The sequence below is a fragment of the Pantoea sp. XY16 genome (assembly GCF_025153065.1).
In the GTDB taxonomy this organism is placed as follows: domain Bacteria; phylum Pseudomonadota; class Gammaproteobacteria; order Enterobacterales; family Enterobacteriaceae; genus Pantoea; species Pantoea alfalfae.
Genome location: NZ_JANZNP010000009.1, coordinates 57,672 through 115,342, shown reverse-complemented (window position 1 = coordinate 115,342; position 57,671 = coordinate 57,672). Strand labels below are relative to the sequence as shown.

45 protein-coding genes and 1 riboswitch (1 of these 46 only partly in view) are annotated in these 57,671 nt (G+C 56.2%); of the genes, 18 read left to right on the top strand and 27 right to left on the bottom strand.

Translation table 11 applies throughout. From position 1 onward, the window contains the following. Positions 1-33 precede the first annotated feature (33 nt). From ftsZ to ilvI, 18 genes are all read right to left on the bottom strand, one after another. A complete protein-coding gene (gene ftsZ, locus N1689_RS13855) occupies positions 34-1,188 on the bottom strand; it encodes a cell division protein FtsZ (protein WP_003854738.1) in 1,155 nt (384 codons plus the stop codon). Positions 1,189-1,259: 71 nt separating this feature from the next. Beyond that, positions 1,260-2,516 carry a cell division protein FtsA gene (ftsA, locus tag N1689_RS13850; protein ID WP_010253890.1) on the bottom strand — a complete coding sequence of 419 codons (1,257 nt, stop codon included), beginning with the start codon at positions 2,514-2,516 and terminating at the stop codon, positions 1,260-1,262. Further along, positions 2,513-3,352, bottom strand: coding sequence for a cell division protein FtsQ (gene ftsQ, locus N1689_RS13845; protein WP_161731618.1), 840 nt, complete (start codon positions 3,350-3,352; stop codon positions 2,513-2,515). Before ftsQ ends, ftsA begins: the two co-directional genes overlap by 4 nt. A 1-nt stretch (position 3,353) precedes the next feature. Continuing rightward, positions 3,354-4,274, bottom strand: a complete 921-nt coding sequence (locus N1689_RS13840) for a D-alanine--D-alanine ligase (RefSeq protein ID WP_161731620.1) — start codon at positions 4,272-4,274, stop codon at positions 3,354-3,356. Beyond that, entirely contained in the window at positions 4,264-5,742 is a 1,479-nt protein-coding gene (murC, locus tag N1689_RS13835) for a UDP-N-acetylmuramate--L-alanine ligase (protein ID WP_161731622.1), read from the bottom strand. Before murC ends, N1689_RS13840 begins: the two co-directional genes overlap by 11 nt. A gap of 70 nt (positions 5,743-5,812) precedes the next feature. Then, the gene (gene murG / locus N1689_RS13830; protein WP_161731624.1) at positions 5,813-6,871 is read right to left on the bottom strand and encodes an undecaprenyldiphospho-muramoylpentapeptide beta-N-acetylglucosaminyltransferase; all 1,059 of its coding nucleotides are present in this window, start codon (positions 6,869-6,871) and stop codon (positions 5,813-5,815) included. Next, positions 6,868-8,082 carry a cell division protein FtsW gene (gene ftsW / locus N1689_RS13825; RefSeq protein WP_222924564.1) on the bottom strand — a complete coding sequence of 405 codons (1,215 nt, stop codon included), beginning with the start codon at positions 8,080-8,082 and terminating at the stop codon, positions 6,868-6,870. The genes murG and ftsW overlap by 4 nt, the downstream gene beginning before the upstream one ends. Further along, on the bottom strand, positions 8,082-9,398 hold the full coding sequence (murD, locus tag N1689_RS13820) for a UDP-N-acetylmuramoyl-L-alanine--D-glutamate ligase (protein ID WP_260059176.1): 1,317 nt from the start codon (positions 9,396-9,398) through the stop codon (positions 8,082-8,084). Before murD ends, ftsW begins: the two co-directional genes overlap by 1 nt. A 2-nt stretch (positions 9,399-9,400) precedes the next feature. Beyond that, positions 9,401-10,483 (bottom strand): phospho-N-acetylmuramoyl-pentapeptide-transferase, encoded by a 1,083-nt coding sequence (mraY, locus tag N1689_RS13815; RefSeq protein ID WP_013356763.1) that lies wholly within the window; start codon positions 10,481-10,483, stop codon positions 9,401-9,403. After that, on the bottom strand, positions 10,477-11,835 hold the full coding sequence (murF, locus tag N1689_RS13810; protein ID WP_161731630.1) for a UDP-N-acetylmuramoyl-tripeptide--D-alanyl-D-alanine ligase: 1,359 nt from the start codon (positions 11,833-11,835) through the stop codon (positions 10,477-10,479). The genes mraY and murF overlap by 7 nt, the downstream gene beginning before the upstream one ends. Continuing rightward, the gene (gene murE, locus N1689_RS13805; RefSeq protein WP_260059174.1) at positions 11,832-13,319 is read right to left on the bottom strand and encodes a UDP-N-acetylmuramoyl-L-alanyl-D-glutamate--2,6-diaminopimelate ligase; all 1,488 of its coding nucleotides are present in this window, start codon (positions 13,317-13,319) and stop codon (positions 11,832-11,834) included. The genes murF and murE overlap by 4 nt, the downstream gene beginning before the upstream one ends. Beyond that, positions 13,306-15,075, bottom strand: coding sequence for a peptidoglycan glycosyltransferase FtsI (locus N1689_RS13800; protein WP_013356760.1), 1,770 nt, complete (start codon positions 15,073-15,075; stop codon positions 13,306-13,308). Before N1689_RS13800 ends, murE begins: the two co-directional genes overlap by 14 nt. A 16-nt stretch (positions 15,076-15,091) precedes the next feature. After that, a complete protein-coding gene (gene ftsL, locus N1689_RS13795; RefSeq protein WP_003854764.1) occupies positions 15,092-15,412 on the bottom strand; it encodes a cell division protein FtsL in 321 nt (106 codons plus the stop codon). After that, the gene (gene rsmH, locus N1689_RS13790) at positions 15,409-16,350 is read right to left on the bottom strand and encodes a 16S rRNA (cytosine(1402)-N(4))-methyltransferase RsmH (protein WP_222924567.1); all 942 of its coding nucleotides are present in this window, start codon (positions 16,348-16,350) and stop codon (positions 15,409-15,411) included. The genes ftsL and rsmH overlap by 4 nt, the downstream gene beginning before the upstream one ends. A 2-nt stretch (positions 16,351-16,352) precedes the next feature. Further along, a complete protein-coding gene (mraZ, locus tag N1689_RS13785; RefSeq protein ID WP_009092149.1) occupies positions 16,353-16,811 on the bottom strand; it encodes a division/cell wall cluster transcriptional repressor MraZ in 459 nt (152 codons plus the stop codon). 494 nt (positions 16,812-17,305) lie between these two features. Then, entirely contained in the window at positions 17,306-18,316 is a 1,011-nt protein-coding gene (gene cra, locus N1689_RS13780) for a catabolite repressor/activator (RefSeq protein WP_013356758.1), read from the bottom strand. Positions 18,317-18,512: 196 nt separating this feature from the next. Continuing rightward, complete coding sequence (gene ilvN, locus N1689_RS13775; protein ID WP_009092152.1) at positions 18,513-19,004, bottom strand: acetolactate synthase small subunit; 492 nt, start codon at positions 19,002-19,004, stop codon at positions 18,513-18,515. A gap of 2 nt (positions 19,005-19,006) precedes the next feature. After that, a complete protein-coding gene (ilvI, locus tag N1689_RS13770; RefSeq protein ID WP_253421075.1) occupies positions 19,007-20,731 on the bottom strand; it encodes an acetolactate synthase 3 large subunit in 1,725 nt (574 codons plus the stop codon). 730 nt (positions 20,732-21,461) lie between these two features. On the opposite strand from ilvI, the gene leuL reads away from it, so the two are divergent. The 5 genes from leuL to leuD all read left to right on the top strand — a co-directional run bounded on the left by leuL (position 21,462) and on the right by leuD (position 26,311). Next, positions 21,462-21,545 (top strand): leu operon leader peptide, encoded by an 84-nt coding sequence (leuL, locus tag N1689_RS22125; RefSeq protein ID WP_099257765.1) that lies wholly within the window; start codon positions 21,462-21,464, stop codon positions 21,543-21,545. An 89-nt stretch (positions 21,546-21,634) separates the two neighbouring features. Beyond that, a complete protein-coding gene (gene leuA / locus N1689_RS13765) occupies positions 21,635-23,197 on the top strand; it encodes a 2-isopropylmalate synthase (protein WP_161731638.1) in 1,563 nt (520 codons plus the stop codon). Between the two features lie 2 nt (positions 23,198-23,199). Further along, a complete protein-coding gene (gene leuB / locus N1689_RS13760) occupies positions 23,200-24,291 on the top strand; it encodes a 3-isopropylmalate dehydrogenase (RefSeq protein WP_098051507.1) in 1,092 nt (363 codons plus the stop codon). A 4-nt stretch (positions 24,292-24,295) separates the two neighbouring features. Further along, positions 24,296-25,702 carry a 3-isopropylmalate dehydratase large subunit gene (leuC, locus tag N1689_RS13755; protein ID WP_161731640.1) on the top strand — a complete coding sequence of 469 codons (1,407 nt, stop codon included), beginning with the start codon at positions 24,296-24,298 and terminating at the stop codon, positions 25,700-25,702. A 3-nt stretch (positions 25,703-25,705) separates the two neighbouring features. Further along, positions 25,706-26,311 (top strand): 3-isopropylmalate dehydratase small subunit, encoded by a 606-nt coding sequence (gene leuD / locus N1689_RS13750; protein WP_161731642.1) that lies wholly within the window; start codon positions 25,706-25,708, stop codon positions 26,309-26,311. Positions 26,312-26,580: 269 nt separating this feature from the next. Here leuD and N1689_RS13745 read toward each other — a convergent pair whose 3' ends face one another. Then, on the bottom strand, positions 26,581-27,759 hold the full coding sequence (locus N1689_RS13745) for an MFS transporter (RefSeq protein WP_260059166.1): 1,179 nt from the start codon (positions 27,757-27,759) through the stop codon (positions 26,581-26,583). A 253-nt stretch (positions 27,760-28,012) separates the two neighbouring features. Here N1689_RS13745 and sgrR point away from each other — a divergent pair, with 253 nt between their 5' ends. From sgrR to thiQ, 4 genes are all read left to right on the top strand, one after another. Continuing rightward, the gene (sgrR, locus tag N1689_RS13740) at positions 28,013-29,674 is read left to right on the top strand and encodes an HTH-type transcriptional regulator SgrR (protein ID WP_161731646.1); all 1,662 of its coding nucleotides are present in this window, start codon (positions 28,013-28,015) and stop codon (positions 29,672-29,674) included. A 35-nt stretch (positions 29,675-29,709) separates the two neighbouring features. Then, positions 29,710-29,812, top strand: a riboswitch (TPP riboswitch). Positions 29,813-29,858: 46 nt separating this feature from the next. Next, on the top strand, positions 29,859-30,845 hold the full coding sequence (gene thiB, locus N1689_RS13735) for a thiamine ABC transporter substrate binding subunit (RefSeq protein ID WP_161731648.1): 987 nt from the start codon (positions 29,859-29,861) through the stop codon (positions 30,843-30,845). Further along, positions 30,821-32,431, top strand: a complete 1,611-nt coding sequence (thiP, locus tag N1689_RS13730; RefSeq protein WP_260059165.1) for a thiamine/thiamine pyrophosphate ABC transporter permease ThiP — start codon at positions 30,821-30,823, stop codon at positions 32,429-32,431. The genes thiB and thiP overlap by 25 nt, the downstream gene beginning before the upstream one ends. After that, entirely contained in the window at positions 32,415-33,116 is a 702-nt protein-coding gene (gene thiQ / locus N1689_RS13725; protein WP_161731652.1) for a thiamine ABC transporter ATP-binding protein ThiQ, read from the top strand. The genes thiP and thiQ overlap by 17 nt, the downstream gene beginning before the upstream one ends. A 3-nt stretch (positions 33,117-33,119) precedes the next feature. Here the strand turns inward: thiQ and N1689_RS13720 are convergent, their stop codons facing one another. Continuing rightward, entirely contained in the window at positions 33,120-33,884 is a 765-nt protein-coding gene (locus N1689_RS13720; RefSeq protein WP_161731654.1) for a DedA family protein, read from the bottom strand. 169 nt (positions 33,885-34,053) lie between these two features. On the opposite strand from N1689_RS13720, the gene polB reads away from it, so the two are divergent. The 3 genes from polB to rluA all read left to right on the top strand — a co-directional run bounded on the left by polB (position 34,054) and on the right by rluA (position 40,165). Further along, positions 34,054-36,414 (top strand): DNA polymerase II, encoded by a 2,361-nt coding sequence (polB, locus tag N1689_RS13715; protein ID WP_161731741.1) that lies wholly within the window; start codon positions 34,054-34,056, stop codon positions 36,412-36,414. A gap of 152 nt (positions 36,415-36,566) precedes the next feature. After that, positions 36,567-39,473, top strand: a complete 2,907-nt coding sequence (rapA, locus tag N1689_RS13710) for an RNA polymerase-associated protein RapA (RefSeq protein WP_222924574.1) — start codon at positions 36,567-36,569, stop codon at positions 39,471-39,473. A gap of 38 nt (positions 39,474-39,511) precedes the next feature. Continuing rightward, entirely contained in the window at positions 39,512-40,165 is a 654-nt protein-coding gene (gene rluA / locus N1689_RS13705) for a bifunctional tRNA pseudouridine(32) synthase/23S rRNA pseudouridine(746) synthase RluA (protein WP_161731658.1), read from the top strand. 59 nt (positions 40,166-40,224) lie between these two features. On the opposite strand, the gene djlA is transcribed toward rluA, so the two are convergent. After that, positions 40,225-41,034 (bottom strand): co-chaperone DjlA, encoded by an 810-nt coding sequence (gene djlA / locus N1689_RS13700; RefSeq protein WP_013356743.1) that lies wholly within the window; start codon positions 41,032-41,034, stop codon positions 40,225-40,227. Positions 41,035-41,216: 182 nt separating this feature from the next. Between djlA and lptD the strand changes: the two genes are divergently transcribed. The 6 genes from lptD to apaH are packed head-to-tail and all read left to right on the top strand — an operon-like array spanning position 41,217 to position 48,030. Further along, a complete protein-coding gene (lptD, locus tag N1689_RS13695) occupies positions 41,217-43,592 on the top strand; it encodes an LPS assembly protein LptD (protein WP_161731660.1) in 2,376 nt (791 codons plus the stop codon). A gap of 54 nt (positions 43,593-43,646) precedes the next feature. Continuing rightward, positions 43,647-44,942: a peptidylprolyl isomerase SurA gene (gene surA / locus N1689_RS13690; RefSeq protein ID WP_161731662.1), complete on the top strand. Its 1,296-nt coding sequence runs from the start codon at positions 43,647-43,649 to the stop codon at positions 44,940-44,942. Further along, complete coding sequence (pdxA, locus tag N1689_RS13685) at positions 44,932-45,924, top strand: 4-hydroxythreonine-4-phosphate dehydrogenase PdxA (protein WP_161731664.1); 993 nt, start codon at positions 44,932-44,934, stop codon at positions 45,922-45,924. Before surA ends, pdxA begins: the two co-directional genes overlap by 11 nt. Beyond that, positions 45,917-46,738 (top strand): 16S rRNA (adenine(1518)-N(6)/adenine(1519)-N(6))-dimethyltransferase RsmA, encoded by an 822-nt coding sequence (gene rsmA, locus N1689_RS13680; RefSeq protein ID WP_161731666.1) that lies wholly within the window; start codon positions 45,917-45,919, stop codon positions 46,736-46,738. Before pdxA ends, rsmA begins: the two co-directional genes overlap by 8 nt. Before the next feature lie 3 nt (positions 46,739-46,741). Next, positions 46,742-47,119: a Co2+/Mg2+ efflux protein ApaG gene (gene apaG / locus N1689_RS13675; RefSeq protein ID WP_161731668.1), complete on the top strand. Its 378-nt coding sequence runs from the start codon at positions 46,742-46,744 to the stop codon at positions 47,117-47,119. A gap of 53 nt (positions 47,120-47,172) precedes the next feature. Continuing rightward, positions 47,173-48,030 carry a bis(5'-nucleosyl)-tetraphosphatase (symmetrical) ApaH gene (apaH, locus tag N1689_RS13670; protein WP_260059163.1) on the top strand — a complete coding sequence of 286 codons (858 nt, stop codon included), beginning with the start codon at positions 47,173-47,175 and terminating at the stop codon, positions 48,028-48,030. 34 nt (positions 48,031-48,064) lie between these two features. Here apaH and N1689_RS13665 read toward each other — a convergent pair whose 3' ends face one another. From N1689_RS13665 to dapB, 6 genes are all read right to left on the bottom strand, one after another. Beyond that, positions 48,065-49,948 carry a PhoX family phosphatase gene (locus N1689_RS13665; RefSeq protein WP_161731672.1) on the bottom strand — a complete coding sequence of 628 codons (1,884 nt, stop codon included), beginning with the start codon at positions 49,946-49,948 and terminating at the stop codon, positions 48,065-48,067. A 90-nt stretch (positions 49,949-50,038) separates the two neighbouring features. Continuing rightward, the gene (folA, locus tag N1689_RS13660) at positions 50,039-50,521 is read right to left on the bottom strand and encodes a type 3 dihydrofolate reductase (RefSeq protein ID WP_161731674.1); all 483 of its coding nucleotides are present in this window, start codon (positions 50,519-50,521) and stop codon (positions 50,039-50,041) included. A gap of 234 nt (positions 50,522-50,755) precedes the next feature. After that, complete coding sequence (locus N1689_RS13655) at positions 50,756-51,895, bottom strand: porin (protein WP_161731676.1); 1,140 nt, start codon at positions 51,893-51,895, stop codon at positions 50,756-50,758. Positions 51,896-52,147: 252 nt separating this feature from the next. Next, on the bottom strand, positions 52,148-55,375 hold the full coding sequence (carB, locus tag N1689_RS13650; RefSeq protein ID WP_161731678.1) for a carbamoyl-phosphate synthase large subunit: 3,228 nt from the start codon (positions 55,373-55,375) through the stop codon (positions 52,148-52,150). 14 nt (positions 55,376-55,389) lie between these two features. After that, complete coding sequence (gene carA, locus N1689_RS13645) at positions 55,390-56,538, bottom strand: glutamine-hydrolyzing carbamoyl-phosphate synthase small subunit (RefSeq protein ID WP_161731680.1); 1,149 nt, start codon at positions 56,536-56,538, stop codon at positions 55,390-55,392. Positions 56,539-57,007: 469 nt separating this feature from the next. After that, positions 57,008-57,671 carry the 3' portion of a 4-hydroxy-tetrahydrodipicolinate reductase gene (gene dapB / locus N1689_RS13640; RefSeq protein ID WP_161731682.1) on the bottom strand. The gene runs 152 nt beyond the window's last position, so the window shows 664 of its 816 coding nt (coding positions 153-816); the start codon falls outside the window, past its right edge; it ends in the stop codon at positions 57,008-57,010.

Genomic DNA, 57,671 nt, shown 5'->3' with positions numbered 1-57,671 from the left:
AAAGAGCGGAGAATCCCAATTATAGGGTTAATCCTAGTCGGCCTGCTTACGTAAAAAGGCCGGAATATCAAGATAGTCTGGCTCTTTATTCGACTGCGCAGCCTGGTCGTTAACGACTTTGGCAGCAGGCTTCTGCTCCTGCGGCAGCGGTGACATACCGTGCTGCTGATAGCGATGATCCATCACAGGCTGACTGGCTGGCTTGTTCGTCACCAGGGTGATTTCCGGACGCTTGTCCATACCGATACCGGTTGCCACCACGGTAACGCGCAGTTCATCGTTCATTTCCGGATCCAGCGACGTACCGATTACCACGGTCGCGTTGTCAGAAGCGAAGGCGCGGATAGTGTTACCCACGGTTTCGAACTCATCCAGACGCAGGTCGAAGCCCGCAGTAATGTTGACCAGCACGCCACGGGCACCTGACAGGTCGATATCTTCCAGCAGCGGGCTGGAGATCGCCATTTCAGCCGCTTCTTCCGCACGATCTTCACCGCACGCCACGCCTGAACCCATCATTGCATAGCCCATTTCGGACATCACTGTACGCACGTCAGCAAAGTCGACGTTCATCAGGCCCGGACGGGTGATCAGTTCGGCGATACCCTGTACTGCGCCTTTCAGCACGTCATTGGCCGCGCCAAACGCATCCAGCAGGGAAATGCCACGACCCAGCACTTTCAGCAGCTTGTCGTTTGGAATGGTGATCAGTGAATCGACATGCTTGGAGAGTTCAGCGATCCCCTGCTCGGCAAACGCCATGCGTTTCTTGCCTTCGAAGTTGAATGGCTTGGTGACAACCGCCACCGTCAGGATACCGAGATCCTTGGCCACTTCAGCGACCACAGGCGCTGCACCGGTACCGGTACCGCCGCCCATGCCTGCTGCGATGAAGACCATGTCTGCCCCTTCCAGCGCAGCCCGCAGTGCTTCGCGATCTTCTTCTGCAGAGTTACGGCCCACTTCCGGGTTCGCACCCGCACCCAGACCTTTGGTAATGTTATTACCGATCTGGATGGTCTGGCCGACAGCTGTTTTACGCAGCGCTTGCGCGTCGGTATTCACAGCAAAGAATTCCACACCTTCGATACGTTCGCGTACCATGTGCTCTACGGCGTTACCGCCGCCGCCACCGACGCCGATGACTTTAATCACCGCGTCGTTGGTTAATTCCATAGGTTCAAACATGATTTCTCTCCGTTATGTGCCTGTCGCCTGGAGATCACTAAAGAAAACAGCATGATCCCCTTTCACAAAAATTAAAACTCTTTTTTTAACCAACTGTTAATACGCTTGAACCAGTTACCTACTGAAACCCGTTTTTCGGTCTCTGCATCACCGTTCATGTGCGACTCTTTGCCGTAATGCAACAGTCCCACGGCGGTGGAGTAGTACGATTCCTGCGCATAGTCAGTCAGGCCGGTAATATTCAGCGGCTGTCCGATACGCACCTGCGTATGGAATACGCGTTGCGCACAGGCCGCCAGTCCTTCGATTTGCGCTGCACCACCGGTCAGGACAATGCCTGCGGCCAGATGATGTTTCACGCCCTGCTGACGCAGTTGTTCCTGTAACTGCAGAATCTCGTCATTGACCAGATTCAAAAGTTCGGTATAACGCGGCTCAATCACTTCCGCCAGCGTCTGACGTTGCAGGCTGCGCGGTGGACGTCCGCCTACGCTCGGCACTTCAACGTTCTCATCTTTGCCGACAATCGAGCCCAGCGCGCAACCATGGCGCACTTTAATCGCCTCAGCATCCGTTGGTGGTGTACCAAACGCATACGCGATATCGCTGGTGACAACGTTGCCTGCATACGGAATCACCTTAGTGTGCCGTAAAGCGCCGCCGGTATATACGGCTATGTCCATTGTACCGCCACCAATATCGACAACACAGACGCCCAGCTCACGTTCGTCTTCAGTCAGAACCGCAAAACTGGAGGCGAGGCCGGCAAAAATCAGCTGATCCACTTTCAGTCCGCAACGCTCAACGGCTTTAACGATGTTCTTCGCCATATCGTTGTGGCAGGTGATCAGGTGCACTTTTGCCTGCATGCGCACGCCGGACAGTCCGACCGGATTCTTAATCCCTTCCTGATAATCAATTGCGTATTCCTGAGGAATCACGTGCAGGATGCGGTGCTCGTCACGTACTCTTACCGATTTGGCGGTATGTACAACGTTCTCTACATCATCCTGAGTCACTTCCTCTTCCGAAATCGGAACCATCCCGATTTCGTTCTGACAACTGATATGTTTGCCCGATAAAGCAAGGTAGACGGAGGAGATCTGGCAATCTGCCATCAGCTCAGCCTGATCGATGGCGCGCTGAACGCATTTCACCACCGACTCAAGGTCGTTTACGCCACCTTTATCCATACCGCGGGAAGGGCAACTGCCCACCCCAATAATGTTGACCATACCATCGGGCAGAACTTCCCCAACCAGGGCGGCAACCTTTGCAGTGCCGATTTCGAGTCCAACTACCAGTTTTCTGTCCGTTGCCTTGATCATTGTTGTTTAGCCTGTGCCTGGTTCTGTTGCTGATTACTGTCCTGTGGCTCCATCACGACCGGTGTCCAGCCAACAGAAGCGCCAGAGTCGTATCGCAAATCCACGTAGCTGATACGTTTGCTCTCGTTCTGACCTTGCTGTTGCAGCACCGGGTAGAGCTCAATAAAGCGATTCAGTCGTTTCATAGTGTCGCTGCGCCCCAGTTCGATGCGTACATCATCACTGGTAACCAGCTGCCATGAACGACGGGCCGTCATCGACGCCACCTTCAGAGTAAACTTCCGGGCTTTCAGCACATCATCCATGCTGTGATAGCCCGCCAGGACCTCTTTCTCACTCCCTTCAGGCCCATACAACATCGGCATTGTCTCTTTGCCGGCATGACTGGCGGGTACGCTGAAGGAGACACCTTCAGCATCCACCATATGCAAATCGTTCCAGCGCGCCACTGGCGTATACTCCACCAGATGGATTTTCAGTTCGTCTGGCCACTGCTTACGTACGCTGACCTGCTTAATCCACGGCAGTCGCTCAATCTGCTGCTGCAGGATATCCACATCCTGAGACATAAACGTGCCAGGCGGACCCAGCGATAGAATCGCCTGACGGATATCGTCGTGAGTCGTGTAGTGCGTCTGTCCTGTTACCACCAGCTTTGAAAGCGGCAGCCGGGACGCATCGTTCATCCACTTCAACACTACCAGCCCGCCAGCAACCATAATCCCGATAACGATCAGCAGAAAAACAATGCCGAACAGTCGGGCTCCGTTACTGCGCCCGGTGCGAATACGCTCCTGCGGTTCACGGTTTCGAACTCTCATCGCCGCCTGTGACATATCAGTCGGCCAGCTCCAGAATATGGGCAACCAGCTGCGGGAAACTCATGCCCGCCTGTTTCGCTGCCATAGGAACCAGACTGTGACTGGTCATGCCCGGCGAGGTATTGGCTTCCAGTAGCTGGAAATTCCCTGCCCCATCCGTCATCACATCAACCCGTCCCCAGCCACGACAGCCCAGTGCACGCCAGGCCGCCAGCACCAGCTGCTGTAATTCAGCTTCACGTTCAGCGCTTAACCCGGCCGGACAGACGTACTGAGTATCGTCAGAAATGTATTTAGCTTCATAGTCATAGAACTCACTGGCGCTCTTTATTTCAATTGAGGGCAGAATATGATCGCCCACAATCGCGACGGTATACTCCGCGCCGCTGAGAAACGCCTCGACCAGTACGTCATTGTCGTACTTAAACGCCATTTCCAGTGCGGCAGACAGCGCGCTCAGCTCGTTAACCCGGCTGATACCCACGCTGGAGCCTTCACAGGCTGGCTTAACAAACAGTGGCAGACCCAGCGCTGTAATCGCCGCGTTGCTCTCGGCATCCAGCCCGGCATCGAACTGCTGACGCGTCAGCCAGACAAATTTTCCTGACGGTAATCCGCGACCCTGCCACAGCAGTTTGGTGCGCAGCTTATCCATGGTCACAGCCGATGCCATTACGCCGCTGCCGGTGTAAGGCAGTTGCAGAAACTCCAGTACCGCCTGCATTGTGCCATCTTCTCCGCCCCGGCCATGCAGCGCGATAAAAGCTTTGGTAAAGCCCTGCTCTTTCAGCGTCAGCACCGACACATCGCGGGTATCAATGCCATGCGCATCGATGCCCATTTCACGCAGTCCGGCGACGACGGCCTGACCCGAGTTCAGCGAAACCTCACGCTCTGCTGAGGTGCCGCCCATTAATACGGCAACTTTATCCGCCATGACGATCCTCCGCTTTGCGTTCCGGCTGAAGCTTAGTCTCCGCCAGCTTGCGGGCAACCTTGCCGACGTTACCGGCGCCCTGTACCAGAATCAGGTCATTGCCTGACAGCAGCGGTGCCAGCATCTCCGGCAGCGCGTCATGTTCCGGCACCAGAATCGGATCAACCTTGCCCCGGTTACGAATGGCACGGCACAGCGAACGGCTGTCGGCACCCGGAATCGCGGTTTCACCGGCGGAGTACACATCCAGCATCAGCAACACATCGACATGCGACAGCACGTTGGCGAAATCATCAAACAGATCGCGGGTGCGGCTGTAACGGTGCGGCTGAAACACCATCACCAGTTTTTTATCCGGCCAGCCTGCGCGCGCGGCTTTAATCGTCGCGTCCACTTCGGTGGGATGATGACCGTAATCATCTACCAGCATCGCGCTGCCCGGCTGTCCGTTGACCGGCTCTGTCGGGAATTCACCCAGCAGATCAAAGCGACGCCCCGTACCCTGGAAACTCTCCAGCGCAGCCAGTATGGCATTGTCTTCAATGCCCTCTTCAGTGGCGACGGCGACCGCTGCCGCCGCGTTCAGGGCGTTATGGCGACCCGGCGCGTTCAGCGTAATCTGCAGTGGCGCCTTGTCCTGACGGATCAGGGTGAAATGCCCCTGCGCGCCACTCTGCTCATAATTTTCAATGCGCAGGTCAGCATCGTCACTGAAACCGTACGTGGTGATATGACGTCCCACACGCGGTATCAGATCACGGATGACCGCATCGTCCACACACATCACCGCACGACCGTAAAACGGCAGGTTATGCAGGAAGTTAATAAACGTCTGCTTCAGGTTCTCAAAATCGCCCTGATAGGTGTCCATATGGTCAGCTTCGATGTTGGTCACAATCGCCACCATCGGCTGCAGATGCAGGAATGACGCATCGCTCTCATCTGCTTCGGCAATCAGATAGCGGCTGTGACCCAGACGCGCATGAGTACCCGCTGCTTTAACCAGACCGCCGTTAACGAAGGTTGGATCAAGACCCGCTTCCGCATAAATACTCGACACCATCGCCGTGGTGGTCGTTTTGCCATGCGTACCCGCAACGGCGATGCCGTGACGGAAACGCATCAGTTCAGCCAGCATCTCCGCGCGACGGATCACCGGGATACGCTGCTCACGTGCTGCCACCAGTTCCGGGTTATCCTGCGATACGGCGCTGGAGACGACTACGACGCTGGCATCGGTCACATTTTCGGGGCGATGGTTAAAATAAATGGTGGCACCCAGCGCAATCAGGTTCTGTGTCACCGGGTTAGGGGCCAGATCTGAACCGCTGATATGGTAGCCTTCATTTGCTAACACTTCGGCAATACCGCCCATGCCAGCACCACCGATGCCGACAAAGTGGATGTGCCGGACGCGACGCATCTCAGGCACGATAGAACGCAGTTTTGCCAATTGTTGTGTATTCATCGCTCTCAGTTACCTGCTATTTCAGTTTGTACCCACTCGGGGTACAGGTCAGACACGCTGACCGGAATGATTACTTTGCGGCGCGAGCCACTTCCTGAGCGACTCGTTCAGTCGCATCGGGAATCGCCACCTGACGGGCCTGCTCAGCCATCGTCAGCAGTGTTACGCGATCCCAGTGGCGTAGCAGATCCGCTACAGCCTCCGCAGTAAACTGCGGCTGCTCAAAAATTCTGGCGGCGCCCGCTTTCTCCAGCGGCAGCGCGTTCCAGTACTGCTGGCGATCTTTGTGCTGAAACGGCACGAAAATCGCCGGTAATCCGGCGGCAGCGACTTCGCTCACGGTTAATGCGCCGGAGCGACATACCACCACATCAGCCCAGGCGTAGGCGGCAGCCATGTCATCTATAAACTCAGTGACCTTATGCTGCGTCTGTCCGACCTGCTGATACGCTTTCTCTGTTTCGGGCTGTGCCCCTTTACCCGTCTGATGCCACAGGGTGATCTCATCACCCACCAGCGCCGCAACCTGCGGTAGCGTCTGGTTCAGAATCCGCGCACCCTGACTGCCGCCAATCACCAGTACCCGAATCGGGCCATGACGATCCGCCAGACGTTGCGCGGGCAAAGGCAGAGCCAGAACATCAGTACGAACCGGATTTCCCACCACATCGGCGGCGGGAAACGCGCCCGGAAACGCCTGCAAAACTTTGGTGGCGATTTTCGCCAGCCATTTGTTGGTCAGCCCGGCGATCCCATTCTGCTCATGCAGCACCACAGGAATACCACAGCTCCACGCCGCTAAGCCGCCAGGACCAGAAACATAGCCGCCCATGCCCAGCACCACATCCGGCTGCCAGGCTTTCATGATGCGACGCGCCTGACGCCATGCATTGAAGATGCGCAGCGGTGCCAGCAGCAGCGCTTTCATGCCTTTCCCGCGTAACCCGCTGATGCGGATGAAGTCGATGTCAATGCCATGTTTTGGCACCAGATCGGCTTCCATACGGTCGGCGGTGCCTAACCAGCGAACCTGCCAGCCCTGTTCCATCAGATGATGGGCGACAGCCAGACCGGGAAAGACATGTCCACCGGTTCCGCCTGCCATCACCATCAATCGCTTACCGCTCATCGACCACCTCGGGTAAACGCCTGCGCTTTCGCCAGGCGCGTTTCATAATCTATGCGTAATAAAAAGACGATGGCGGTCGACATAATGATCAGACTCGAACCACCGTAACTGATCAGCGGTAAGGTCAGGCCTTTGGTCGGTAACATACCGGCTGCAGCCCCGACGTTAACCAGCGCCTGGAAGCTGAACCAGACACCGATTGAACAGGCTAAAAACCCGGAAAAACGCTGATCCAGTTCCAGAGCACGACGGCCAATCGACATCGCACGAAAAGCGACGAAGAATACCATTAAAAGTGCCATTACCACACCGACATAGCCGAGTTCTTCCCCGATGATGGCGAAAATAAAGTCGGTATGCGCTTCCGGCAGATATTCCAGCTTTTGCACCGAGTTACCGAGCCCCTGCCCCCAGAATTCCCCGCGACCAAATGCCATCAGAGACTGCGTCAGCTGGTAGCCGCTACCAAACGGATCTTCCCACGGGTTCCAGAACGAGGTCACACGACGCATACGATAAGGTTCGGCAATAATCAGCAGAATTACCGCAAAAATACCGGAGCCGATAATCGCCATGAACTGCCACAGTTTGGCACCGGCCAGGAACAGCATCGCCAGCGTAGTGACAAACAGCACCACCACCGTACCCAGGTCCGGCTGCGCCAGCAGTAACACAGCCAGCACGACCATCACGCCCATCGGCTTACAGAAGCCCCAGAAGTTGTTTCGCACCTCTTCCACTTTGCGCACCAGGTAGCTGGCGAGATAGCAGAACAGGGAGAGCTTCGACAGCTCCGCAGGCTGGATACGCAGCGGCCCGAGCGCGATCCAGCGCGAGGCACCGTTAACCGAGCTGCCGACGACCAGAACAATCAGCAGCATCGCCACCGTGACCATCAGCATCACGTTGCTGTAGCGCTGCCAGAAATCCATCGGCACACGCAGCGTGACCAGCGCCATACCTAAAGCCAGCACGATGTAAAACGCATCACGTTTGGCGAAGTAGAAAAGATCGTCATTCAGACGCTGACCTACCGGCATTGACGCCGACGTCACCATCACAAAACCAATTACCGCCAGGCCCAGCGTCAGCCATAACAGTGTGCGGTCATAAAGCACCAGCGATGAGTCATCACTTTCGCGAGCGCCCATCACCCAGTCTTTCAGGCGTCCTGAGAAGTAACCCGCCAGTCCGGCGCCAGGAATACGCATCAGCTCAGCTCCTTCGCCAGTTGCGCGAACTGCTCACCGCGCTGCTCAAAGTTACGGAACTGGTCAAGGCTGGCGCAGGCCGGCGACAGCAGTACCATATCGCCTGCTTTAACCTGCGGCGCGATCTGCTCCATCGCCTGACGCATCGTCTCCGTGCGTACGGCGATCTCAGGACGCAGCGCTGCCAGCGCATCGCCGTCGCGGCCAAAACAGTAGATACGCACATTGTCGCCCTGCAGCCAGGGGATCAGCGGCGTAAAGTCGGCTGACTTACCATCACCGCCCATCAGCAGCCATAGCGTTCCCTCTACCTGCAGACCATTCAGCGCCGCTTCGGTGCTGCCGACGTTGGTCGCTTTGGAGTCATTAATCCAGCGCACACCATGGTGTTCATGGACCAGCTGGAAGCGATGCGCCAGACCGTTAAAGTGCGTTAAAGCCGCGAGGCTGGAGGCGCGTGGCAGACCCACCGCATCAGCCAGCACCAGCGCCGCCAGCGCGTTGGTGTAGTTGTGCTGTCCCACCATCTTCATTTCAGCGGTGTTCAGGACTTTCTCGCCTTTTACCCGCAGCCAGATACTGCCCTGCTGCTTGTTGAGGTGGTAGTCGCCGAAATCGACACCAAAACTGACGCAGCGCTTATCCGCACCACGTACTGGCATCGTCAGCGCATCATCGGCGTTAACGATGCAGATCTGCGCATTCTCATAGACCCGCAGCTTGGCAGCACGATACTGCTGCATACCCAGCGGATAGCGATCCATATGATCTTCGGTAACGTTAAGCACGGTTGCCGCAGCCGCTTTCAGGCTGTGCGTAGTCTCAAGCTGGAAGCTGGAAAGTTCCAGTACATAGAGTTGGGCCGGTGATTGCAGCAGACTCAGCGCGGGCAGACCAATATTGCCGCCGACGCCGGCCTGCCAGCCTGCGGCTTTCGCCATCTCACCCACCAGCGTGGTCACGGTGCTTTTGCCGTTGGAACCGGTAATTGCCACGATGGGTGCCTGCGCCTCGCGGCAGAACAGCTCAATGTCACCGACGATTTCAATTCCGGCTTCAACCGCTTCGCTGAGAATCGGATGCGCCAGCGCGACGCCTGGGCTGGCAACAATCAGATCGGCCGCCAGTAACCAGTCACTATTAATGCCGCCCAGATGGCGTTCAACCTGCCCGGGTAATTTATCCAGTCCCGGCGGCGAGACACGGGTATCCATCACGCGAGGCGTGACGCCCTGCGCTAAAAAGAAATCAACACAGGAGAGCCCGGTAAGGCCCAGTCCGATGATGACGACTTTTCTACCCCGATAGTCAGCCATGATTAACGCACCTTCAGCGTGGCCAGGCCAATCAGCACCAGCATTAGCGAAATAATCCAGAAGCGCACGATAACGCGCGGTTCCGGCCAGCCCTTAAGTTCATAGTGGTGATGGATCGGCGCCATGCGGAAAATACGCTGGCCGCGCAACTTGAACGATCCCACCTGCAGGATCACCGACAGCGTTTCAACCACAAATACGCCGCCCATGATCACCAGTAAAAATTCCTGACGCAGTAACACCGCGATAGTGCCCAGCGCGCCGCCTAAAGCCAGCGAGCCGACGTCGCCCATAAAGACCTGAGCCGGATAGGTGTTGAACCACAGGAAGCCCAGCCCTGCCCCGACGATAGCGGTACAGACAATCACCAGCTCACCGGCGTGACGCAGATAGGGAATATGAAGGTATTCAGCAAACTTCACATTACCGGTTGCCCAGGCAACCAGCGCGAAGCCCGCAGCGACAAAGACGGTTGGCATAATCGCCAGCCCATCCAGGCCATCGGTCAGATTGACCGCGTTACCCGTTCCGACGATCACAAAGTAGGCAAGCAGCACATAAAAAAGGCCAAGCTGCGGCATGATGTCTTTGAAAAACGGCACGACCAGTTGAGTCGCGGGGGTATCTTTGCCCGCCGCATAGAGTCCGAACGCCACACCCAGCGAAATCACCGACATCCAGAAATATTTCCAGCGGGCGATCAGGCCTTTGGTGTCTTTGCGCACCACTTTACGGTAGTCATCGACAAAGCCGATGATGCCAAAGCCGACCAGCACGAACAGCACGCACCAGACATAGGGGTTCGACGGATAGGCCCACATCAGCACCGAAATGGTGATGGAGGTCAGAATCATGATGCCGCCCATGGTAGGCGTCCCGCGCTTACTGAAGTGCGATTCCGGGCCATCGTTACGGACGACCTGGCCAATCTGTAATTTCTGCAGCCAGGCGATCAGGCGCGGCCCCATCCAGAGTGAGATAAATAGTGCGGTCAGCAGGCTGACAATGGCGCGAAACGTCAGATAGGAAAAGACGTTAAAGCCCGAATAAAAAGCGACCAGATGCTCGGCCAGCCAAACTAACATGTTCCTTTCTCCTTTAAGCTCTGTACTACCTGCTCCATGGCGGCACTACGTGAACCTTTTATCAGGACGGTAATTTCTGAGTGTTGGGACAACAATTCTCGTAAACGTTCAGTCAGCGCCGTCTTATCGCTGAAATGTTCACCAACGCCACTGCTTTCACTGATGAATTGGCTGAATTTTCCACAGGTCAGTACGCGGTCAAGGCCTGCTTCGCGTGCCGCTTCGCCAATTTCGCGGTGGCATTTTTCAGTCTCTTCACCCAGTTCCGCCATATCACCCGCGACCAGCACCTGGTAACCAGGCATCTCTGACAGGACCTGGACGGCGGCGGTCATCGATCCGACGTTAGCGTTGTAGCTGTCATCCAGCAGCAGTTGATGCGCAGAGAGACGTACCGGGAACAGGCGACCTGGCACCGACTGCAGGTTTTTCAGTCCCTGCTGAACGGCGCTAAGCGGCGCATCTACCGACAGAGCCAGTGCCGCCGCCGCCAGAGCGTTAGCGATGTTATGACGACCCGGCAACGGTAATACGATCTCAGCTGTGCCACGCGGTGTGTTCATCACAAAATGGGTGCCATCCTGCGCAATGCGGATATCCCGGGCGGAGAAATCACACTCAGCCGCCTGCGGCGAGAAGCGCCACACGGTTTTGTCCTGCAGCGTGGTCTGCCAGTTTGGCCAGTCGTTGCTCTCCTCGTTGAGAATTGCAATGCCGTGAGCCGGCAGACCCTGAAAGATCTCACCTTTCGCTTTAGCGACACCGGCCAGTGAGCCAAAGCCCTCCAGGTGTGCCGCGGCCAGATTATTCACCAGTGCACTTTCCGGTTTAACCAGGTCAGTGGTGTAGGCGATTTCGCCCTGATGATTAGCACCCAGCTCGATAACCGCGTACTGATGTTCTGCGGTCAGGCGGAGCAGCGTCATCGGTACGCCATAATCGTTGTTGAGATTGCCCGAGGTGTAGAGCGTCTCGCCACACTGACGCAGAATCGCTGCGGTCATCTCTTTAACCGAGGTTTTGCCGGAAGAGCCGGTCAGCGCGACTACGCGGGCGGTCGACTGCTGACGAACCCAGGCACCCAGTCGGCCAAAGGCAACCCGGGTATCCTCAACCACCACCTGAGGCACGGCGACAGGTAAATGCTTACTTACCAGCAGCGCCTGTGCGCCACTAGCAATGGCATCTACGGCGAAGTCATGGGCATCAAAGCGTTCGCCCACCAGCGCGACAAACAGGCTGCCCGCCGTCACTTTGCGGGTATCGGTGGTCACATCATTCAGGGTTAAATCGCTGCCGTGCAGCGTGCCGCCGGTAATTTCCGCCAGGGTCTTTAATGAAACCGGAATCATGCTGCGCCTCCAAGCAGTGCCGCTACTGTGGCACGATCGGAGTAGTCGAGACGACGGTTGCCGATGATCTGATAATCTTCATGGCCTTTACCCGCCACCAGCACGATATCGTCAGGCTGTGCCTGCATAATGGCGTTAGTGACCGCTTGCGCACGACCCGATACCACGCGGGCGCGGCCCGGTTCGAGCAAACCAGTCAGAATGTCTTTTACTATCGCCTGCGGATCTTCGCTACGCGGATTGTCGTCGGTGATCACCACCACATCCGCATATTGCTCAGCAATCGCACCCATTAACGGGCGTTTGCCTTTGTCACGGTCCCCGCCGCAGCCAAACAGGCACCAGAGTTTTCCTTTGCAGTGCAGACGTGCCGCTTCCAGCGCTTTTTCCAGCGCATCCGGCGTGTGGGCATAATCCACTACGACCGTCGGTTTTCCTGCAGCGCTGAAGACTTCCATACGCCCGTTAACCGGCTGTAACCGTGGTGCAACACTGACCAGCGTCGCCAGTGAATAATCCAGTGACAGCAGGGTCGCCAGTGCCAGCAGCAGATTACTGACGTTGAACGCGCCCATCAGCGGGCTGTCGATTTCACCGTTGCCCCAGCTTGAGCTGAAACGGATATGCGCACCATTGTCGTGATACTCCACCGCATCGGCTTTCAGCCAGCGGCCATGGCAGCCCGGCTGAAGGTTATCCTCCATGGTGACGGCAACCGCATCAGGTAAGCGCGCCAGCCAGCGACGACCAACTTCATCATCAGCGTTAAGAATCGCCTGTCCAACCTGATGCTCAGAAAACAGCAGCCATTTGGCCGACTCATAGCCCGGCATGTCACCGTGGTAATCGAGGTGATCGCGACTGAGGTTGGTGAAGACCGCAGCGGCAAACGGCAGTGCTGCAACGCGATGCTGCACCAGACCGTGTGACGAGACTTCCATCGCGGTCAGGGTCGCTCCTTTTTCAGCGAGTTCGTGCAGCGTATGCTGAACGTCCACTGCTGAACCGGTCGTATTTTCTGCGGCGACTAAGTGCCCCACCAGCCCGTTGCCGACGGTGCCCATCACCGCACTGGTCTCACCCAGCAGCGTCGCCCACTGCGCCAGCAGTTGGGTAGTCGTGGTTTTACCGTTGGTGCCGGTGACGCCAATCAGCGTCTGCTTCTCGCCCGGCTGCTGGTAAAAGCGGCCTGCTAAGGCTGAAAGGCGCTGATTCAACTGCGCCAGATAGATAACCGGTACGCCGTGCATCTCACGGATTTCGCCGTCGGTCGCTTCATCCTCAGCTTCAGCCACTACGGCGGCGACGCCCTGCGCAATCGCCTGCGGAATGAAACGGCGTCCATCGACCTGATGGCCTGCAACCGCGACAAACAGATCGCCAGACGCCGCCATGCGGCTATCCAGGGTCATGTCGCGCAGTGGGCGCGCCGGCGCACCTGGCACCCAGGGGCCGAGTAAGTCGCGCAGGTTACGATCTGTCACTTGATTCCTCACTTCTGTTAGTCACCAACTCATTCCTGTCATTGGTCGTCGGTAATGCGTCCGGCTCGATGTTCATGGTGCGCAGTACGCCGCCCATGATGGCACCAAACACCGGTGCAGAAACCGCACCGCCGTAATACTTGCCGGCCTGGGGATCGTTGATCACCACCACCAGCGCGAATCGGGGATGACTGGCAGGCGCCACGCCTGCGGTATAAGCAATATATTTATTGACGTAGCGTCCATCCGGCCCGACTTTTTTCGCCGTACCGGTTTTTATCGCAATGCGATAACCCTTGATTGCCGCTTTAACGCCACCGCCACCGGGCAGCGCCACGCTTTCCATCATGTGCATCACGGTTTTCACCAGTGACTCATCGAAAACGCGTTGTCCCGCGACGGGCGGATCCACTTTGGTAATCGACAGCGGGCGATTAATGCCATAGCTGCCAATCGTTGCGTAGACTCGCGCTAACTGTAACGGCGTTACCATTAGCCCGTAGCCGAAAGAGAAGGTGGCCCTCTCTATGTCAGACCACCGTTGTTTTTTAGGGTATAAGCCACTGCTTTCCCCGACCAGCCCCAAATTGGTCGGTTTGCCCAGTCCAAAGCGCGCGTAAGTTTCTACCAGCGCTGAGGAAGGCATCGCTAACGCCAGACGTGAAACACCGACGTTACTCGACTTCTGTAAAACCCCTGTCAGGGTCAATTCGTTGTAGCGCGCCACATCTTTGATCTCATGACCATTGACCCGGTACGGCACGGTATTCAGGACGCTATTCTCTCTGACCACGCCGCGCTGCAGCGCGGTCATCACCACCATCGGCTTCACGGTAGAACCCGGCTCGAAGATGTCGGTAATTGCGCGGTTACGCATCAGATCTTTAGGCGTGTTGGTGAGATTATTTGGGTTGTAAGCCGGACTGTTGGCCATCGCCAGCACTTCACCGGTATTCACATCCACCAGCACCGCGGTGCCCGATTCCGCTTTGTTAAAGGCCACCGCATTATTCAGTTCCCGGTAGACCAGCGCCTGTAAGCGCTCATCAATACTCAGAGTCAGGTTATGGGCGGCGCGGCTGTCCACTGACGAGATATCTTCAATAACGCGACCATAACGGTCTTTGCGTACCGTCCGCTCGCCCGGCGCACCGGTCAGCCATTTATCAAAGCTCTTTTCAATGCCTTCAATGCCCTGGCCGTCGATATTGGTAAAGCCAATCAGATGGGAGGTCACCTGCCCGGCAGGGTAGTAACGACGCGACTCTTCGCGCAGATGAATACCGGGAAGTTTGAGTTTTTTGACGTATTCACCGATGGCCGGATTGACCTGGCGCGCCAGATAGACAAAGCGGCCTTTAGGATTGGCATTGACGCGGGCCGCCAGTTGATCAAGCGGAATAGAGAGCGCATCAGACAGCGCTTTCCAGCGGCTGTCCAGCGTTACGCCACCACCGGCATGCAGCTCTTTTGGATCAGCCCAGATGGCATTAACCGGTACACTGACTGCCAATGGGCGGCCAGCGCGATCGCTGATCATCCCGCGTGAAGTCGGCACAGCCTGAACACGCAGCGAGCGCAGATCGCCCTCTTTCACCAGCTTGCCCGGATTGATCACCTGCAGCCAGGCCACACGCGACAGCAAACCGCCCAGCGCCAGTAAAATACAGCCGCACAGCAACGCAAAACGCCAGCTTACAAAGCTGGCTTTATCTTCCGGTTTCTTTAACTTCAGCGTTCTGCCTGTGCCGCTCATTCGCTATCTGAAATCCTTATTTCTGCACCACGATATTTTCTTGTGAAGGATCAACGTGCTGCAGCTGCAGCTTCTCGGTGGCGATGCGTTCAACCCGGCTATGGTCGCCCAGCGCATTCTCTTCCAGAATCAGGTTGCGCCACTCAATATCCAGCGCATCACGCTCCAGCACCAGCTGTTCGCGCTGCGCGGTAAGCAGGCGTGTTTTATGGGTGGTGGTGACCACCAGCACGGCAGACACCACCACAGCGATCAGCAACAGCACCGGAATCTTGCCTTTTCGCAGCAAATCCCCGCCGATGACGGCGGGCAGACTGTGGCGCTCATTGCCGATCATGCGTCGGTTTTCTCCGCGATACGTAATACCGAACTGCGCGCACGTGGATTCTCAGAGACTTCAGCGTCACCTGGCGACATCTTGCCAAGCAGCTTCAGTTCACGCCCGCCCAGGGCTCGCAGCTGCTGTTCAGTCATCGGTATCCCGGCAGGCACCTGTGGCCCGCGACTCTGATCGCGCATGAAGCGCTTCACCAGTCGATCTTCCAGTGAATGGAAGCTGATGACAGAGAGGCGACCTTGTGGTGCCAGCACCTCAACCGCCCCTTTCAGCGCAATATCGATCTCTTCCAGTTCGCTGTTAATCCAGATACGAATTGCCTGGAAGCTGCGTGTAGCCGGATGCTTAAACTTATCTTTCACGGGCATGGCGACAGAGATGACTTCAGCCAGCTCACGGGTGCGAGTCATCGGCTGTTCACGATTGCGCTCGACAATGGCCCGGGCAATACGTTTAGAGAATCGTTCTTCACCGTAGGTCTTCAGGACGAAAGCGATATCCGCTTCTTCCGCGTGCAGCAACCATTCTGCGGCGGAGTGACCGCGCGAAGGATCCATGCGCATATCCAGCGGTCCGTCACGCATAAAGGAGAAGCCGCGTTCGGCATCATCCAGCTGCGGTGATGAAACCCCCAGATCGAGTAAAATGCCGTCAATTTTTCCGACTAAATCCCGTTCAGCGGCATACTCTGCCAGTGCGGAAAAAGGGCCATGAATAATTGAAAAACGCGGGTCGGTGATCTCCGCAGCAGCGGCGATAGCTTGCGGATCGCGATCGATAGCGATCAGCCTTCCCTTCTCTCCCAGTTGCGAAAGAATCAGGCGTGAGTGACCACCACGGCCAAAAGTACCGTCGATGTAAATACCGTCTTCCCTGATATTGAGGCCGTTAACCGCCTCATCCAACAGTACGGTGGTATGTTTAAAATTTTCCTGCATAGCTATAGCGACAAGTCCTGCAACCGCTCAGATAAAGGCTCCTGAGCCGACTGTTCTGCGTCAATATCGTCCCTGACTTGTTGATACCAGGTCTGTTCATCCCACAGCTCAAACTTGTTGAACTGTCCAACCAGCATCACTTCTTTGGTTAATTTTGCATGCTGCCGAAGCGTATTTGCCAGCAGCAGGCGGCCTGCATTGTCCATCTGACATTCACTGGCATGTCCCAGTAGCAAACGCTGCACGCGACGCTCAAGTGGATTCATACTGGAAAGGCGTGCCAGCTTTTTTTCAATGATTTCCCATTCGGGCAGGGTATAAAGCAACAGGCATGGCTGGTGGAGGTCGATGGTACAGACCATCTGCCCCTGAGACTCCCCAATCAGCAAATCGCGATATCGCGTGGGTACGGCGAGCCGCCCTTTGCTGTCGAGATTGACTAACGTTGCTCCGCGGAACATGCCAGTCTCTCCTCCTGGTCACCCATTTACGCCACTTTATCCCACTTTTTACCACGAAACGAGTTTAAGGATCCCATGAAATCCTTGTCAAGCCGGAGCGGTAGTTGAATAACACTCTTTACAGAGCGCAAAATTAATTTCTGGCGACGATATAAACGAATAAAAAAGGAATATAAAAATTAAGCCAATGAATACCTGAATAAAAATAAGGATCCGGGCAAAAATGACTAAAAATGAAACAATGTGAAGCGCTGAATATTTATCGTAGTTTCTGAGACAGCGGCGGCATTTTAGGGGATTTCCGAAAGGAAGCACAGCAGCTTCAGGCCAGACGGGGCAGGAAGTTTGTTGAAGTTGTAAGCAGATAATAAAAATAAGCCTTTCGACTTTGTTAGATTTGATGAGCAGAATTTACGCTTTTTTACGTCGACCTGTTTATTTAATCAGTACATTACGGAAATAAAATGGGCGGGCAGCGTAATACTGCCCGTTACTCATTTAACTTTTCTGCTTAATTGTCCGCGACGGTATAAATTACGACGAATGCGGGTTAAACCCGGTTTCGGTTTTCTGGGTTCATCTAAAGAGGCTAAAACTAATTCCAGTACGCGCTCTGCTACGTCACGATGACGCTGCCCTACCGCCAGGACCGGACACTCAAGAAAGTCCAGTAATTCGTGGTCGCCAAACGTGGCAATGGCCAGCTCGGTCGGCAGTCTTCCGTCACGTTTCAGCGTCACATCCATGACACCCTGCAGCAGACCAAATGAGGTGGTAAACAGCGCCTCCGGCATCGGGTGATCTTCCAGGTATTTTTCAAACAGCGCCGCAGCGGCTGTACGTTCGAAGCTGTTGCAGTAGATATAGTCAATCGGGCGGGGATCGTCTTTCCAGGCATCGCGGAACCCCATCTCCCGCAGAAAACTCACTGAGAGCTCAGGTAACGCGCCAAGGAACAGCACATTTTTAACCTCAAGCTGACGCAATTCAGCGGCCAGCGTCTGTGCATCATCCTGATCGGCACCCACTACGCTGGTGAAATGTTCACGATCCAGCGCGCGGTCTAACGCGATAATCGGCAGGGGATCGTTGATCCACCGCTGATAAAAGGGATGCTCTGGCGGTAACGAGGTAGAGACGATTATCGCATCGACCTGCCGCTGTAACAGATGTTCAATGCAGCGCATTTCGTTATCAGGCTGATCTTCAGAACAGGCAATCAGCAGCTGATAGCCGCGCTGACGCGCCTGTCGCTCCAGATAGTTCGCAATACGGGTATAGCTGGTATTTTCCAGATCGGGAATGACTAACCCAATAGAGCGCGTTCGCCCGGCGCGCAGCCCGGCAGCCACCGCATTAGGGTGATAATTATGCTCACGTACCACCGCCATGACTTTCTCAACGGTTTTGTCGCTGACACGATACTGCCGCGCTTTGCCATTGATCACATAACTGGCCGTGGTGCGCGATACGCCTGCCAGACGCGCAATTTCATCCAGTTTCACGATAACCCCACCATCAAATCCGCTTTAACGGCAAAAATAGCCGCAGTTAAGCTATGGATAACTTATGACTATCATCTAACAGCAGAAAAGTGCGCGGAGCAACCGCTTTTCTGAATGTAACCCGCCTGGCGCATAAAAAATAAAAAAACCCGGCATTTCGCCGGGTTAGGTGAGGATCGATGGTGACGCAGCGTGATTAACGCATGATGCGATCGCCACGTGAAACGCCCACGATACCGGAGCGTGCCACTTCAACAATTTCGGCAACCTCGCGAACGCTATTCAGGAAGGCGTCCAGTTTGTCACTGGTGCCTGCCAGCTGAACCGTGTACAGCGTCGGCGTCACGTCGATAATCTGACCGCGGAAGATCTCGGCGTTACGCTTCACCTCTTCACGGCCATAACCGCTGGCCTGAATCTTCACCAGCATGATTTCGCGCTCAACATAGGCGCCCTGCCCCAGTTCGGTGACACGCAACACATCCACCAGCTTGTGCAGCTGCTTTTCAATCTGCTCCAGCACCTTCTGATCGCCCACTGTCTGAATGGTCATCCGCGACAGTGTCGGATCGTCGGTCGGTGCCACGGTCAGGCTTTCAATGTTATAGCCGCGCTGCGAAAACAGACCGACGACACGGGATAATGCGCCGGATTCGTTCTCCAGCAGAACTGATAAAATGCGACGCATAATTATGTCCTCTCCGTTTTGCTTAACCACATCTCATCCATGCTGCCACCGCGAATCTGCATCGGGTAAACGTGCTCGCTACCGTCAACGGTGACATCCACAAACACCAGACGTCCTTTGGCCAGCGTTTCCAGCGCCAGCGTCAGCTTCTCTTCCAGCTCAGCCGGGTGCTCAATCGCGATGCCGACATGTCCATAAGCTTCCGCCAGACGCACGAAGTCAGGCAGCGATTCCATATAAGACTGGGAGTGACGACCGGAATAGATCATATCCTGCCACTGCTTCACCATGCCCAGCACCCGGTTATTCAGGTTCAGCACCAGCACCGGCAGATCGTACTGCAGCGCGGTAGAGAGCTCCTGAATGTTCATCTGGATACTGCCATCGCCCGTTACACAGATGACGGTCTCTTCTGGCAGCGCCATCTTCACGCCAAGTGCTGCGGGCAGACCGAAGCCCATGGTGCCGAGACCGCCAGAGTTGATCCAGCGGCGCGGTTTGTCGAAAGGATAATAGAGCGCCGCAAACATCTGATGCTGTCCTACATCCGACGTGACGTACGCATCGCCTTTGGTCAGACGGCTGATAGTTTCAATCACGGCCTGCGGCTTGATTTTGTCGCTGGTGCGATCAAACGCCAGACAGTGACGACTGCGCCAGCCCTCAATTGCCTGCCACCACTCGTGCAGGCTCTCAGCGCGCGATAGAGTGTCGCTTTGCGCCAGCAACTCCAGCATCTGCTGCAGCACCTGTTTTGCATCACCCACAATCGGGACATCCGCCGATACCGTCTTGGAGATAGAGGTCGGGTCGATATCGATATGCATCACCGTGGCGTTGGGACAATATTTCGCCAGATTGTTGGTGGTGCGGTCATCGAAGCGAACACCAATACCAAAAATCAGGTCGGTATTGTGCATCGTCATGTTGGCTTCATAGGTACCGTGCATACCCAGCATACCAACGCACTGACGATGGGTACCCGGGAAAGCGCCCAGGCCCATCAGCGAGGTCGTTACCGGAATATTCAGGCTCTCAGCCAGCTGTAACAGTTCCGCTTCGCAGCCTGCGGTAATGGCACCGCCACCCGCGTAGATCACCGGCTTTTTCGCAGCCAGCAGCGTCGTCAGCGCACGCTTAATCTGCCCTTTGTGACCCTGAATAGTCGGGTTATAAGAGCGCATGCTCACTGACTCTGGCCAGTGATAAGGCAGTTTATTGGCCGGGTTCAGAATATCTTTTGGCAGGTCGATCACCACCGGTCCCGGACGTCCGCTGGAGGCCAGCCAGAACGCCTTTTTCAGCACGGTTGGGATCTCTTCGGTGCTTTTTACCAGGAAGCTGTGCTTCACCACCGGACGAGAGATGCCGACCATGTCGCACTCCTGAAAGGCGTCATAGCCAATCAGCGACGAAGGAACCTGACCCGACAGAATCACCAGCGGAATCGAGTCCATATAGGCGGTAGCGATACCGGTAATCGCATTGGTTGCACCCGGTCCTGAGGTGACCAGCACCACGCCGACTTCGCCAGTGGCGCGTGCCAGGCCGTCAGCCATATGCACTGCGCCCTGCTCATGGCGCACCAGAATATGATCGATACCCCCGACGGTTTGCAGCGCATCATAGATATCCAGGACTGCGCCACCCGGATAACCGAATACCTGCTTAACGCCCTGATCGATTAACGAACGGACGACCATTTCGGCTCCTGACAACATCTCCATCTTCTGCCTCCAGGCTTGAGGACCCGGCCCGGTTACTACGCCCGTTGGTGCGTAACACGTTGCCCTGGTGCCTGCTTTGCCAATCAAAATCTTATGTTTATGCACGACAGCGAAAACATGTGCCGCTGTCCTGTTACAGAGAAATCTGTTGAGTTCATTGTTATGAGAGTAGGTCAATTACCATAACCGCAGTTAACCGGGCAGGCAAACCACAAACCCGCGTAAATTAAAAGGCCGGGACGTAAAGGCTCTGCCTGATAAGAATTGGCTGCGCGGATTAAACTAATTACGTCGCAGAACCGCAGACGAAAATGCTAAGTAAGAAATTATTTTCAGCGTGATATAAGAAATAACGAAAACTTATTACCGCCTGCAATAGCCCACAATCGCCTGACACTTTTCTTTTCTGGCGTAATTAACCAGTAAATCACGCAAGCGCATTCGATTATGCTAACCGGCAGGTGATAAATCCTGTGACGCCGCTGGACAAAAGACCAATAAAACCTTTTACTTTCAATTAAATAAATCATCAACCAGCCCGTAAAAGAGTGCATTCTGACAATGTTCGCTTCCGCCGCAACTGATGCGCTGTTCATTACGCTGCCGGACCGTTAAATAACAGAATATCTTTCTTCATCGTCCCGGATAATACCCCTGCATTGAAGGTTGACATCCCTGAGCGATTCCAGTACCAATATGTACAGCACAACATTTTATAAGGTTTGAATCCATGTTTCGTTCTGTTCGCCTTCTCGGTCTACTACTAAACGCACTCAGCTTGCGCGGTAGACTTGTGGGCGGAATCAAACACTGATTCAAACCTGCTGAAAGTTAAAAACCCGCGCCTGTCGCGGGTTTTTTTATGCTCGTTGCCAGGCCCGAAAAAGCAAAAGGATGAATACGATGAGCCAGCAAGTCATTATTTTCGATACCACTCTGCGCGATGGTGAGCAGGCATTACAGGCCAGCCTGAGTGTGAAAGAAAAATTGCAGATTGCCTTAGCGCTGGAGCGTATGGGCGTGGATGTGATGGAAGTGGGTTTCCCGGTCTCTTCACCAGGCGACTTTGAATCAGTACAGACCATTGCCCGCACCATCAAAAATAGCCGGGTCTGCGGGCTGGCGCGTTGTGTGGAGAAAGACATCGACGCGGCGTACGAATCACTGCGCGTTGCCGAAGCCTTCCGTATCCATACCTTTATCGCGACGTCACCCATGCACATCGCTACAAAACTGCGCAGTACGCTGCCGGAAGTGATTGAGCGTGCGGTGCATATGGTGAAGCGTGCACGTAACTACACCAGTGACGTTGAGTTCTCCTGTGAAGATGGCGGCCGTACACCAATTGATGACCTGTGCCGGATGGTTGAAGCGACGATTAACGCCGGTGCGACCACCATCAACATCCCGGATACCGTTGGCTACACCCTGCCAGGCGAGTACGCACATATCATCAGTGAGCTGATGAATCGCGTTCCCAATATCGACAAAGCGATTATCTCTGTCCACACCCACGACGACCTGGGGATGGCCACCGGTAACGCACTGGCTGCCGTTCAGGCAGGTGCGCGTCAGGTTGAAGGCACGATGAATGGCCTGGGTGAACGTGCCGGTAACTGTGCGCTGGAAGAGGTGATCATGGCGATTAAAACCCGTCAGCAGATCATGAATGTTCACACCACTATCAATCATCAGGAAATCTATCGCACCAGCCAGATGGTCAGCCAGATCTGCAACATGCCGATTCCGGCTAACAAAGCGGTGGTCGGCTCCAACGCCTTCGCCCACTCCTCCGGTATTCATCAGGATGGCGTACTGAAGAATCGCGAGAACTATGAAATCCTGACGCCAGAGTCAATTGGCTTACACAAAATCCAGCTGAACCTGACCTCACGTTCAGGCCGTGCGGCGGTTAAACATCGTATGGAAGAGATGGGCTATGCCGAGCAGGATTACAATCTGGATACGCTGTATGACGCCTTCCTGAAGCTGGCCGACAAAAAAGGTCAGGTCTTTGATTACGACCTGGAAGCGCTGGCCTTCATCAACAAGCAGAATGAAGAGCCGGAGCATTTCCAGCTGCACGAATTTAACGTCCAGACCGGTTCCAGCATGACTGCTACCGCCTCTGTAAATCTGGGCTGCGGTGATGTCGCTAAATCGGATGCCGCTACCGGTAACGGTCCGGTTGACGCGGTCTATCAGGCGATTAACCGCATCACGCAGTTTGACGCTGAGCTGGTTAACTACAAGCTGACCGCGAAAGGCCACGGCGAAAACGCGCTGGGACAGGTGGATATCGTTGTGAGCTACAACGGCCGTAAATTCCACGGTATTGGTCTGGCGACCGATATCGTCGAGTCCTCTGCGAAAGCGATGGTCAACGCTCTGAACAATATCTGGCGTGCCCGTCAGGTTGAACAAGAATTGCAGCGCAAATTTAAAGATCAGAAGGAAACCGTATAACCATGTCCACCTCTTCTCATATCGCAGTTTTACCCGGCGACGGTATCGGCCCGGAAGTGATGGCCCAGGCAATGAAAGTGCTGGATGCCATTCGTCAGCGCTTTGATATGCAGATTACCACCCAGGAATATGCGGTCGGCGGCATTGCTATCGATCAGCACGGCGAACCCCTGCCGCCCGCAACTGTTGCAGGCTGCGAGCAGGCCGACGCGATCCTGTTTGGCTCCGTTGGCGGTCCGAAGTGGGAGCATTTACCCCCGGCATCACAGCCGGAACGCGGTGCGCTGCTGCCGCTGCGCAAGCATTTTAAGCTGTTCAGTAACCTGCGTCCGGCGGCGCTCTACAGCGGACTGGAAGCCTTCTGCCCACTGCGCGCCGACATTGCCGCCAAAGGCTTTGACATTCTGTGCGTGCGTGAACTGACCGGCGGTATCTATTTTGGTCAGCCTAAAGGACGCGAAGGCAGCGGCCCGGAAGAGCGTGCTTTTGATACCGAGGTCTACCACCGTTTCGAAATTGAACGCATCGCCCGTATCGCGTTTGAATCGGCGCGCAAACGTCGTAACAAAGTCACCTCGGTTGACAAAGCTAACGTGCTGCAGACCTCAGTCATGTGGCGTGAAATCGTCAACGAAGTAGCAAAAGAGTACCCGGACGTGCAGCTGAGCCACATCTATATCGACAACGCGACTATGCAGTTGATCAAAGACCCGTCGCAGTTTGACGTGCTGCTCTGCTCTAACCTGTTCGGTGACATTCTGTCTGATGAGTGCGCCATGATCACCGGCTCAATGGGTATGCTGCCGTCCGCCAGCCTGAATGAAGCGGGCTTTGGCCTGTTTGAACCCGCGGGTGGTTCAGCCCCGGACATCGCCGGTCAGAATATTGCCAACCCGGTCGCTCAGATCCTGTCGCTGTCGCTGCTGCTGCGTTACAGCCTGAATGCCGATGCCGCTGCCGACAGCATCGAACGCGCCATCAGCCGTGCGCTGGAACAGGGTTACCGCACCAAAGATTTAGCCGGTGATGGCCCTGCAGTCAGCACAGATGAGATGGGCAGCATCATTGCCCGCTTTATCGCCGAGGAAAAATAAAAAAATGAAAACCTTATACCAGAAGTTATTTGATGCACATGTCGTCCACGAAGCGCCGAACGAAACGCCGTTACTCTACATCGATCGTCACCTGATTCATGAAGTGACCTCGCCACAGGCCTTTGATGGTCTGCGTGCGCACGGACGCAAAGTTCGTCAGCCAGGTAAAACCTTCGCCACCATGGATCACAACGTTTCGACACAGACCAAAGATATCAATGCGTCGGGCGAGATGGCGCGTATTCAGATGCAGGAGCTGATGAAGAATTGCGAAGAATTTGGCGTACAGCTGTATGACCTGAATCACCCATTCCAGGGCATCGTCCACGTTATCGGCCCTGAGCAGGGCATGACGCTGCCGGGCATGACGATTGTCTGCGGCGACTCGCACACCGCGACGCACGGCGCGTTCGGCTCGCTGGCCTTTGGTATCGGCACCTCTGAAGTGGAGCATGTGTTTGCCACTCAGACCCTGAAACAGGGTCGCGCGAAAACCATGAAGATTGAAGTGCTGGGCCAGGCGTCAACCGGCATTACAGCAAAAGATATCGTGTTGGCGATCATCGGCAAAACCGGCAGCGCAGGCGGCACCGGCTATGTGGTTGAATTCTGCGGCCCGGCTATTCAGGCGCTGAGCATGGAAGGTCGTATGACCCTGTGCAATATGGCGATTGAGATGGGCGCGAAAGCGGGCCTGGTGGCACCGGATGACACTACCTTCAACTACCTGAAAGGTCGTCAGTTCTCACCCCAGGGTGAGAAATGGGAGCAGGCCGTTGAATACTGGCGCACCCTGAAATCTGATGAAGGCGCGAAGTATGATGCGGTAGTGACGCTGCATGCTGAAGAGATCGCACCGCAGGTCACCTGGGGCACTAACCCGGGTCAGGTGATTGCCGTTGATCAGCTGATCCCGAACCCGGCCTCATTCGCCGATCCGGTTGAGCGTGCCTCCGCGGAAAAAGCGCTGGCCTACATGAACCTGCAGCCGGGCATCAGACTGACCGATGTCGCGATTGATAAAGTCTTTATCGGCTCCTGCACCAACTCGCGTATTGAAGATCTGCGTGCCGCCGCCGCCATCGCCAAAGGCCGCAAAGTCGCGCCTGGCGTGGTCGCCATGGTGGTGCCAGGTTCCGGCCCGGTAAAAGCGCAGGCTGAAGCGGAAGGTCTGGATAAAATCTTCCTGGAAGCGGGCTTTGAATGGCGTCTGCCTGGCTGCTCAATGTGCCTGGCGATGAACAATGACCGTTTGAATCCGGGCGAGCGTTGCGCATCTACCAGCAACCGTAACTTTGAAGGTCGCCAGGGCCGTGGTGGACGTACCCATCTGGTCAGCCCGGCGATGGCCGCGGCGGCTGCCGTGACCGGCCACTTTGCCGACATCCGTGAACTGACGACAGGAGCTTAAGTCATGGCGAATAAATTTACTCAGCACACCGGCATTGTTGCGCCGCTGGACGCCGCGAACGTCGATACGGATGCCATCATTCCCAAGCAGTTTTTACAGAAGGTGACCCGTACCGGTTTCGGTCAGCACCTGTTCCACGACTGGCGCTTTGAAGATGACGCGGGCACCGTGCCAACGCCCGGCTTTGTGCTGAACAAGCCGGCGTTCAAAGGCACCAGCATCCTGCTGGCACGCGAGAACTTTGGCTGCGGCTCATCACGTGAGCATGCCCCCTGGGCGCTGACCGATTTCGGTTTTCACGTGGTGATTGCGCCGAGCTTCGCCGATATCTTTTACGGCAACAGCTTTAACAACCAGCTGCTGCCGGTGAAATTAAGCGAAGAGGAAGTGGATGAGCTGTTCAGACTGGTTGCGGCCCAGCCGGGCATCAGCTTCACGGTTGATCTGGAAGCGCAGACGGTCACCGCAGGTGATAAAGTCTATCCGTTTGAGCTCGACAGCTTCCGCCGCCACTGCATGATTAACGGCCTCGACAGCATCGGCCTGACGCTGCAGCACGAAGCCTCGATTTCTCAGTACGAGCAGAATCAGCCCGCTTTCCTGCGCTGATTGAGTTAAAACAGGGCGACATCCCGTCGCCTGAGGTTGCAGGCAATCTCGGTTCTGGCCCGCTATGAGATCGAGCCTGCGAAGGCAACACGGTCAGATCGGAAAGTCGATTAAACCTTCCCTGGCCGCTCGTCCCGCGCCGTCCATGGCGCGGGACGCTTTTCTCCTCTGCCCGTGTTGCCTTCGTGTAAAGCGTGTTGTTGCGGTCAGACTCCCTCGAATCGGAGTTTGTCAGAAATCCAGGAGTGACATCCTGTCGCCTTTCTCTTTTATACGTCGCGCACCCGCGCCGACATCACCAGCGCCACAATCGCCAGCCCGAATGCCAGCCAGTAAACCGCCTCATGCCCCAGCCGCTCACTCAGCGTTCCCTGAATCACCCCTGCCAGAATCATGCCGGTCGAGATCGAGTTAGTAAACATTGTTGTCGCCGCACCGGGCCGCCCGGGCATCAGATCCTGGAACCACAGCATCCCGATACCCGCAATAATTCCGACAAACACCGCGTTGAACAGCTGCAACACCATCAGCGAGGTGCGGGAGTTGAACAGCACCAGCCCCAGATAAAACAGGACGCCAGCCGCCACCGCAATCAGCATTAACCTGCGCTTACCGATGCGACGCGCGTAATGTCCCGCCAGCAGCATCACCGGAATCTCCAGCCCGGCCGCCGTCCCCATCAGCAGACCGGCCAGCTTCTCCGGCAGTCCCAGCGTTGTGCTGATATAGAGCGGCATATCGATGATATACATCGTGTTGCAGGTCCACATCACAACGGAAGCGATGAACAGCAACCGCACATCCCGATCGCGCCAGCCGCTTATCGGCAGCCCGCCGCTTTGCATCAGCGGCTGCGTGCGTGGCACAGACGGCAGCGTAAACCAGACCAGCAGGATACAGATCAGAAACAGCGCGGCAGCCACCATAAACAGCGTCACAAAACCGTAGTTCAGCGCCAGCGCGAACGACAACGGTGGCCCGATTACCCATGCCAGCGACAGCTGGGCACGCATCACCGAACTGAACATCACCGCTTCACGCGCCGACTGATCGGCATACTCCCGCGCCAGCGCAAACAGCTGAGGCATAGAGACGCTGGCCAGCGCCGACAGCAGCACACCCAGCGTCAGCAGGGTCAGATAATGGCGGGTAAAGGCAAACAGCAGCGCATTCACCAGCGCCATCAGGCAACAAAAAAGAATAATATGCCGACGATCGCCAACACTGTCTGAGCGCTTAGCCACCAGCATACTCACCACGATACCGGCCACCGCATTGATGGTGAAAAACAGCCCGACCCAGAAGGGCCGCGCCTGTACCTCGCGCGTCAGAAACAGGCTAAGTGTTGGTGCCTGTAGTGCGCCTGCGATGCCCAGCATGAACGAGGCGACCATAAAAGCGAGGTAAACCGGATTGATGCGGCGCTGCCGCTTTAACAGCGATTTCATAGCGAAATCCCTTTCAGAACAAACAGAGGGGAAAAAGAAGGGTAGACGATACCGCGCAACATGAAAAAAGCCAGCAGAGATCATCTGCTGGCGGTGTAAATGCACCCTACTCAGAAAAGCACTCCACTGAACAGCGAAGTGAGGGTCGAACGCCATTCAGTGCTGAATGCCTCCCGCTCTTCCCATAGCGCAAAGTTTGCTCTTAAAATGGGGCAGAAAAAACAGAGCGCTTTTCACCGGGAGTTCCCCTTTTATGTCCTCATCACGTCTGAAGCAGCAGTTCATTCGCCTGTGGCAGAGCTGCCAGGGGCAAACGCAGGAGATTACCCTCAGCGAACTGGCTGACCTGCTGCACTGCTCGCGCCGCCATATGCGCAATCTGCTCAACCGGATGCAGGCCGCGGGCTGGCTGATCTGGCAGGCGGAAGCCGGACGCGGCAAGCGTTCACAGCTCTCCTTCTGCTATACCGGACTGGCTTTACAACAGCAGCGTGCCGAGGATTTGCTGGAACAGGATCGCATCGATCAACTGGTCCAGTTAGTGGGCGATAAGAATCAGGTGCGGCAGATGATTGGGGCACACCTGGGGCGCAGTTTCCGGCAGGGCAAGCATATCCTGCGGGTGCTCTACTATCGTCCGCTGCTTAACCTGCTGCCCGGTTCGGCGCTGCGGCGCTCGGAAACGCATATTGCCCGACAGATTTTCAACGGCCTGACGCGCATAAATGAGGAAAACGGGGAAATTGAACCTGATATTGCACACCACTGGCAGCAGACCTCTCCGCTTCACTGGCGCTTCTTTGTGCGTCCGGCGATTCGCTTCCATCACGGCAGAGAACTGGAGATGGAGGATGTGCTCGCCACGCTGGAGCGTCAGCGCACCCATCCCCTCTTTTCCCATATAGAGCAGATTGACTTACCTGCCCCCTGGACGCTGGACATTCGTTTAAGCCAGCCCGACGAGGGTTTGCCCTGGCTGCTGGGCAGCGTCAGTGCGATGATCCTGCCGCGCGAATGGCCGACGCTGCGTGATTTTGCCCGCCAGCCGGTTGGCACAGGTCCTTACCGGGTGATACGCAATCAGGAGAGCCAGCTGAAAATCGAAGCGTTTGATGACTACTTCGGTTTTCGCGCCCTGATTGATGATGTCTCTATCTGGGTACTGCCCGACATCAGCGATGAACTGGTCTATGCCGGTGTCCGTCTGCAGGGTGACAGCATTGATGAGATTCAGGAGGAGAGCCGCCTTGAAGAGGGCTGCTACTATCTGCTGTTCGATCAGCGTTCAGAGCAGGGTCGCAACGAGGCGGTCCGCCGCTGGGTCAGTTACCTCTTTAACCCCATCGCCCTGCTCAATCATGCCGGTGTCGGTTATCAGCGTTACTGGTTTCCGGCGTATGGCCTGCTGCCGCGCTGGCATCACCGGCGTGACCTGACGCCAGTGGAAAAACCGCCTGGCTTAACGCACCTGACGCTGACCTGGTACAGCCAGCACGTGGAGCATGAAGGCATCGCTAATGCGCTGCGTCCGCTGCTGGCAGCGCATGGCGTCACGCTGGAGACCCGTGAGATTAGCTACGAAAGCTGGTATCAGGGCGACGCGGAAAGTGATATCTGGCTGGGCAGCGTGAACTTCACCCTGCCGCTGAATTATTCGCTGTTCGCGCAGCTTTATGAGATTCCGCTACTGCATCACTGTCTGCCGATCGACTGGCACGGCGATGCGGCCCGCTGGCGCGAAAAAACGCTGCCGCTGGCCGAATGGAGCAAACAGCTGGTCGAAGAAGCCGGTCTGCATCCGCTGTTTCACCACTGGCTGCTGCTGGAAGGCCAGCGCAGCATGCGCGGTGTGCGGATGAATACCCTGGGCTGGTTTGATTTTAAATCGGCCTGGTTCGCGCCACCGGCGCTGTGACGCTTTCGCCCTGGCGCTGAAATGACTAGAATGTGACGTTCTCAACGGGGTGCGGCCTGCCACAAGCAAGCAGCTGAGAGAGACCCGTCGAACCTGATTCGGTTAATACCGACGTAGGGATTTGAGAGGCCTCTGTGCTCAGATCCTTTGCGACTCATCCCCTATTCTCCTGAAGGAGCGCAAAGTGTTAAACAAAGTTCTGCCGGTGCTGCTGTTACTCTCCGCCCCCGTTCTGGCGGCCAAGCCGGTTCTCACGGTCTACACCTACGACGCCTTCTCCGCCGACTGGGGCCCTGGCCCGGCGGTTAAAAAAGCCTTTGAAGCCCAGTGCAATTGCGAGCTGAAATTCGTCACGCTGGAAGATGGCGTCTCGCTGCTGAACCGCGTGCGCATGGAAGGCAAAAACAGTAAAGCGGATGTGGTGCTTGGGCTGGATAACAATCTGGTGCAGTCGGCGCAGAAAACCGGCCTGTTTGCCGAAAGTCAGGTCGACACCTCGACATTGAAACTGCCCGATGGCTGGCACAACACCACCTTCGTGCCGTTTGATTATGGCTACTTCGCGTTTGTCTATGACAAAACCCGGCTGAAGAATCCGCCAAAAAGCCTGAAAGAGCTGGTCGACAGCCCGGAGAAGTGGCGCGTGATCTACGAAGATCCCCGCACCAGCACGCCCGGATTAGGTCTATTGCTGTGGATGCAGAAAGTCTATGGCGATCAGGCACCGCAGGCATGGCAAAAGCTGGCACAGAAGACAGTGACGGTCACCAAAGGCTGGAGTGAAGCCTATGGCCTGTTCCTCAAGGGCGAAGGTGATCTGGTGCTGAGCTACACCACCTCTCCGGCTTACCACATCATCGAAGAGAAGAAAGAGAACTATGCCGCCGCGCCGTTTGCAGAGGGCCACTATCTGCAGGTTGAAGTTGCCGCGCAGTTAGCCAGCAGCAAACAGCCAGCGCTGGCGCAGCAGTTCATGAAGTTTATGGTCTCGCCTGACTTCCAGCGCACCATACCCACCGGCAACTGGATGTACCCGGTGATCGACACGCCGCTGCCTGCCGGTTTCGCGGCGCTCGACGTGCCTTCCACCGCCCTGCAGTTCTCGCCGGAAGAGGTTGCCAGCCAGCGCTCGGGCTGGATTAGCCAGTGGCAACGCGCCGTCAGCCGCTGATGCCGCGCTGGCTGATTCCCGGTTCCCTCGCCACAGCATTACTGACACTTGTGGCGTTTCTGGCCTTCGGTGCACTCTGGCGCGCCGCGCCGGACACGGACTTACGCGGCGTGCTGCAGGATGACTATCTGCATCACGTTATCGCATTCTCGTTTGCTCAGGCGCTCCTCTCCGCCCTGCTGTCGCTGCTGCCTGCGGTGCCGCTGGCGCGGGCGCTCTATCGACGTCGTTTCCCAGGCCGCCAGCTGCTGCTGCGCTTGTGCGCCATGACGCTGGTGCTGCCAGTACTGGTGGCGGTATTTGGGCTGCTAACCGTCTACGGTAGCAATGGCTGGCTGGCGCAGCTGTGCCAGCTGGCAGGGATCGATTACCACTTCTCTCCCTACGGTTTGTCGGGCATTTTGCTGGCGCACGTCTTCTTTAACCTGCCGCTGGCGACCCGCCTGATGCTGCAGGCGCTCGAGAGCATTCCGGCGGAACAGCGTCAGCTGGCGGCACAGCTCGACCTGCGCGGCTGGCACCATTTTCGTCTGCTGGAGTGGCCATGGCTGCGGCGTCAGCTGCTGCCGACCGGCGCGCTGATCTTCATGCTCTGTTTCGCCAGCTTTGCTACCGTGCTCTCGCTGGGCGGCGGCCCGCAGGCGACGACCATTGAGCTGGCGATATTCCAGGCGCTGAGTTATGACTACGATCCCGGACGCGCTGCACTGCTGGCGCTGATCCAGCTTGGCTGCTGCGTAACGCTGGTGCTGCTCAGCCAGCGCTTCAGCAAGGCGATTCCCGCCGGAACCAGTCAGTTGAACGGCTGGCGCGATCCGCAGGATTCGCGCGGGGCGCAGCTGGTTGATGCGCTGCTGATCCTGCTGGCGCTGATCCTGCTGCTGCCTCCACTGGCGGCGGTCATCGTCGATGGTCTGCACGGCGGAGTGCGAGGCGCGCTGGCACAGCCTGCACTGTGGCAGGCCACGTTGACTTCATTGCGCATCGCCACCGGCGCCGGTCTGCTCTGTGTGGTGCTGACCATGATGCTGCTGTGGAGCAGCCGCGAGCTGCGCCTGCGTCAGCGCCCGGCGGCGGCAACCCTTATCGACACCAGCGGCATGCTGATTCTGGCGATGCCAGGCATCGTGCTCGCCACCGGCTTTTTCCTGTTGTTCAACGCCACCATCGGCCTGCCCGAGTCGGCCGACGGGCTGGTGATCTTTACCAATGCGCTGATCGCCATTCCCTATGCGCTGAAAGTGCTGGAAAACCCGATGCGGGATGTCGCAGAGCGCTATGGCAGACTCTGCGATTCTCTGGATATCCACGGCTGGAACCGGCTGCGGCTGATTGAGCTGCGGGCGCTGAAGCGTCCGCTGGCTCAGGCACTGGCCTTTGCCTGCGTGCTGTCGATTGGTGATTTTGGCGTGGTGGCGCTGTTTGGCAGCGCCGACTTCCGCACGCTGCCATTCTACCTTTATCAGCAGATCGGCGCCTATCGCGGCGCAGATGGCGCGGTCACTGCCCTGCTGCTGCTGCTGCTCTGTTTGTTGCTGTTCACCCTGATGGAAAAATTACCAGACCGCCATGCTGACACTGAATAACCTCACGTACCTTTATCAGCATCTGCCGATGCGCTTTAGTCTCAACGCCACTCGCGGCGAGCGCATCGCGATCCTCGGCCCCAGCGGGGCCGGTAAAAGCACGCTGCTGAGCCTGATTGCCGGTTTCCTGCCAGTGAAACAGGGCACCCTGATGATTGACGGCCAGGAGCACACCCACAGCGTGCCGGCCAGACGGCCCGTGTCGATGCTGTTTCAGGAGAACAACCTGTTTCCGCACCTCAGCGTGCAGCAGAATATGGCGCTGGGGCTGCATCCGGGATTAAAACTCAGCACTGAGCAGCGTCAGCAATTGGCTGCGCTGGCCGATCAGGTGGGATTAGGCGATCTGCTTACCCGTCTGCCGGGCGAACTGTCGGGCGGACAGCGACAGCGCGTGGCGCTGGCACGCTGCCTGTTGCGTGATCGTCCGGTATTACTGCTGGATGAGCCTTTTTCTGCGCTGGACCCGGCGCTGCGCGGAGAGATGCTGCAACTGGTACGTTCGGTGTGTGAAGCGCGCAGCATCACGCTGCTGATGGTGTCGCACAGTCTGGAAGATGCCCAGCAGATTGCGCCGCGCAGCGTGGTGATTGTGGATGGACGGGTGTACTGGGATGGCGAAACCCGACAGCTGCTGTCGGGCGAGACGCGGGAGGCCGAGGTACTCGGTATCCCGCATCGTTAAGCATCAGGCGAAGAAAACCTGCCACAGCAGATGCCGGAAAACCGGCATCATCGGATGGAACTGAATGCCGACGAACGCCGAGACGGCGACCACCAGACCCAGCGGTCCTGCCCAGCGCAAACGCTCAGGCGGCAGCCAGGCCGTGGCCCAGTCGCGGCTCTTGCCGCTGCGCCACCAGCGCCAGCATAACCAGCCACCCAGCCAGATCAGCAGTGCTGCGCCGAGTAACAGCCATTTAAAGCTGCTCCCCTGCGCGGCTTTGGGCACATCGATCGCTACCCCCGCCAGAATACCGGGCAGCAGATAGAGCGGCGGCCAGAGAATGCAGCCAATAATGTTTGGCGGCAGAAATTTACGCACCGGCAGCTCCAGCATACCGGCCGCCAGCGGGATCAGCGGACGCGTAGGGCCTACAAATCGACCGACCAGAATCGTAAACATGCTGTGCTGATGCAGGGCGTGCTCGGTTTTATCCAGCAGGCCTTTATATTTTTGCAGATACTTCCAGCGATGCAGCGGCCCCTGGAATTTCCAGCCGATGCCGTAAGAGACCCAATCACCAATCAGACAGCCGGCAAAGCCCGCAGCCCAGGCAGGGTAAAGGCCAAGTTCGCCACTGCCGACCAGCGCGCCCAGACTGGCCATCATTACCGTACCTGGCAGCAACAGCCCGACCAGCGCCAGCGACTCCAGAAATGTCACCAGCGCAACGGCAAACAGCGCCCACTCCAGAGACTGCGTAATCAGTTGTTGAATCCAGGCTTCCATAATCATCCTTAGTAAAAGCAGAAGGCTGGATTGTCCAGAGCCAGCCACACAGCGTCAAGGCAAGAATTGTAGGACAATGTTGACAAAACTCAGTAACGGGAACTGTATAAATATCCATGGTATACTTAAGCGGTTTTCTCACCCCTGAATTGCTGAGTCCGGAGACCATCTGAATATGCCCCGCGCAGGTTTTCTGCTCACCCGCCACTGGCGCGACAGCCCGCATGGCAGCGAAATTATCCTCTGGCTTGCCACCGATGCCGGCGCGCAGCGCGTGGTGCTGCCGGTGCAGGAGTCTGTCGCGTTTATTCCTGAAGAATTTCAGGCGCAGGTCAGCGAATTACTTAAAGATGAACGTCAGTTTCGGATTCAGTCGCTAGCGCTGAAAGATTTCCGCCGCCGTCCGGTTTTTGGTCTCTATTGCCCGCAGAATCGTCAGCTACAGCGCATCGAAAAACGGCTGCGTGAACAGGGCATTCCGGTCTATGAGGCGGATATCCGTCCGCCGGAGCGCTACCTGATGGAGCGTTTTATTACCGCCCCGGTCTGGTTTGACGGCGAGCAGCACGGCGACAGCATGATTAATGCGCGGCTCAAACCTCATCCCGACTATCGCCCGCCGCTGAAATGGGTCTCGCTGGACATTGAAACCACGCAGCACGGCGAGCTTTACTGCATCGGGCTGGAGGGGTGCGGTCAGCGCCAGGTCTTTATGCTCGGCCCGCCAAACGGTGATGCCAGCATGCTGGATTTTGAGCTGATCTATCTCGACAGCCGCCCGCAACTGCTTGAAGCACTGAACCAGTGGTTTGCAGAGCATGACCCGGACGTGTTGATTGGCTGGAACGTGGTGCAGTTTGACCTGCGGGTGCTGCAAAAGCATGCCGATCGCTATGGTATTCCGTTGCGTCTTGGCCGCCAGCAGGCCGCGCTGGAGTGGCGTGAACATGGCTTCAAGCCCGGCGTTTTTTTCGCTCAGGCCAGCGGTCGGTTAATTATCGATGGCATCGACGCACTGAAATCGGCGTTCTGGGATTTCCCGTCGTTCAGCCTGGAGTCGGTGTCGCAACAGCTGCTGGGTGAAGGGAAAGCGATTGATAATCCCTGGCAGCGAATGGAGGAGATCAACTGGCGCTTTGCCAACGATAAACCGGCGCTGGCACGCTATAACCTGAAAGACTGCGAGCTGGTGACGCGCATTTTTCACAAAACCGCGATTATGCCGTTTCTGCTGGAACGCGCGGCGGTGAATGGCCTTGCGGTCGATCGCCACGGCGGTTCGGTGGCGGCCTTTGGTCATCTTTATATTCCGCGGATGCATCGCGCCGGATTTGTCGCCCCGAACATGGGTGATGTCGCCCCGGAAGCGAGTCCGGGCGGCTATGTGATGGATTCGCGCCCCGGCCTGTATGACTCGGTGCTGGTGCTGGATTACAAAAGCCTCTATCCGTCGATTATCCGCACCTTCCTGATCGACCCGGTGGGTCTGGTAGAGGGGCTGGCCCATCCTGATGATGCCGATTCAGTCGAAGGTTTCCGCGAAGCGCGTTTCTCACGGCATACCCACTGTCTGCCCGCGATTGTTGAGCAGATCTGGCTGGGTCGTGAAGCGGCGAAAAAGCAGAACAACCAGCCGCTGTCTCAGGCGCTGAAGATCATTATGAATGCCTTTTACGGCGTGCTGGGCACCAGCGCCTGCCGCTTCTTTGATCCGCGTCTCGCCTCCTCAATTACCCTGCGCGGTCACGCCATCATGCAGCAGACCCGCGCACTGATTGAGGCGGAAGGCTACGACGTTATCTATGGCGACACCGACTCCACGTTTGTCTGGCTGAAGTCCGCCCACAGCGAAGAGCAGGCCGCCGCGATTGGTCAGCAGCTGGTGCAGAAAGTGAATGCCTGGTGGCGAGCCCACCTGCAGCAAACCCAGGGGCTGACCAGCGCACTGGAACTGGAGTATGAAAGCCACTTCTGCCGCTTCCTGATGCCAACCATTCGCGGCGCGGAACAGGGCAGCAAGAAACGCTACGCCGGACTGATTCGTGACGCTGCCGGTGAGCGCATGGTCTTCAAGGGGCTGGAATCGGTACGAACCGACTGGACGCCGCTGGCCAAACAGTTTCAGCAGCAGCTCTACCATCGCATTTTTCACCGTGAGCCGTGGCAGGACTACATCCGCACGACCGTAGCGCAGTTGCTGGCCGGTGAACTCGACGATCAGCTGATCTACAAAAAGCGTCTGCGGCGGCCGCTGAATGAATATGAACGAAACGTGCCCCCGCATGTGCGTGCCGCCCGGCTGGCCGATGAGCAGAATCGTAAATTAAACCGGCCATTGCAGTACCAGAAGGGAGGCCGTATTCGTTACGTTATGGCGACGGCGGGTCCGGAACCACTGGAAGCGCGCCGCACGCCACTGGACTATGACCACTACGTGACGAAGCAACTTCAGCCGATCGCAGAGGGGATTCTGCCCTTTGTTGAAGGGGATTTTGCTACACTGATTACAGGGCAACTGGGGCTTTTTTGACAGGTGACGAACGCCCTGCCATCCAGTACCATAGCGCCCTTCCTGAAACTCACCGCTCTTACTCCCGCTCCAGATCTCGTTTGTCTGGCGGTAGCGCTATTGCCTGAGCTTTGGGAACACCTCTAAAAACGTTAAAATTTGAGCAAAAAAATATGGTTTTTACATTAGGTCAGCGCTGGATTAGTGATACGGAAAGTGAACTGGGACTGGGCACCGTGGTGGCGATCGATACCCGCATGATCACCCTGCTGTTTCCGGCCACGGGGGAAAACCGCCTCTACGCCCGCAACGATTCGCCGGTTACCCGCGTCATCTTTAATCCGGGTGATACCATCACCAGTCACGAAGGCTGGCAGATGCGCGTCGATGAAGTACGCAACGAAAATGACCTGATGACCTATATCGGTACCCGGCTGGACACCGAAGAAAGCGACGTGATGCTGCGCGAAGTCATGCTCGACAGCAAGCTGGTGTTCAGTAAGCCGCAGGATCGTCTGTTTGCCGGCCAGCTTGACCGGATGGATCGTTTCGCCCTCCGCTTCCGCGCCCGTAAATACCAGAGCGAGCAATATCGTCTGCCTATCAGCGGCTTACGCGGTATGCGCACCAACCTGATCCCTCACCAGTTGCATATCGCCCATGATGTGGGTCGCCGCCATGCGCCGCGCGTGCTGCTGGCCGATGAAGTTGGCCTGGGTAAAACCATTGAAGCCGGGATGATCATCCAGCAGCAGCTGCTGGCGGGTCGTGCTGAGCGTGTCCTGATCGTGGTGCCTGAAACCTTACAGCACCAGTGGCTGGTCGAAATGCTGCGCCGCTTCAACCTGCGCTTTGCGCTGTTTGATGACGATCGCTATACCGAAGCGCAGCACGACAGTGACAACCCGTTTGAAACGGAGCAGCTGATTATCTGCTCGCTGGACTTTGTGCGCCGTAACAAACAGCGCCTTGAGATGCTGGCCGATGCCGAATGGGATCTGCTGGTGGTGGATGAAGCGCACCATCTGGCCTGGTCAGAAGGCGAGCCAAGCCGCGAATATCAGGTTATCGAAAAGCTGGCGGAGAAAACTGCTGGCGTTCTGCTGCTGACTGCAACACCAGAACAGCTGGGTATGGAGAGCCACTTCGCCCGTCTGCGCCTGCTCGACCCGGACCGTTTCCATGACTTTGCCGCCTTTGTTGAAGAGCAGCAGCATTTCCGCCCGATTGCCGATGCTGTCACAGCACTGCTGGCAGACAAGGCAATCTCCCAGGAGGAGATGAACCGAATCAACGATCTGGTCGGCGAGCAGGACATTGAGCCGCTGCTACAGGTCGCCAACAGCGATCGTGACGGCAAGCTGGAAGCGCGTCAGGAGCTGATATCCATGCTGATGGACCGCCACGGCACCAGTCGCGTACTGTTCCGAAACACCCGTAATGGAGTTAAAGGCTTCCCGAAACGCGAACTGCATCAGATCCGCCTGCCGCTGCCAGCGCAGTATCAGACGGCGATTAAAGTTTCCGGCATCATGGGCGCGCGCAAAAGCGCAGAAGAGCGGGCGCGTGACCTGCTCTACCCGGAACAGATTTATCAGGAATTTGAAGGTGACAGCGGCACCTGGTGGAACTTCGATCCGCGCGTGGAATGGCTGATGGGCTATCTCACCACTAACCGTAAAGAGAAGGTGCTGGTGATCTGTGCCAAAGCGGCCACCGCGCTGCAGCTGGAGCAGGTACTGCGCGAGCGCGAAGGTATCCGCGCCGCGGTGTTCCACGAGGGGCTGTCGATCATTGAGCGCGACCGCGCCGCGGCCTGGTTTGCCTCAGAAGAGAACGGCGCTCAGGTGCTGCTTTGCTCTGAGATCGGTTCAGAGGGCCGCAACTTCCAGTTTGCCAGCCGTCTGGTGATGTTCGACCTGCCGTTTAACCCGGACCTGCTGGAACAGCGTATCGGTCGTCTGGATCGTATCGGTCAGGCGCACGACATTCAGGTTCTGGTACCGTGGCTGGAGCAGACCGCACAGGCGGTGCTGCTGCGCTGGTATCACGAAGGGCTGGACGCGTTTGAACACACCTGCCCGACCGGCCGCACCATCTATGACAGCGTTCATTCACAGCTGATCGGCTATCTGGCCGCGCCGGAAAACAATGAAGGCTTCGATGCGTTTATCACTGACTGCCGTAAACAGCACGACGCGCTGAAATCGCAGCTGGAACAGGGTCGTGATCGCCTGCTGGAGCTGAACTCTAACGGGGGTGAATCGGCGCAGTTGCTGGCCAATGCCATCAGCGAGCAGGATAACGACACCGGCCTGGTGAACTTCGCGCTCAACCTCTTTGATATCGTCGGCATCAATCAGGAAGATCGCAGCGATAATCTGATTGTGCTGACCCCTTCCGACCACATGCTGGTGCCTGATTTCCCTGGTTTGCCGGAAGATGGCTGCACCATCACCTTTAACCGCGATCAGGCGCTGTCGCGCGAGGATACCCAGTTTATTACCTGGGAACACCCGCTGATTCGTAACGGACTGGATCTGATCCTGTCAGGCGATACCGGCAGCAGCGCACTGTCACTACTTAAGAACAAGGCGCTGCCGGTGGGGACCCTGCTGGTTGAGCTGATCTATGTCGTTGAAGCGCAGGCACCGAAGCATCTGCAACTGACCCGTTTCCTGCCACCGACGCCAATCCGTCTGCTGATGGATACCAAAGGCACCAACCTGGCGGGAAAAGTGGAGTTCGAAAGCTTTAACCGTCAGCTGAATGCCGTTAACCGTCATACCGCCAGTAAACTGGTGAATGCGGTGCAGCAGGATGTGCATGCGATTCTGACGCAGGCCGAAGAGAGTGTGGTCAGCGAAGCGCGCGCGGTGATCGATGCGGCACGTGCTGAAGCGAACGAGAAGCTGGGTGCCGAGCTTTCGCGTCTTAACGCGCTGAAAGCCGTCAACCCGAACATCCGCGACGATGAAGTCGAGGCACTGGAAAGCAATCGCGAACAGGTGCTGGAAAGTCTCGATCAGGCTAACTGGCGTCTCGACGCGCTGCGCCTGATTGTGGTGACACACCAGTAAGCTCAGGGGCCACTGGCCCCTTATTTTTGGAAAGCCCCATGGAACCTTACAACCCACCGCGTGAACCCTGGCTGCACATCCTTTATCAGGATGCACACATCATGGTCGTGAACAAACCCAGCGGTCTGCTCTCGGTACCCGGTCGTCTGGATGAGCACAAAGATAGCGTGATGACGCGGATACAGCGTGATTTCCCGCAGGCAGAATCCGTTCACCGGCTCGATATGGCGACCAGCGGCGTAATGGTGGTGGCGCTGACCAAAGCGGCTGAACGCGAGCTGAAGCGCCAGTTCCGTGAGCGCGAGCCTTCCAAAACCTACGTGGCCTGCATCTGGGGGCATCCGGAGAAGGAAGAAGGACTGGTTGATCTGCCGCTGATTTGTGACTGGCCAAATCGTCCAAAGCAGATGGTTTGCTTCGAGACCGGCAAAGCCGCGCAGACGGAGTATCAGGTGCTGGAATATCGTGCGGATAACTGTGCGCGCCTGTTGCTGAAGCCGATTACCGGCCGTTCACACCAGCTGCGGGTGCATATGCTGGCGCTGGGCCATCCGATTCTGGGGGATAACTTCTATGCGCATCCGGAGGCTAAAGCGATGGCAGCCCGTTTGCTGCTGCATGCAGAGTCACTGACCATTACCCATCCGGCATTTGGTAATGCCATGACGTTTCGCCAGCCCGCCGATTTTTGAAATCTACTGCCTGTCACCGTGGCCTCCTCTGTTGCAGAAGAGGCCAGGAGACATAGTGATTACTTAAAGCCTTTCTCTTTGCGAATCAGATCGTACGCTGCCTGAATTTCCTGCGCTTTCTGCTTCGCCATCTCCATCATCTCTGGCGGCAGCCCTTTCGCCACCAGCTTGTCAGGATGATGCTCGCTCATGAGTTTACGGTACGCGCGTTTAATCGTGGTGGCGTCATCGCTGCTCTTCACGCCCAGCACGCTACAGGCATCTTCCAGCGTTGGGCCGCGTTGCGCCTGCTGGAAACCGCCCGAACTGCGCTGACCACCGCCAAACTGCTGGCCACCCTCCATCATGCGCAGGAACTGATCGAACTGGACACGCGAAATGCCCAGCTCTTCAGCAATCACATAGAGCACCTGACGTTCGTTGGGATGCAGTGAGCCGTCGGCAAAGGCGGCCTGAATCTGGATCTCCAGGAACATCCGGATCAGATCGAACCGGCCAAAACAGGCGCTGCGCAGTTCACGCAATTTACTGCGTAACGGGTAATCCGCCTGCTTGCCTTCGCGGAACGCGCGCTGGGCTGCACTGCGGGAGTCACCATGCAGCTGCATCCGTTCCATTAGCAGCGAAGCAATCTGAATATCCGCTTCCGTGACGCGCCCTTTTGACTTGGTCAGATGGCCCATCACCTGAAAGGTGGTGCTGAAAAACAGCGTCTGTCGGGTCTGATTATTTGAGAAGTAAGCCTTGCCTTGCGCACCGCGTACTTTGTCAATCATATGGCCAATGATCAAGCCAATCACAATACCCCAAAAGCCTGCGCCGGAAAGTAATCCCACCGCCAGACCCATAACTTTTCCCCAGTAGCGCATAAACTCCTCAATTCGCCATGCTTGCGGCTGAAAATTGCATTATCATACCTGTCATTTATCTCAGCGCCTAACGGCAACGCTGACAGACCAGGATTAACACTGGCACAACGCCGGGCAGTAAGTTAGTCTCTGACCCGATTGTCGGCATGATGCCAGTTTTCATGGAATTCTCGATACCGCGTATGAAAAAACATATACCTACCCTGCTGGCCACACTGATCGGCGCAGCCATTAGCCAGCAAGCCTTTGCCGACGATTTGATGTCGCAGTGTATGTTAGGCGTGCCGAGTTATAACCGCCCGCTGGTGAACGGTAATACGAACCAGCTGCCTGTCACCATTCACTCTGATGCCGCGAAAGGGAACTATCCCGATGATGCGGTCTTCACCGGCAATGTAAACATTGAGCAGGGCAACAGCCGTATGCAGGCGGATGAAGTTCAGCTTCATCAGCGTCAGCAGGAAGGCCAGACCGCGCCAGTGCGTACCGTCGATGCCCTGGGTAATGTGCACTACGATGACAATCAGGTCATCCTGAAAGGTCCGAAAGCCTGGTCAAACCTCAACAGCAAAGATACCAACGTCTGGAATGGCCAATACCAGATGGTGGATCGTCAGGGACGCGGGACTGCAGACCAGATGAAGCTGCGCGGCGATAACCGCTATACCATCCTGGAAAACGGTACATTTACGTCCTGTCTGCCTGGCTCCAACAGCTGGAGCGTAGTGGGTTCAGAAGTGATCCAGGATCGCGAAGAGGAAGTGGCGGAGATCTGGAACGCCCGCTTTAAGCTCGGTTCCGTTCCGGTGTTCTACAGCCCCTATCTGCAGTTACCGATTGGCGATCGTCGCCGGTCCGGTTTCCTGATCCCGAACGCAAAATATGGCAGCAATAATGGCTTCGAGTTCATTCTGCCCTATTACTGGAACATCGCGCCGCAGGCCGATGCGACCATCACGCCGCACTACATCAGTAAGCGCGGCATGAAGTTTGAAAATGAATTCCGTTATCTGACCACGCTGGGTGCCGGTCTGATGGAATTTGACTACCTCGGCTCCGATAAACAGTATGACAACGACAAAGCGTTGCGCGGCATCGCCGACGATGACAGCTCCGATCGCTGGCTGTTCTACTGGCGTCATGCGGGTGTTTATGACCAGCACTGGCGTTTCAACGCGGACTACACTAAGGTCAGCGACAAATATTACTTCAACGATCTCGACTCGAAGTACTACAGCTCGACTGATAACTACGCCACGCAGAAATTCAGCATAGGCTATGCCGACACTAACTGGGACGCGACGCTCTCCACTAAAGATTTCCAGGTATTCGGCAATAGCAGCAGCGATAACGTTTACCGCGCGATGCCGCAGCTGGACGTTAATCTCTATCAGAACGATATTGGCCCGTTTGATGGCCGGATCTATGCTCAGGCGGTGAAATTTACCAACGTCAGCGATCACTACCCTGAAGCGACCCGTTTGCACATTGAGCCGACGCTGAACCTGCCGCTGTCAAACGGCTGGGCCAGTCTGGATACCGAAGCGAAGTTCCTGGCGACCCACTATCAGCAGACTGACGTTGATTACTATAATAATGCGGCCAATGGCCTCAGGGGTGATCAGAGCGGCGAGCTGGATGAGTCGGTCAACCGTACCCTGCCGCAGTTTAAAGTGGATGGACGGCTGGTGTTTGACCGCGATATGAACTCGGCTGCGGGCTATACCCAGACGCTGGAACCGCGCGTACAGTACCTCTATATCCCGTACCGCAATCAAAGCAATATCTATCCCTACGACTCAACATTGCTGCAAACCGACTACACCGGTCTGTTCCGCGACCGTACTTATAGCGGGCTGGATCGCATCGCGTCAGCCAATGAAGTGGCTACCGGTGTCACCTCGCGTATTTATGATACCGATCTGGTTGAACGTTTTAACGTTTCTGTGGGTCAAATCTACTCGTTTACCCCTTCTCGTACTGGTGTGAATCAAACCAGTAAAGAAGATGATACCGGCAGCCTGATTTGGGCTGGTGATACATACTGGAAAATCAGCGATCGCTGGGGCGTCAGAGGTGGGCTGCAATATGACACCAAACTCGACAACGTCTCCCAGGGCAATACCGTACTGGAATACCGTCGTGATGCCGACCGTATGGTGCAACTGAGCTACCGTTACAGCAGCCCGGAATATGTGGCAACGGCGCTGAACAACAGTGCGCTGGTGACAAATCCTATCTTTAAAAACGGGATTTCACAGGTGGGCACTACGGCCAGCTGGCCGATTGCGGATGCATGGTCCGTGGTAGGCGCTTACTACTACGATACCCGCAACACGCGTCCGGCGTCGCAGCTGGTTGGACTGCAATACAGTTCATGCTGTTACGCGATCCGGGTCGGTTACGAACGCAAAATTAACGGCTGGGAAAACAACGACAGTAAATATGACAACCAAATCTCATTCAACATTGAGCTGCGTGGTCTGAGTTCTAACTATGGCTTAGGCACCAACGATATGCTGCGTCAGGGCATTATCCCTTACCAGCCCGCTTTCTGATGTTGTGATGTTTGACAGGCAATCCCGCAGTGCGGAACCAACAATGGATAAAGTATGAAGAACTGGAGAATGCTGATTCTTGGTGTGGCAATCAGTGCTAACACCGCGTTCGCAGCACCACAAGTCGTTGATAAAGTTGCAGCCGTGGTCAATAACGGCGTGGTTCTTGAGAGTGACGTGGACGGCATGATGGGCACGGTTAAATCTCAGGCCCAGCAGGCAGGTCAGCAGTTGCCGGATGATAAAACGTTGCGCCATCAGATTCTGGAACGTCAGATCATGGACAACATCATTCTGCAGATGGGTGAAAAAGCGGGGATCCAGATCAGCGACGAGCAACTGGACCAGGCGATTCAGAACATCGCTGCGCAGAACAGGATGAGCCTTGATCAGTTGCGCAGTCGTCTGGCTTATGACGGCATGAATTACAGCGTTTATCGTTCTCAGATCCGTAAAGAGATGACCATTGCTGAAGTGCGCAATAACGAAGTGCGTCGTCGCGTCACCATTCTGCCGCAGGAAGTCGATACGCTGGCTAACCAGATCGGTTCTCAGAACAGTCAGGGGACAGAACTGAACGTCAGCCATATTCTGCTGCCGCTGCCGGAAAACCCGACGCAGCAGCAGGTTGATGAGCAGGAAACACTGGCGAAACAGCTGGTTGGCGAACTGAAAAATGGCGCGGACTTCGGCAAGATGGCCGTAACCTACTCTGCTGACTCTCAGGCGCTGAAAGGCGGCAACATGGGCTGGGGCAAAATCGAAGAGTTACCAACCCTGTTTGCGCAGGCGCTGGCGACCGCGAAAAAAGGCGATATCGTCGGACCCGTTCGCTCAGGTGTCGGCTTCCATATCCTGAAAGTGAATGACCTGCGTGGCGAGAGCAAAAATGTCTCTGTCACCGAAGTGCATTCGCGTCACATTCTGCTGAAGCCATCGCCGATTCTCACAGATGAACAGGCACGCGCGCAGCTGGAACAGATCGCGGCTGACATCCGCAGTGGCAAAACCACTTTCGCCGCGGCGGCCAAACAGTACTCTGATGACCCGGGTTCGGCGAACCAGGGCGGCGATCTCGGCTGGACCTCTCCGGAAGTCTTTGATCCGGCGTTTCGTGACGCACTGCTGCGCCTGAAAAAAGGTCAGACGAGTCAGCCAGTTCACTCCTCTTTCGGCTGGCATCTGATTCAGTTGCTGGATACCCGTCAGGTGGATAAAACCGATGCAGCCCAGAAAGAGCGTGCTTACCGTATGCTGTTTAACCGTAAGTTCGCAGAAGAAGCACAGACCTGGATGCAGGAACAACGCGCCAGTGCCTACGTGAAGATTCTGGATGGCAATGCGCAGTAATGCCCGTGTAGTGATCACCCCCGGCGAACCTGCCGGGATTGGTCCCGATCTTACTGTTCAGCTGGCCCAGCAGTCGTGGCCGGTTGAACTGGTAGTCTGCGCCTCACCTGCCCTGTTGCAGCAGCGTGCGGCACAACTCGGTTTGCCGCTGACCCTGCGTCCCTATCAGCCTGGCATGGCAGCATTGCCGCAGCAGGCGGGTACGCTGACTATCCTGCCCATCGAAACGGCAGCGCCGGTCACGCCCGGCGAGCTTTGCGTCGCCAACAGCGACTATGTGCTGGCCACCCTGGCGCGCGCCTGTGACGGTTGTCTCGATGGTGAGTTCACTGCCCTGATTACCGGCCCGGTGCACAAAGGCGTCATCAATGATGCCGGCATCGCCTTTACCGGCCATACCGAATTCTTCGCCGATCGCGCGGGCGGCCATCGTGTCGTGATGATGCTGGCGACAGAAGAGCTGCGCGTCGCACTGGCAACTACCCATCTGCCGCTGAAAGATGTCCCCGCTGCGGTAACCCGCGACTGTCTGCATGAAGTGATTACGATTCTGCATCGTGATCTGCAGCAGAAGTTTGCCATTGCCGAGCCGCATATTTACGTCTGTGGTCTTAATCCTCATGCGGGCGAAAGCGGCCACATGGGTCGGGAAGAGATCGAGACCATCACGCCGGCACTCAATGAACTGCGTCAGCAGGGCATTAACCTGACCGGCCCGCTGCCTGCGGATACCCTTTTTCAGCCTAAATATCTGCAATATGCCGATGCGGTGCTGGCGATGTATCACGACCAGGGCCTGCCGGTACTCAAATTCCAGGGGTTTGGCCGGGCGGTGAATATCACCCTGGGCCTGCCCTTTATCCGGACTTCAGTTGACCATGGCACTGCGCTTGAACTCGCTGGTCTGGGTCAGGCTGAACCGGGCAGCTTCATCACGGCGCTTAACCTCGCCATCACTATGATCAAGAGCAGTAATGAATAATCGCGTCCATCAGGGGCACTATGCCCGTAAACGTTTCGGGCAGAACTTCCTGAACGATCAGTACATTATCGACAGCATTGTCTCCGCCATCCATCCACAGCGCGATGAAGCGCTGGTAGAGATCGGTCCGGGCCTGGGTGCCCTGACCGAACCGGTCGGCGAACGCCTCGATAAATTAACGGTGATAGAGCTGGACCGCGACCTCGCTGCGCGTCTGGAAACGCATCCGTTCCTTGGCCCTAAACTGACTATCTTCCAGCAGGATGCCATGACCTTCGACTTCGCCGCGCTGGCGCAGGAGAGAGGCCAGCCGCTGCGGGTATTTGGTAACCTGCCGTACAATATTTCGACCCCGCTGATGTTCCACCTTTTCAGCTATACTGGTTCGATCAAAGATATGCACTTCATGCTGCAGAAAGAAGTGGTCAATCGTCTGGTCGCCGGTCCGGGTAGTAAGACCTACGGTCGTCTGACGGTGATGGCGCAATATTACTGCCAGGTCATTCCGGTGCTGGAAGTGCCTCCGCACTCTTTTACACCGCCACCGAAAGTAGACTCTGCCGTGGTGCGTCTGGTGCCGTATGCCGAGCCACCATATCCGGTCAGCGATGTGCGTATTCTGAGCCGCATTACCACTGAAGCGTTCGGCCAGCGACGTAAAACGCTGCGCAACAGCCTGAGCCACATGGTGGCTGCCGGTGCGCTGGAAGAGTTATCCATAGATCCAACCCTGCGTGCCGAGAACGTCTCCGTCGCGCAATATTGTCAGCTGGCGAACTGGCTGGCCAATCATCAGGGAAAATCGCAGGAGTAAGTCATGAGTGAAACGGCCCGCGTCTCCGTCCATGTGCAAAGCCAGTACGTCGCCTCACAATCCTCACCGGATGACGATCGCTACGTCTTCGCCTATACCATTACGATACGCAATCTGGGCCGTTCCGCTGTGCAACTGCTGGGACGTTACTGGCTGATTACCAATGGTAACGGCCGCGAAACGGAGGTTCAGGGTGAAGGCGTGGTCGGTGAACAGCCATGTATTGCGCCTGGTAATGAATTTCAGTACACCAGCGGTGCGGTGATCGAAACGCCGATGGGCACCATGCAGGGACATTACGTGATGGTCGACGAACAGGGTGATACCTTCCACGTCGAGATCCCGGTGTTCCGCCTCGCCATTCAGACCCACATTCATTGATTTACACGCTTTTTGCCCGTTAAATCGGGCACCTTCCTGATGGATAAAACGTTATGAGCACATACCTGATTGGCGATGTTCACGGTTGCTACGATGAATTACGTGCGTTGCTGCAACAGGTCGATTTCAATCCTGAGCAGGATACGCTGTGGCTGACCGGCGACCTGGTGGCACGCGGTCCAGGCTCCCTTGACGTCCTGCGCTACGTGAAATCGCTGGGTGACGCGGTACGTCTGGTGCTGGGCAATCACGATTTGCATCTGCTGGCGGTTTACGCCGGGATCAGCCGTAACAAGCCTAAAGATCGCCTGACCCCCCTGCTCGAAGCGGACGATGCAGATGAGCTGATCAACTGGCTACGTCGTCAGCCGCTATTACAGGTTGATGAAGAGAAAAAACTGGTGATGGGCCACGCCGGTATCACACCGCAGTGGGATATCGAAACCGCGAAAAAGTGTGCGCGTGAAGTGGAAGCGGTTCTCGCCAGCGACAGTTATCCGCTGTTCCTGGATGCCATGTATGGCGATATGCCGAACAACTGGAGTGAGGATTTGACCGGCCTGGCGCGTCTGCGCTTTAGCACCAACGCCCTGACGCGCATGCGTTACTGCTTCCCCAACGGTCAGCTGGACATGATCTGCAAAGATGCCCCTGAATCCGCCCTTCCGCCGCTGAAACCCTGGTTTAACATCGAGGGGCCGGTTGCACGTGACTACACCATCGTGTTTGGTCACTGGGCATCACTGGAAGGCAAAGGGACACCAGACGGCATTATCGGTCTGGATACCGGCTGCTGCTGGGGCGGAACGCTGACCCTGCTGCACTGGGAAGGTCAGCGTTATGTCGTGCAGCCTTCCAATCGCGAACAAGCGCTGGCCTCCAGCGACAGTCTCGCACCGCCTGCGTTATAACGGCGATGCTGGTCAGTCAGGCCAGCATCCTGTTTTATGCACCGATAATGCCGCCATCTTCGCGGGTGATCATGATCACCGACGAACGTGGACGCGGGCTGTTATTGGGAAAGTGTGAGTCACCCTCTTCACCGGGATGCTGCACATTCACGAACAGCGTTTTGTAGTCGGGCGTGAAGGTAATACCGGTAAGCTCGCACGATTTGGGGCCGACCATAAACCGGCGGATCTCTCCACTGTCAGGATCTCCCACCAGCATCTGATTATTCCCCTGCCCCTGATAATCCTCTTTGTTACTGTACTTGCCGTCGGTCAGGATCCACAAGCGCCCCTGCGCATCAAATCCCAGGCCATCCGGGCTGTTGAAGGTGTTCTCCGCCGTGATGTTAGGTGTGCCGCGATAAACCCCTTCAGGATGTGCTATCGGGTTGCCGCACAAGGCATAGATATCCCACTCAAAGGTCTGTGCAGTGGCATCGCCCTTCTCATCCCAGCGGATAATCTGACCGTAAATATTTTTTGGCCGCGGATTCGCTGCATTGACCGGCATGCCTTCATTCCCGCGCTTGTTGTTGTTGGTCAGCGTGCAGTAGGCACGACCATCGTGTGGGTTAACGGCAATCCACTCGGGCCGGTCCATCCGCGTGGCGTTAACGACATCGGCCGCCGCACGCGCATTGATCAAAACATCTGCCTGGCTATTGAATCCCTTTTCAGCGGTGAGTCCATTTTCGCCCCACTTCAGCGCCAGCCAGCGCCCGGTGCCTTTCAGCGGTGTGCCCTGCGCATCACCGTTGAACTGCGCCACATAGAGCGTGCCCTTATCCAGCAGTCCGTGATTGGCTTTAGCATCATCCGGGATGACCTTGTCGTCGGAGACATATTTATAGATATATTCGCCGCGCTCGTCGTCGCCCATATAAACCACCAGCTGGCCGGTTTTCGCGACCGTCACGGCGGCATTCTCGTGCTTAAAGCGGCCCAGCGCGGTCCGCTTTACCGGCACGGAGTGAGGATCGAAAGGATCGATTTCGACGATCCAGCCGTGACGGTTGAATTCGTTGGGATTCTTAGCGATATCGAAGCGGGGATCAAAGTCAGACCAGTTGCGCTCCGGCTCGGCGGCATTCAGGGTATAGCGCTTCTGCTGTGGGGTCGGGGTAAAGTCGGCCTGATGGGTACCAAAGTAGGTATCGTAGTTCTCTTCACAGGTGAGATAGGTGCCCCACGGCGTTTTGCCGTTGGCGCAGTTACCAAAGGTGCCCAGGACATTCATTCCCTGCGGATCGGCCGCAGTCTGCAGCGCTTTATCCCCTGCGGCCGGACCGGAGAAGCGCATCGGGGTATTGGCGGTAATGCGGCGGTTATAGTCAGAAGGACGTACCACCTGCCAGCGATTGTCCTCACCCCGTTTGACTTCAACGATGGAGATACCGTGCGCCGCCTGCGACTTTTTGACATCTTCCAGGCTGGTCGCTTTACTGCCGCCGTGGGCAAATAGCGTCGGCTCGTTCACGTATTCATTGTTAATCGCCATCACGCCACGCTGGTCATTAATCGCGAAGAAGCTCATCCCATCGTTGTTGTCACCGAACTGCTTTTCCTGATCTTCTGCGCTATTGTTGCCGTGCGGGTCAAACGCGACCGCGCCATTCACCAGCGGATCACCCCAGGAGATCAGCACGTCAGCACGATAGCCCGGTGCGACCACAACCTCATCGGCCGTAGATGCGGCAATCGCCTGAAAGCCCAGCAGTGGGCTGCCGGCAGGCTTTGTCTGCGCCAGTACGTTTCCTGAAAGCGTGAGGCTGCCGCTGAGAAAGCCGGTCAGCCCTATCGCGCCGGAACCGGCAAGAAATTTACGACGATGTGGATCACGAAGGCGGTCAGTGCTTAATGCGGAGAGTTCGGTTTTCATTATTGATTGCTTCCTTTATGACGATCCCAGAAAAGAAGCAATGCTAATGAACAGAGATGACAGCCAGGTTACAGCCAGGCGGAAAGAGGATTAACGGCGACGGTCGAGGATCTCAAAACAGTAGCTGTGAGAGTTCTGCTCATCAGCGTCGTGGAATTCGCTGAAAGTGGACTGCCATTCGTCCGGCTCGTAATCCGGGAACTGCGTATCACCTTCTACTTCCGCATCAATGTGCGTCAGATAAAGACGATCGGCACGCTTCAGCATCTGCTCATAGACGCGGCCACCGCCAATCACCATGATCTCCTCAGCGTCTCCGGCTGCCTGTAACGCCTCATCCAGCGACGTAACCCAGGTCACGCCTTCTGTGGTGCCTGGCTTACTGCTGACAACAATGTTCAGTCGTCCAGGTAACGGACGGCCAATGGATTCAAAGGTCAATCGCCCCATAATCACCGGTTTCTTCAGCGTATTGCACTTGAACCACGCCAGATCTGCAGGCAGGTCCCACGGCATGGCGTTCTCCATTCCAATAATGCGATCTGCTGCTAATGCCGCGATAAGACTAATCATGTTAACCACTCACTGAAAAAAATTGGCGCCATGATACGTAAAGGTGAAACTTTCGTCGATAGGGGGAAAGATCTATTTGCGTAAAGCTTTTCATGATGCCGTTTTTCGCGGCCTGTGCAGCGTTTTTCACCGCGTAATCGCGTCAGTTTGCCGCAGCGCGCCAGCGACTGGCCTCAGGCTGGCACAAAAAGCGTGCGCAAAAGAAAACGGCTCCCGCAGGAGCCGTCAGGGTTATCAGAAGTCGTAGCGCAGACGCACCAGATTCATATCACCCAGGTTATCGGTGCTGGAGGTAAAGACATGTTCGTAATCAACACGGAAACCGTAGTCGAGGAACAGCGTCACACCCAGACCGTTGTCGATGCGCTGGTAATCACGGCCAGTCGCATACTCGATGCGGTCACCCATGACATAAGGCTGGATGGCTTTCAGACCGTACTGCGCCACCGGGATCTTGTAACCAGCGAAATATTCAATGCCCCACGCATCGCCAGCAAAGTAGTCATGCACATCTTTGCGTTTGGTGGTCATGAAGTTCTGATACCAGCCGCCACCGGCTGACAGCGTCCAGTTGCCTGGTGTCCAGCTCAGTGCGGTGCCGTAGATGTTCTGGTCGTAATCGCGGCTGTCGCCGTTGTTCGGATTACGCATCGCCGCGCGAGTGTAGTTCCACGCCGTGCCCCAGCTCAGATCCTCAGTGATGTGGTAATCCACGCCCAGTGAGCCGCCGCCTTTGCGCTTATAGCGCAGGCCGTTGCCTGGCAGATACTCGTTATCTTCGAACAGATAAGAAGCGTAGATATCCGCGTCGCCGAAGCTGTTTTTGTACTTCAGCTGCTTACGTGAACGGTAAGATCCATCGTAGTCGCCGTTGATTCCGTTGCCCGGTGCCTGGCCGATCATGTCGTAATCCCAGATATCCGTTTTGGCGCCCACGGTGTCATAATAGACGCTGTTCTGCTGACCAAAGGTAAGCTGACCCCAGGTTTTGCTTTTCAGACCGGTGTAGAGCTGGCGACGCGTGGTGTTATTGGCACCATCGGCATAGTGACGATCCCAGCTGAACACCGCCGGTACGTTAACACCCAGCTCGTAGTAGCTGATCCAGCTCACGTCATCAAACAGGTAATAGTCAGCGCCAAAACGGAAACGGGTGCCACCATCGAAACCGTCGCGCTTGTAGGATTTGTCATCCACGCCGGTCTGATGATTGACCTGAGCACGGATGCTGCCGCCAACATTCAGGGTAAGACGGCTAAGTGGATCGCCCGCCTGCGGATCCTGTTTCAACAGGGTAATTTCCGCCTGGCTGGCGAAAGGAAGAATAGCCATCAGTGCAGCCACTGCACTCAGAGAAAAAGTACGCATTTTCATTTTTTATTTATGTCCTGATACGCTCCAGTGATGAGCGGCAGGCATAGTACTGGCGAAAAATCCGCACAGGAAGTGTTTATCTTATAAATTTGTGCGAACCGGCGTTATTCGCACCTATAGCTAAAAAATTAAGCCAAATCAGTTACTTTAACGCAAACTCCAGACTCTTCCTGGACCTCAATTTCGGATTATCGCCAGAGAAGTGGCAAAAAAAACGGCTCCCGAAGGAGCCGTTTTTCACATTACATTACCTTACATCGCCTTTATCTGGGCATGCATTTCCTGAACGGAGATAACCTGTTCCGTCGGGTCTGCATTCAGCGCCATCGCGGTGGCGAAGCCGCCGTTCAGCGTGGTGTCGTAATGCACTTTATACTGCAGTGCGCTGCGGCGAATCAGCTTCGAATCTTCAATCGCCTGACGACCCGCCGTTGTATTGACGATGTAGCTATACTCGCCATTCTTCAGGCGGTCCTGAATGTGCGGACGTCCTTCATGCACCTTGTTGACCAGGCGCGGGTTGATGCCCGCTTCGCCCAGCACCACCGCGGTGCCGTGAGTCGCATCCAGTTCGAAACCAAACTTCTGCAGCTTCGCGGCCAGGTCGACGATACGTTTCTTGTCGCCTTCACGCACAGACAGCAGCGCACGGCCTGACTTCTTCATATTGCTCTGGGCACCCAGCATCGCTTTGGAGAACGCCTCAGCGAACGTGCGGCCCACACCCATGACTTCACCAGTTGAGCGCATTTCTGGACCCAGAATCGGGTCAACGCCCTGGAACTTGTTGAACGGCAGCACCACTTCTTTGACCGAGTAGTAAGGCGGGATCACCTCTTCCGTCACGCCCTGCTCTGCCAGTGTTTTACCTGCCATCACGCGCGCAGCCACTTTCGCCAGCGGTACACCGGTCGCTTTAGAGACGAACGGAACGGTACGCGCTGCACGTGGGTTCACTTCGATCAGATAGACTTCGTTGTCTTTCACCGCGAACTGAACGTTCATCAGGCCACGAACGTTCAGCTCAAACGCCAGTTTCTCAACCTGCTGGCGCATCACATTCTGAATCTCCTGATTCAGCGTGTAGGCCGGCAGTGAACAGGCGGAGTCACCGGAGTGAACACCAGCCTGCTCAATGTGTTCCATAATGCCGCCAATCAGCACCCGCTCACCGTCGCAAATCGCATCCACATCCACTTCGACAGCATCATCCAGGAAGCGATCCAGCAGTACCGGCGCATCATTGGAAACCGAGACTGCCGTCTGGAAGTAACGTCTGAGGTCGATCTCGTCGTAGACGATCTCCATGGCACGGCCACCCAGCACATAAGAAGGACGCACCACCAGCGGATAACCCAGGCCAGCCGCTTTCTCGACTGCCTGCTCCAGCGTCGCTACCGTGGCGTTAGCTGGTTGCTTCAGTTTCAGGCGATCAACCGCCTGCTGGAAACGTTCACGGTCTTCCGCACGGTCAATAGAATCCGGGCTGGTGCCGATAACCGGTACGCCTGCGGCTTCCAGCGCACGCGCCAGTTTCAGCGGGGTCTGACCGCCATACTGTACGATGACGCCTTTTGGCTGCTCGATGCGCACAATCTCCAGCACATCTTCCAGCGTGACCGGCTCAAAGTAGAGGCGGTCAGAGGTGTCGTAATCGGTCGAGACCGTTTCCGGGTTACAGTTCACCATAATGGTCTGGTAACCATCTTCACGCAGCGCCAGAGCGGCATGAACGCAGCAGTAGTCGAATTCGATCCCCTGACCGATACGGTTTGGCCCACCACCCAGAATCATGATTTTTTCACGATCCGGACTCGGGTTGGCTTCGCACTCCTCCTCATAGGTGGAGTACATATAGGCCGTATTCGTCGCGAACTCGGCGGCACAGGTATCCACCCGCTTATAAACCGGATGCAGGTTAAACTGCTGACGCAGCTTGCGGATTTCGCTCTCAGCCACACCTGCCAGCGTCGCCAGCCGCGCATCGGCAAAGCCTTTACGCTTCAGAGTACGCAGGAACGTGGCATCCAGGCTATTCACCCCTTCGCTTGCCACCTGATCTTCCAGCCGTACCAGCTCTTCAATCTGCACCAGGAACCAGCGGTCAATGTTGGTCAGATTGAACACGCCATCTACTGACATACCGGCACGGAATGCATCAGCGATGTACCAGATGCGGTCTGAACCGGCATCTTTCAGCTCGCGGCGGATGCGGGTTAACGCTTCCGGGTCATCAAGGTGCACTTTCGGGTCAAAACCGTTAGCGCCGACTTCCAGGCCGCGCAGCGCTTTCTGCATGGACTCCTGGAAAGTACGGCCAATCGCCATCACTTCACCCACCGATTTCATCTGCGTGGTCAGGCGATCGTTGGCACCGGCAAATTTCTCAAAGTTGAAACGCGGGATCTTGGTGACGACGTAGTCGATTGACGGTTCAAACGAAGCTGGCGTTAAACCGCCAGTGATATCGTTCATCAGCTCGTCGAGGGTGTAGCCGACTGCCAGTTTGGCCGCCACTTTAGCAATCGGGAAGCCAGTCGCTTTTGACGCCAGCGCCGAAGAGCGCGACACGCGTGGGTTCATCTCAATGACAATCAGGCGGCCATCTTTCGGGTTAACCGAGAACTGCACGTTGGAGCCACCGGTCTCAACACCGATTTCACGCAGTACCGCCAGCGAGGCGTTACGCATGATCTGATACTCTTTGTCGGTCAGCGTCTGGGCAGGTGCCACCGTGATGGAGTCACCGGTGTGGATCCCCATCGCATCGAAGTTTTCAATTGAGCAGACGATGATGCAGTTGTCGTTTTTATCGCGCACTACTTCCATCTCATACTCTTTCCAGCCAATCAGCGACTCATCAATCAGCAGCTCATTGGTTGGTGAGAGGTCGAGACCGCGTTCGCAAATCTCTTCAAACTCTTCGCGGTTGTAGGCGATGCCGCCACCGGTTCCGCCCATAGTAAATGAGGGACGGATAATGCACGGGAAGCCAACATCTTCTGCCACGGCCAGCGCTTCTTCCATGGTGTGCGCAATGCCGGAGCGCGCGGTATCCAGACCGATGCTTTTCATCGCCACGTCGAAGCGACGACGATCTTCCGCTTTGTCGATCGCATCAGCCGTCGCGCCAATCATCGTGACGCCAAACTCTTCCAGCACGCCATGACGCTCCAGCTCCAGCGCACAGTTCAGCGCTGTCTGTCCGCCCATCGTTGGCAATACCGCATCCGGGCGCTCTTTTTCGATGATTTTGCGCACCACTTCCCAGTGAATCGGCTCAATGTAGGTCGCATCGGCCATTTCCGGGTCGGTCATGATCGTCGCCGGGTTCGAGTTTACCAGAATGACGCGGTAACCCTCTTCACGCAGCGCTTTACACGCCTGCGCACCGGAATAGTCAAATTCGCAGGCCTGGCCGATCACAATCGGACCGGCACCAAGAATCAGGATGGATTTTAGGTCTGTACGTTTTGGCATGTATTAGCTCCTGATTACTTCGCTTGCAGACGGAATGCGTCAATCAATTCAATAAAGTGGTCAAACAGCGGTGCGGCATCACCCGGACCCGGGCTGGCTTCCGGGTGTCCCTGGAAGCTGAATGCAGGCTTATCAGTGCGATGAATGCCCTGCACCGTTTTATCGAACAACGAAATGTGGGTGACACGCAGGTTCGCAGGCAGATTGTTCTCATCGACCGCAAAACCGTGGTTCTGCGCGGTAATCATCACGCGGTTTTTTTCGAGATCTTTCACCGGATGGTTGCCGCCGTGGTGGCCGAGCTTCATCTTCACGGTCTTAGCCCCGCTGGCCAGCGCCAGCAGCTGATGCCCCAGGCAGATACCGAACACCGGAATCTCTGTCTTCAGGAAGGACTGAATCGCGCTGATCGCGTAGTCGCACGGCTCCGGGTCACCGGGACCGTTGGAGAGGAAAATGCCGTCAGGACTTAGCTTCAGAACCTCTTCGGCAGGTGTCTGTGCCGGAACCACGGTCAGACGACAGCCGCGATCGACTAGCATGCGCAGGATGTTGCGCTTAGCGCCGTAATCGTAAGCCACTACATGATAAGGCAGCGACTCCGCAGTAGCCTGCTCTGGCAGACCCGCGTCCAGCGTCCAGCTGCCCTGCTGCCAGCTGTAAGTCTCCGTAGTGCAGACCTCTTTCGCCAGATCCATTCCTTTCAGTCCCGGAAACGCCTGGGCTTTTTGCAGCGCCAGCGCAGCATCCGGATTGTCGCCCGCAATGATGCAGCCGTTCTGCGCCCCTTTCTCACGCAGCAGGCGCGTCAGCTTGCGGGTATCAATATCGGCAATCGCCACGATGTTGTTGCGCTGCAGGTAAGCAGATAAGCCCTCTTCGCTACGGAAGTTGCTGGCAATCAGCGGCAGGTCACGAATAACCAGGCCCTGCGCATGAATCTGGCTGGATTCTTCGTCGGCGGCATTAGCACCGACATTACCGATATGGGGATAAGTGAGAGTGACGATTTGGCGGGAATAGGAAGGATCAGTGAGGATTTCTTGATAACCGGTCATTGAAGTGTTGAAAACGACTTCTCCCACTGCCGATCCTGTTGCCCCTATGGCCCGACCGTGGAATTGGGTTCCGTCTTCCAGAACCAGGATTGCTGACTTGATCAAAACATCCTCCAGGGAATAAACAGTCAATATATCTGCATATTAATTCAAAATAGCCGCCTGAATCAATGCAAAAACCGCCTGAATTGTCGATTTTTGGCAAATTGCGCGCATTCTAATGATCGCCCTGGTCATTGTCTACCCTGCAGTGGAATTTTTTCATACTTATCTGCCTTATGAGAAAAAAAACGGGCATGAGCGGCAAAAAGAGGGGAAAACTCGGCTAAATAATCGTTTGCCAGGCAGCCTAAAAACTAAATTAGCGCAACCGCCTCTTTATTTTTGACCAAATGGTCAAAAATAGCATCCAGCCGGGTAATAAAAGGACGTAAATGGATAAAAATAAGCGTCAGAGCAGAATATTACATCCTAACCCTGGTTTTTAGATAAAATTAAGGGCAATGAAATCATTGCCCCTTTTCAATCAAGTTATTAACGATTGAAATAACCACATCACGATGGTTCACAACACTTACAACATCGACAAATCCAGCACATCGCGCATATCGTAAAGCCCTGATTTCTTATCTTTCAACCATAAAGCCGACTTAACTGCGCCATTTGCAAAGGTCATACGGCTCGAAGCCTTGTGGGTAATCTCTACCCGCTCGCCAATATCTGCAAACATCGCCGTATGCTCACCGACGATGTCACCTGCGCGCACCGTCGCAAAACCGATGGTCTGTGGCTGGCGTTCACCCGTATGGCCTTCACGTGTATAGACTGCATGCTCATCCAGTTTCCACTGCATCGCGTCGGCTATTGCCTCCCCCATCGCCAGCGCGGTGCCAGACGGCGCATCCACTTTATGACGGTGGTGCGCTTCAACGATCTCAATGTCCGCATACTCGCCCATCACTTTAGCGGCCTTCTCCAGCAGCTTCAGCACCAGGTTAACCCCCACACTGAAGTTAGCGGCGAACACGATGGCGATATCTTCCGCCGCCGCACGAATGGCCGCTTTGCCTGCCTCATCAAAACCGGTGGTGCCAATGACCATCGCTTTACCCTGCTCACGGCAGATCGCCATATACTCCAGCGTGCCTTCCGGCCGGGTGAAGTCGATCAACACATCAAAGTCGTTAATCACCGCGCGTAAATCGTCTGCGATGAGGATGCCATTCTTCCCGATGCCT

Excerpts from the sequence above, each read along its gene's own strand:
- apaG (WP_161731668.1), top strand. The coding sequence starts at position 46,742 with ATGAGTGAAACGGCCCGCGTCTCCGTCCATGTGCAAAGCCAGTACGTC.
- ilvN (WP_009092152.1), bottom strand. The coding sequence starts at position 19,004 with ATGCGTCGCATTTTATCAGTTCTGCTGGAGAACGAATCCGGCGCATTA.
- sgrR (WP_161731646.1), top strand. The coding sequence starts at position 28,013 with ATGTCCTCATCACGTCTGAAGCAGCAGTTCATTCGCCTGTGGCAGAGC.
- leuL (WP_099257765.1), top strand. The coding sequence starts at position 21,462 with ATGTTTCGTTCTGTTCGCCTTCTCGGTCTACTACTAAACGCACTCAGC.
- mraZ (WP_009092149.1), bottom strand. The coding sequence starts at position 16,811 with ATGTTCCGCGGAGCAACGTTAGTCAATCTCGACAGCAAAGGGCGGCTC.
- thiQ (WP_161731652.1), top strand. The coding sequence starts at position 32,415 with ATGCTGACACTGAATAACCTCACGTACCTTTATCAGCATCTGCCGATG.
- rsmH (WP_222924567.1), bottom strand. The coding sequence starts at position 16,350 with ATGCAGGAAAATTTTAAACATACCACCGTACTGTTGGATGAGGCGGTT.
- lptD (WP_161731660.1), top strand. The coding sequence starts at position 41,217 with ATGAAAAAACATATACCTACCCTGCTGGCCACACTGATCGGCGCAGCC.
- rapA (WP_222924574.1), top strand. The coding sequence starts at position 36,567 with ATGGTTTTTACATTAGGTCAGCGCTGGATTAGTGATACGGAAAGTGAA.
- murD (WP_260059176.1), bottom strand. The coding sequence starts at position 9,398 with ATGGCTGACTATCGGGGTAGAAAAGTCGTCATCATCGGACTGGGCCTT.
- N1689_RS13840 (WP_161731620.1), bottom strand. The coding sequence starts at position 4,274 with ATGGCGGATAAAGTTGCCGTATTAATGGGCGGCACCTCAGCAGAGCGT.
- ftsA (WP_010253890.1), bottom strand. The coding sequence starts at position 2,516 with ATGATCAAGGCAACGGACAGAAAACTGGTAGTTGGACTCGAAATCGGC.
- leuB (WP_098051507.1), top strand. The coding sequence starts at position 23,200 with ATGTCCACCTCTTCTCATATCGCAGTTTTACCCGGCGACGGTATCGGC.
- carB (WP_161731678.1), bottom strand. The coding sequence starts at position 55,375 with ATGCCAAAACGTACAGACCTAAAATCCATCCTGATTCTTGGTGCCGGT.
- N1689_RS13800 (WP_013356760.1), bottom strand. The coding sequence starts at position 15,075 with ATGAGCGGCACAGGCAGAACGCTGAAGTTAAAGAAACCGGAAGATAAA.
- ftsQ (WP_161731618.1), bottom strand. The coding sequence starts at position 3,352 with ATGTCACAGGCGGCGATGAGAGTTCGAAACCGTGAACCGCAGGAGCGT.
- mraY (WP_013356763.1), bottom strand. The coding sequence starts at position 10,483 with ATGTTAGTTTGGCTGGCCGAGCATCTGGTCGCTTTTTATTCGGGCTTT.
- ftsL (WP_003854764.1), bottom strand. The coding sequence starts at position 15,412 with ATGATCGGCAATGAGCGCCACAGTCTGCCCGCCGTCATCGGCGGGGAT.
- ftsZ (WP_003854738.1), bottom strand. The coding sequence starts at position 1,188 with ATGTTTGAACCTATGGAATTAACCAACGACGCGGTGATTAAAGTCATC.
- pdxA (WP_161731664.1), top strand. The coding sequence starts at position 44,932 with ATGCGCAGTAATGCCCGTGTAGTGATCACCCCCGGCGAACCTGCCGGG.
- leuD (WP_161731642.1), top strand. The coding sequence starts at position 25,706 with ATGGCGAATAAATTTACTCAGCACACCGGCATTGTTGCGCCGCTGGAC.
- murC (WP_161731622.1), bottom strand. The coding sequence starts at position 5,742 with ATGAATACACAACAATTGGCAAAACTGCGTTCTATCGTGCCTGAGATG.
- surA (WP_161731662.1), top strand. The coding sequence starts at position 43,647 with ATGAAGAACTGGAGAATGCTGATTCTTGGTGTGGCAATCAGTGCTAAC.
- N1689_RS13655 (WP_161731676.1), bottom strand. The coding sequence starts at position 51,895 with ATGAAAATGCGTACTTTTTCTCTGAGTGCAGTGGCTGCACTGATGGCT.
- murF (WP_161731630.1), bottom strand. The coding sequence starts at position 11,835 with ATGATTCCGGTTTCATTAAAGACCCTGGCGGAAATTACCGGCGGCACG.
- leuC (WP_161731640.1), top strand. The coding sequence starts at position 24,296 with ATGAAAACCTTATACCAGAAGTTATTTGATGCACATGTCGTCCACGAA.
- N1689_RS13665 (WP_161731672.1), bottom strand. The coding sequence starts at position 49,948 with ATGAAAACCGAACTCTCCGCATTAAGCACTGACCGCCTTCGTGATCCA.
- ilvI (WP_253421075.1), bottom strand. The coding sequence starts at position 20,731 with ATGGAGATGTTGTCAGGAGCCGAAATGGTCGTCCGTTCGTTAATCGAT.
- ftsW (WP_222924564.1), bottom strand. The coding sequence starts at position 8,082 with ATGCGTATTCCTGGCGCCGGACTGGCGGGTTACTTCTCAGGACGCCTG.
- leuA (WP_161731638.1), top strand. The coding sequence starts at position 21,635 with ATGAGCCAGCAAGTCATTATTTTCGATACCACTCTGCGCGATGGTGAG.
- N1689_RS13745 (WP_260059166.1), bottom strand. The coding sequence starts at position 27,759 with ATGAAATCGCTGTTAAAGCGGCAGCGCCGCATCAATCCGGTTTACCTC.
- apaH (WP_260059163.1), top strand. The coding sequence starts at position 47,173 with ATGAGCACATACCTGATTGGCGATGTTCACGGTTGCTACGATGAATTA.
- djlA (WP_013356743.1), bottom strand. The coding sequence starts at position 41,034 with ATGCGCTACTGGGGAAAAGTTATGGGTCTGGCGGTGGGATTACTTTCC.
- rsmA (WP_161731666.1), top strand. The coding sequence starts at position 45,917 with ATGAATAATCGCGTCCATCAGGGGCACTATGCCCGTAAACGTTTCGGG.
- folA (WP_161731674.1), bottom strand. The coding sequence starts at position 50,521 with ATGATTAGTCTTATCGCGGCATTAGCAGCAGATCGCATTATTGGAATG.
- N1689_RS13720 (WP_161731654.1), bottom strand. The coding sequence starts at position 33,884 with ATGGAAGCCTGGATTCAACAACTGATTACGCAGTCTCTGGAGTGGGCG.
- rluA (WP_161731658.1), top strand. The coding sequence starts at position 39,512 with ATGGAACCTTACAACCCACCGCGTGAACCCTGGCTGCACATCCTTTAT.
- murG (WP_161731624.1), bottom strand. The coding sequence starts at position 6,871 with ATGAGCGGTAAGCGATTGATGGTGATGGCAGGCGGAACCGGTGGACAT.